At 41.2% G+C, this 57,671-nt stretch carries 58 protein-coding genes (2 of these 58 cut by a window edge); 33 read left to right on the plus strand and 25 right to left on the minus strand.

Going from position 1 to position 57,671, the window contains the following annotated elements; translation table 11 throughout:
- The 3 genes from AC1DYB_RS28175 to AC1DYB_RS28185 all read right to left on the minus strand — a co-directional run.
- Positions 1-99 carry the 5' end (the start) of an HAD-IIA family hydrolase gene (locus AC1DYB_RS28175; RefSeq protein WP_295719565.1) on the minus strand. The gene continues 771 nt to the left of window position 1, outside the view, so only the first 99 of its 870 coding nucleotides appear in the window; its start codon is at positions 97-99; its stop codon lies beyond the left edge, outside the window.
- Positions 100-154: 55 nt separating this feature from the next.
- Positions 155-1,192 carry a hypothetical protein gene (locus tag AC1DYB_RS28180; protein WP_295719564.1) on the minus strand — a complete coding sequence of 346 codons (1,038 nt, stop codon included), beginning with the start codon at positions 1,190-1,192 and terminating at the stop codon, positions 155-157.
- Between the two features lie 187 nt (positions 1,193-1,379).
- Complete coding sequence (locus AC1DYB_RS28185; protein WP_477439966.1) at positions 1,380-2,738, minus strand: glutamine synthetase family protein; 1,359 nt, start codon at positions 2,736-2,738, stop codon at positions 1,380-1,382.
- 131 nt (positions 2,739-2,869) lie between these two features.
- Between AC1DYB_RS28185 and AC1DYB_RS28190 the strand changes: the two genes are divergently transcribed.
- Positions 2,870-3,286 carry a gamma-glutamylcyclotransferase family protein gene (locus AC1DYB_RS28190; RefSeq protein ID WP_477439967.1) on the plus strand — a complete coding sequence of 139 codons (417 nt, stop codon included), beginning with the start codon at positions 2,870-2,872 and terminating at the stop codon, positions 3,284-3,286.
- Positions 3,287-3,354: 68 nt separating this feature from the next.
- Here AC1DYB_RS28190 and AC1DYB_RS28195 read toward each other — a convergent pair whose 3' ends face one another.
- Positions 3,355-4,365: a glutamine synthetase beta-grasp domain-containing protein gene (locus AC1DYB_RS28195; RefSeq protein ID WP_295719556.1), complete on the minus strand. Its 1,011-nt coding sequence runs from the start codon at positions 4,363-4,365 to the stop codon at positions 3,355-3,357.
- A gap of 305 nt (positions 4,366-4,670) precedes the next feature.
- On the minus strand, positions 4,671-6,137 hold the full coding sequence (locus tag AC1DYB_RS28200; protein WP_477439968.1) for a hypothetical protein: 1,467 nt from the start codon (positions 6,135-6,137) through the stop codon (positions 4,671-4,673).
- Positions 6,138-6,486: 349 nt separating this feature from the next.
- Here AC1DYB_RS28200 and AC1DYB_RS28205 point away from each other — a divergent pair, with 349 nt between their 5' ends.
- Positions 6,487-6,663, plus strand: a complete 177-nt coding sequence (locus tag AC1DYB_RS28205; protein WP_477439969.1) for a hypothetical protein — start codon at positions 6,487-6,489, stop codon at positions 6,661-6,663.
- A 33-nt stretch (positions 6,664-6,696) separates the two neighbouring features.
- Here the strand turns inward: AC1DYB_RS28205 and AC1DYB_RS28210 are convergent, their stop codons facing one another.
- Entirely contained in the window at positions 6,697-7,416 is a 720-nt protein-coding gene (locus AC1DYB_RS28210) for an RluA family pseudouridine synthase (RefSeq protein WP_295719552.1), read from the minus strand.
- A 162-nt stretch (positions 7,417-7,578) separates the two neighbouring features.
- Between AC1DYB_RS28210 and AC1DYB_RS28215 the strand changes: the two genes are divergently transcribed.
- The 3 genes from AC1DYB_RS28215 (at position 7,579) to AC1DYB_RS28225 (ending at position 10,553) form a co-directional block, all read left to right on the plus strand.
- A complete protein-coding gene (locus tag AC1DYB_RS28215; RefSeq protein ID WP_477439971.1) occupies positions 7,579-8,052 on the plus strand; it encodes a hypothetical protein in 474 nt (157 codons plus the stop codon).
- A 239-nt stretch (positions 8,053-8,291) separates the two neighbouring features.
- Positions 8,292-9,347, plus strand: coding sequence for a UDP-glucose--hexose-1-phosphate uridylyltransferase (locus AC1DYB_RS28220; RefSeq protein WP_477439973.1), 1,056 nt, complete (start codon positions 8,292-8,294; stop codon positions 9,345-9,347).
- Between the two features lie 42 nt (positions 9,348-9,389).
- Complete coding sequence (locus tag AC1DYB_RS28225) at positions 9,390-10,553, plus strand: aldose epimerase family protein (RefSeq protein ID WP_477439975.1); 1,164 nt, start codon at positions 9,390-9,392, stop codon at positions 10,551-10,553.
- Between the two features lie 154 nt (positions 10,554-10,707).
- Here AC1DYB_RS28225 and AC1DYB_RS28230 read toward each other — a convergent pair whose 3' ends face one another.
- Positions 10,708-11,319: a hypothetical protein gene (locus tag AC1DYB_RS28230; RefSeq protein ID WP_477439977.1), complete on the minus strand. Its 612-nt coding sequence runs from the start codon at positions 11,317-11,319 to the stop codon at positions 10,708-10,710.
- Between the two features lie 135 nt (positions 11,320-11,454).
- On the opposite strand from AC1DYB_RS28230, the gene AC1DYB_RS28235 reads away from it, so the two are divergent.
- Positions 11,455-11,805 (plus strand): DUF6717 family protein, encoded by a 351-nt coding sequence (locus AC1DYB_RS28235; protein WP_477439979.1) that lies wholly within the window; start codon positions 11,455-11,457, stop codon positions 11,803-11,805.
- A gap of 366 nt (positions 11,806-12,171) precedes the next feature.
- Positions 12,172-12,615 (plus strand): KTSC domain-containing protein, encoded by a 444-nt coding sequence (locus AC1DYB_RS28240; protein WP_295719540.1) that lies wholly within the window; start codon positions 12,172-12,174, stop codon positions 12,613-12,615.
- Here the strand turns inward: AC1DYB_RS28240 and AC1DYB_RS28245 are convergent, their stop codons facing one another.
- Entirely contained in the window at positions 12,616-13,203 is a 588-nt protein-coding gene (locus tag AC1DYB_RS28245) for a nucleotidyltransferase family protein (RefSeq protein ID WP_477439981.1), read from the minus strand.
- Positions 13,204-13,222: 19 nt separating this feature from the next.
- A complete protein-coding gene (locus AC1DYB_RS28250; protein ID WP_477439983.1) occupies positions 13,223-14,374 on the minus strand; it encodes an XdhC family protein in 1,152 nt (383 codons plus the stop codon).
- A gap of 173 nt (positions 14,375-14,547) precedes the next feature.
- Here AC1DYB_RS28250 and moaA point away from each other — a divergent pair, with 173 nt between their 5' ends.
- The 5 genes from moaA to AC1DYB_RS28275 all read left to right on the plus strand — a co-directional run bounded on the left by moaA (position 14,548) and on the right by AC1DYB_RS28275 (position 19,653).
- Positions 14,548-15,537: a GTP 3',8-cyclase MoaA gene (gene moaA, locus AC1DYB_RS28255; RefSeq protein WP_477439985.1), complete on the plus strand. Its 990-nt coding sequence runs from the start codon at positions 14,548-14,550 to the stop codon at positions 15,535-15,537.
- A gap of 99 nt (positions 15,538-15,636) precedes the next feature.
- Positions 15,637-16,833: a molybdopterin molybdotransferase MoeA gene (locus tag AC1DYB_RS28260; RefSeq protein WP_477439987.1), complete on the plus strand. Its 1,197-nt coding sequence runs from the start codon at positions 15,637-15,639 to the stop codon at positions 16,831-16,833.
- A 120-nt stretch (positions 16,834-16,953) separates the two neighbouring features.
- Positions 16,954-17,424 carry a cyclic pyranopterin monophosphate synthase MoaC gene (gene moaC, locus AC1DYB_RS28265; RefSeq protein ID WP_366087642.1) on the plus strand — a complete coding sequence of 157 codons (471 nt, stop codon included), beginning with the start codon at positions 16,954-16,956 and terminating at the stop codon, positions 17,422-17,424.
- Positions 17,405-18,589, plus strand: a complete 1,185-nt coding sequence (locus AC1DYB_RS28270) for an NTP transferase domain-containing protein (protein WP_477439990.1) — start codon at positions 17,405-17,407, stop codon at positions 18,587-18,589. Before moaC ends, AC1DYB_RS28270 begins: the two co-directional genes overlap by 20 nt.
- Positions 18,589-19,653 (plus strand): ThiF family adenylyltransferase, encoded by a 1,065-nt coding sequence (locus AC1DYB_RS28275; RefSeq protein ID WP_477439992.1) that lies wholly within the window; start codon positions 18,589-18,591, stop codon positions 19,651-19,653. Before AC1DYB_RS28270 ends, AC1DYB_RS28275 begins: the two co-directional genes overlap by 1 nt.
- A gap of 129 nt (positions 19,654-19,782) precedes the next feature.
- On the opposite strand, the gene AC1DYB_RS28280 is transcribed toward AC1DYB_RS28275, so the two are convergent.
- The 3 genes from AC1DYB_RS28280 to AC1DYB_RS28290 form a co-directional block, all read right to left on the minus strand.
- Positions 19,783-20,205, minus strand: a complete 423-nt coding sequence (locus AC1DYB_RS28280; RefSeq protein WP_477439994.1) for a molybdenum cofactor biosynthesis protein MoaE — start codon at positions 20,203-20,205, stop codon at positions 19,783-19,785.
- A gap of 5 nt (positions 20,206-20,210) precedes the next feature.
- Entirely contained in the window at positions 20,211-20,639 is a 429-nt protein-coding gene (locus AC1DYB_RS28285) for a GNAT family N-acetyltransferase (protein ID WP_477439996.1), read from the minus strand.
- Between the two features lie 139 nt (positions 20,640-20,778).
- Complete coding sequence (locus tag AC1DYB_RS28290) at positions 20,779-21,021, minus strand: MoaD/ThiS family protein (RefSeq protein WP_090649787.1); 243 nt, start codon at positions 21,019-21,021, stop codon at positions 20,779-20,781.
- Between the two features lie 122 nt (positions 21,022-21,143).
- Between AC1DYB_RS28290 and fdhD the strand changes: the two genes are divergently transcribed.
- Genes fdhD through AC1DYB_RS28305 form a run of 3 tightly spaced genes read left to right on the plus strand, consistent with a single transcriptional unit; the run spans position 21,144 to position 24,679 of the window.
- Positions 21,144-22,010 (plus strand): formate dehydrogenase accessory sulfurtransferase FdhD, encoded by an 867-nt coding sequence (gene fdhD / locus AC1DYB_RS28295; protein ID WP_477439998.1) that lies wholly within the window; start codon positions 21,144-21,146, stop codon positions 22,008-22,010.
- Positions 21,994-22,407: a DUF7009 family protein gene (locus AC1DYB_RS28300; RefSeq protein ID WP_477440000.1), complete on the plus strand. Its 414-nt coding sequence runs from the start codon at positions 21,994-21,996 to the stop codon at positions 22,405-22,407. Before fdhD ends, AC1DYB_RS28300 begins: the two co-directional genes overlap by 17 nt.
- On the plus strand, positions 22,346-24,679 hold the full coding sequence (locus AC1DYB_RS28305; protein WP_477440002.1) for an FdhF/YdeP family oxidoreductase: 2,334 nt from the start codon (positions 22,346-22,348) through the stop codon (positions 24,677-24,679). The genes AC1DYB_RS28300 and AC1DYB_RS28305 overlap by 62 nt, the downstream gene beginning before the upstream one ends.
- 7 nt (positions 24,680-24,686) lie before the next feature.
- On the opposite strand, the gene AC1DYB_RS28310 is transcribed toward AC1DYB_RS28305, so the two are convergent.
- The 3 genes from AC1DYB_RS28310 to AC1DYB_RS28320 all read right to left on the minus strand — a co-directional run bounded on the left by AC1DYB_RS28310 (position 24,687) and on the right by AC1DYB_RS28320 (position 27,791).
- The gene (locus AC1DYB_RS28310) at positions 24,687-25,928 is read right to left on the minus strand and encodes an arsenic transporter (protein WP_477440004.1); all 1,242 of its coding nucleotides are present in this window, start codon (positions 25,926-25,928) and stop codon (positions 24,687-24,689) included.
- Positions 25,929-26,331: 403 nt separating this feature from the next.
- A complete protein-coding gene (locus AC1DYB_RS28315; RefSeq protein WP_477440006.1) occupies positions 26,332-26,868 on the minus strand; it encodes an outer membrane beta-barrel protein in 537 nt (178 codons plus the stop codon).
- Between the two features lie 110 nt (positions 26,869-26,978).
- Entirely contained in the window at positions 26,979-27,791 is an 813-nt protein-coding gene (locus AC1DYB_RS28320; protein ID WP_477440008.1) for a sterol desaturase family protein, read from the minus strand.
- A gap of 463 nt (positions 27,792-28,254) precedes the next feature.
- On the opposite strand from AC1DYB_RS28320, the gene AC1DYB_RS28325 reads away from it, so the two are divergent.
- The 3 genes from AC1DYB_RS28325 (at position 28,255) to AC1DYB_RS28335 (ending at position 32,018) form a co-directional block, all read left to right on the plus strand.
- A complete protein-coding gene (locus tag AC1DYB_RS28325; protein WP_477440010.1) occupies positions 28,255-28,569 on the plus strand; it encodes a ferritin family protein in 315 nt (104 codons plus the stop codon).
- Positions 28,570-28,581: 12 nt separating this feature from the next.
- A complete protein-coding gene (locus AC1DYB_RS28330; protein ID WP_477440012.1) occupies positions 28,582-29,103 on the plus strand; it encodes an O-acetyl-ADP-ribose deacetylase in 522 nt (173 codons plus the stop codon).
- A gap of 77 nt (positions 29,104-29,180) precedes the next feature.
- Complete coding sequence (locus AC1DYB_RS28335; protein ID WP_477440014.1) at positions 29,181-32,018, plus strand: hypothetical protein; 2,838 nt, start codon at positions 29,181-29,183, stop codon at positions 32,016-32,018.
- Between the two features lie 46 nt (positions 32,019-32,064).
- On the opposite strand, the gene AC1DYB_RS28340 is transcribed toward AC1DYB_RS28335, so the two are convergent.
- The 4 genes from AC1DYB_RS28340 to AC1DYB_RS28355 all read right to left on the minus strand — a co-directional run bounded on the left by AC1DYB_RS28340 (position 32,065) and on the right by AC1DYB_RS28355 (position 35,298).
- Positions 32,065-32,829: a hypothetical protein gene (locus tag AC1DYB_RS28340; RefSeq protein WP_477440016.1), complete on the minus strand. Its 765-nt coding sequence runs from the start codon at positions 32,827-32,829 to the stop codon at positions 32,065-32,067.
- A gap of 8 nt (positions 32,830-32,837) precedes the next feature.
- Positions 32,838-33,629, minus strand: coding sequence for a copper homeostasis protein CutC (locus AC1DYB_RS28345; protein ID WP_477440018.1), 792 nt, complete (start codon positions 33,627-33,629; stop codon positions 32,838-32,840).
- A gap of 173 nt (positions 33,630-33,802) precedes the next feature.
- Positions 33,803-34,813: a glycosylasparaginase gene (locus AC1DYB_RS28350; RefSeq protein ID WP_477440020.1), complete on the minus strand. Its 1,011-nt coding sequence runs from the start codon at positions 34,811-34,813 to the stop codon at positions 33,803-33,805.
- Between the two features lie 68 nt (positions 34,814-34,881).
- The gene (locus AC1DYB_RS28355; RefSeq protein ID WP_295719498.1) at positions 34,882-35,298 is read right to left on the minus strand and encodes a putative signal transducing protein; all 417 of its coding nucleotides are present in this window, start codon (positions 35,296-35,298) and stop codon (positions 34,882-34,884) included.
- Positions 35,299-35,354: 56 nt separating this feature from the next.
- Here AC1DYB_RS28355 and AC1DYB_RS28360 point away from each other — a divergent pair, with 56 nt between their 5' ends.
- The 4 genes from AC1DYB_RS28360 to AC1DYB_RS28375 all read left to right on the plus strand — a co-directional run bounded on the left by AC1DYB_RS28360 (position 35,355) and on the right by AC1DYB_RS28375 (position 37,854).
- Positions 35,355-36,323 (plus strand): helix-turn-helix transcriptional regulator, encoded by a 969-nt coding sequence (locus AC1DYB_RS28360; RefSeq protein ID WP_477440022.1) that lies wholly within the window; start codon positions 35,355-35,357, stop codon positions 36,321-36,323.
- A gap of 97 nt (positions 36,324-36,420) precedes the next feature.
- Positions 36,421-36,861, plus strand: a complete 441-nt coding sequence (locus AC1DYB_RS28365; RefSeq protein ID WP_477440024.1) for an EVE domain-containing protein — start codon at positions 36,421-36,423, stop codon at positions 36,859-36,861.
- A 20-nt stretch (positions 36,862-36,881) separates the two neighbouring features.
- A complete protein-coding gene (locus AC1DYB_RS28370; RefSeq protein ID WP_477440026.1) occupies positions 36,882-37,304 on the plus strand; it encodes an SRPBCC family protein in 423 nt (140 codons plus the stop codon).
- Positions 37,305-37,386: 82 nt separating this feature from the next.
- The gene (locus AC1DYB_RS28375; protein WP_477440029.1) at positions 37,387-37,854 is read left to right on the plus strand and encodes a GyrI-like domain-containing protein; all 468 of its coding nucleotides are present in this window, start codon (positions 37,387-37,389) and stop codon (positions 37,852-37,854) included.
- Positions 37,855-38,076: 222 nt separating this feature from the next.
- On the opposite strand, the gene AC1DYB_RS28380 is transcribed toward AC1DYB_RS28375, so the two are convergent.
- The gene (locus AC1DYB_RS28380; RefSeq protein WP_477440031.1) at positions 38,077-39,411 is read right to left on the minus strand and encodes a dihydroorotase; all 1,335 of its coding nucleotides are present in this window, start codon (positions 39,409-39,411) and stop codon (positions 38,077-38,079) included.
- A 57-nt stretch (positions 39,412-39,468) separates the two neighbouring features.
- The gene (locus tag AC1DYB_RS28385; RefSeq protein WP_477440033.1) at positions 39,469-39,885 is read right to left on the minus strand and encodes a winged helix-turn-helix transcriptional regulator; all 417 of its coding nucleotides are present in this window, start codon (positions 39,883-39,885) and stop codon (positions 39,469-39,471) included.
- Positions 39,886-39,968: 83 nt separating this feature from the next.
- Here AC1DYB_RS28385 and AC1DYB_RS28390 point away from each other — a divergent pair, with 83 nt between their 5' ends.
- Positions 39,969-40,853 carry an NAD(P)H-binding protein gene (locus tag AC1DYB_RS28390; protein WP_477440035.1) on the plus strand — a complete coding sequence of 295 codons (885 nt, stop codon included), beginning with the start codon at positions 39,969-39,971 and terminating at the stop codon, positions 40,851-40,853.
- A 187-nt stretch (positions 40,854-41,040) separates the two neighbouring features.
- Here AC1DYB_RS28390 and AC1DYB_RS28395 read toward each other — a convergent pair whose 3' ends face one another.
- On the minus strand, positions 41,041-41,682 hold the full coding sequence (locus AC1DYB_RS28395; RefSeq protein ID WP_295719483.1) for a hypothetical protein: 642 nt from the start codon (positions 41,680-41,682) through the stop codon (positions 41,041-41,043).
- Positions 41,683-41,876: 194 nt separating this feature from the next.
- On the opposite strand from AC1DYB_RS28395, the gene AC1DYB_RS28400 reads away from it, so the two are divergent.
- From AC1DYB_RS28400 to AC1DYB_RS28435, 8 genes are all read left to right on the plus strand, one after another.
- Positions 41,877-43,232: a DEAD/DEAH box helicase gene (locus tag AC1DYB_RS28400; protein WP_477392662.1), complete on the plus strand. Its 1,356-nt coding sequence runs from the start codon at positions 41,877-41,879 to the stop codon at positions 43,230-43,232.
- A gap of 30 nt (positions 43,233-43,262) precedes the next feature.
- Positions 43,263-43,529, plus strand: a complete 267-nt coding sequence (locus AC1DYB_RS28405) for a hypothetical protein (RefSeq protein WP_295719477.1) — start codon at positions 43,263-43,265, stop codon at positions 43,527-43,529.
- Between the two features lie 171 nt (positions 43,530-43,700).
- The gene (gldC, locus tag AC1DYB_RS28410) at positions 43,701-44,030 is read left to right on the plus strand and encodes a gliding motility protein GldC (protein ID WP_295719474.1); all 330 of its coding nucleotides are present in this window, start codon (positions 43,701-43,703) and stop codon (positions 44,028-44,030) included.
- A 174-nt stretch (positions 44,031-44,204) separates the two neighbouring features.
- Entirely contained in the window at positions 44,205-44,630 is a 426-nt protein-coding gene (locus AC1DYB_RS28415; RefSeq protein WP_477440037.1) for a hypothetical protein, read from the plus strand.
- Between the two features lie 91 nt (positions 44,631-44,721).
- On the plus strand, positions 44,722-48,162 hold the full coding sequence (locus AC1DYB_RS28420) for a response regulator (RefSeq protein ID WP_477440039.1): 3,441 nt from the start codon (positions 44,722-44,724) through the stop codon (positions 48,160-48,162).
- A 2-nt stretch (positions 48,163-48,164) separates the two neighbouring features.
- Positions 48,165-48,995, plus strand: coding sequence for a CheR family methyltransferase (locus tag AC1DYB_RS28425; protein WP_295719467.1), 831 nt, complete (start codon positions 48,165-48,167; stop codon positions 48,993-48,995).
- A complete protein-coding gene (locus tag AC1DYB_RS28430) occupies positions 48,985-49,572 on the plus strand; it encodes a chemotaxis protein CheB (protein WP_477440041.1) in 588 nt (195 codons plus the stop codon). The genes AC1DYB_RS28425 and AC1DYB_RS28430 overlap by 11 nt, the downstream gene beginning before the upstream one ends.
- Before the next feature lie 29 nt (positions 49,573-49,601).
- Positions 49,602-51,545, plus strand: a complete 1,944-nt coding sequence (locus AC1DYB_RS28435; protein WP_477440043.1) for a hybrid sensor histidine kinase/response regulator — start codon at positions 49,602-49,604, stop codon at positions 51,543-51,545.
- On the opposite strand, the gene AC1DYB_RS28440 is transcribed toward AC1DYB_RS28435, so the two are convergent.
- Positions 51,534-52,019: a methylated-DNA--[protein]-cysteine S-methyltransferase gene (locus AC1DYB_RS28440; protein WP_295719460.1), complete on the minus strand. Its 486-nt coding sequence runs from the start codon at positions 52,017-52,019 to the stop codon at positions 51,534-51,536. The genes AC1DYB_RS28435 and AC1DYB_RS28440 overlap by 12 nt on opposite strands.
- A gap of 143 nt (positions 52,020-52,162) precedes the next feature.
- On the opposite strand from AC1DYB_RS28440, the gene AC1DYB_RS28445 reads away from it, so the two are divergent.
- Together AC1DYB_RS28445 and AC1DYB_RS28450 are read left to right on the plus strand one after the other, a co-directional pair.
- Positions 52,163-52,846, plus strand: a complete 684-nt coding sequence (locus AC1DYB_RS28445) for a heme exporter protein CcmB (RefSeq protein ID WP_477440045.1) — start codon at positions 52,163-52,165, stop codon at positions 52,844-52,846.
- A 318-nt stretch (positions 52,847-53,164) separates the two neighbouring features.
- Positions 53,165-54,253 (plus strand): SIR2 family protein, encoded by a 1,089-nt coding sequence (locus tag AC1DYB_RS28450; protein ID WP_477440047.1) that lies wholly within the window; start codon positions 53,165-53,167, stop codon positions 54,251-54,253.
- 327 nt (positions 54,254-54,580) lie between these two features.
- On the opposite strand, the gene AC1DYB_RS28455 is transcribed toward AC1DYB_RS28450, so the two are convergent.
- Positions 54,581-55,264 carry an arylesterase gene (locus AC1DYB_RS28455; RefSeq protein ID WP_477440049.1) on the minus strand — a complete coding sequence of 228 codons (684 nt, stop codon included), beginning with the start codon at positions 55,262-55,264 and terminating at the stop codon, positions 54,581-54,583.
- Between the two features lie 5 nt (positions 55,265-55,269).
- On the minus strand, positions 55,270-57,671 hold the 3' portion of the coding sequence (locus tag AC1DYB_RS28460) for an ABC transporter permease (RefSeq protein WP_477440051.1). The gene runs 157 nt beyond the window's last position; 2,402 of the gene's 2,559 nt are visible here — the last part of the coding sequence; the start codon falls outside the window, past its right edge — the gene reads right to left on this strand; it ends in the stop codon at positions 55,270-55,272.

Genomic DNA, 57,671 nt, shown 5'->3' on the forward strand with positions numbered 1-57,671 from the left:
CGGCAGCAGGCCCTTATAGGTTTTTAATACGCCAAATGCATCAAAAAAAATAACCTTATACCTGTCAATAATGGATTTAAAGTTTTCTATTTTTTTCATGCTTGAGTTTAATGTAGTTATTAGGGTGCAATATGCTTAAATATTAAAGTATTGCCTATTTTAATTTAAGTGCTTCAATAATTTTTTCCGCGTCAAAATCCCTGTCGACTGATGGAAGGTAGATATTAAAGGCCTCTGATTGTAATTTCTGCGCATACTGTTCGCTAAAAAAGTGCTTGCCATCTTTTATCACGTAGTTTAAAATAAAAAACCGGTATGCCTCCTTCATAAACCTGATCTCATCTGCAGTAAGGGGATTTATCTTGTGATATTCTTTTAAAAACAGGATGAACCTATCTTCCATCATCGTATTGATCACATAGCTAAACACCGTACGATCGCCAACATCAGATACCACGCGGCTGAAGAAATAAAAATCAAGCACCCGGTAACTCATCCTAAACCAATCATAATCCCAACGGGAATAAAGTTCCAGGCTTGGGGTTACCGAAAAGTTGCCAATATTCCAGTCGATAAATACCGGGATGATCTCGAACGAGCTCATGTTGTATTTCGAGCGGTTCTTCATAAAGGTTTCGCAATGGTATTTCAAGAAATCGGCTTGCATGGCAGTGCCAAACTGTTGCTCGTTAGTCTCCAGCTGATTCATCAGGGCCGAAATATCAGTACGCAGGGTTTTTGATGATTTAGGTAATACATTTTTTACCCTTGAGCAAGCCTTATGAAACTTGCCCACTTGCTGGCCCAGTTTTTTAATCTGGTTATCATCAAGCCTGCGCGGCAGCCGGTTAAGGATCCTTGTAGGGTTGTAAAATACCACCCAGGCATCTGTTTTGCCGTGCTTATAATGGTAAATATATACTCTGTTGTTTTTTAACAGGGAACGGGCCAGTAAATTTTCAAACGGGTAGAGCAGGTTGTTGGCTAAAGTTTGAATGATACGATGATCTTCTTTAAAGTTTTCAAACTTACCAAAATAAGATAGTTTAGCTATGATGATATCATCATCATCAAAAGTGATGCGGTATACATGATTAGTAGATACCATTGCGCTGATATCTTCAATGAGCTTGATGGTTTTTGAGGCATCATAGCCTTCCCATGCTTTTTTAACAATGATGGAATAATCCATTTTTTTAACGTTGGTTTATAATTGGAATTTTGCGGGGGCAAATGTGCGCAATAATAATCAAATTGTATGAACTGGAATTTTTATCTGAACCGGAATTAAACGAATTGATTGAATTGGTAGAATTTCCAGTCGCTTTTTAAAATTTTGCCAATTCAATAAATTCCACAAATCCCGGTTCAGACTAAGATTATATGATTTCAAAATACCTCTTCAACTCCCAATCTGTAACATGTTTAGCATATTGGCGGTGTTCCCATAGCCGGGTTTGGGTAAAGTGCTCCACAAAGCCTTCACCAAAAAGTTCTTTGGCTATCTGTGAGTTTTTCATATCTGTAGCAGCCTCATACAGGTTTTGGGCAAGCACACCATTGCTTTTATCCTGGTAGCCATTGCCTACAGTAGGTCGTATGTTTAAAGGCAATTTGTTTTTTATGCCGTATAAGCCAGAAGCAAGCGCGGCTGCAATAGCCAGGTAAGGGTTGGTATCTGAACCAGGTATGCGGGTTTCCAGCCTGGTGTAGCCGGGTGTGGTGTTTATAACACGCAGTGCTGTGGTACGGTTATCTACTCCCCAGGTAATGGTTGTTGGCGCCCAGGCACCCTCAACCAGGCGCTTATAACTGTTTACGGTTGGCGCATACATAGGCAACAGGTGCGGCATGCAGTACAGCTGGCCGGCAAGATAATGCTTATGCAGATCGCTCATTTTATTCGGGTCATCAGCATTGTAGAAAAGGTTGTCGGCCTTATCCTTACTCCATAGGCTTTGGTGGATATGGCCGCTGCAGCCTGGTAAATTCTCATTCCATTTAGCCATGAACGATGCCATAATGCCGTGTTTATAGGCAATTTCCTTAACGGCGGTTTTAAAAAGCACCGCTTTATCGGCAGCGGCTAAAACTTCATCGTGGGCAATGGCAGCTTCGTAAACACCCGGACCTGTTTCGGTATGTAAGCCTTCAATTGGGATATTAAATTGGGTAAGCAGGTTAAACAGGTCATAGTAAAAATCACTGTTTTGTGAGGTGCGCAGTATAGAGTAACCAAACATTCCCGGCGTAAGGGTATTGATGTTGGTGAAATCCTTATCGTTGATTGATTGTGGCGTTTCCCTGAAGTTGAACCACTCAAATTCCTGTGCAAATTCGGCATGGTAACCCAGGTCTTCACACTCTTTTACTATCTTTTTTAATAAACTGCGGGGGCATGCCGGCAATGCGGTGCCATTAGGGTCGCTGTAATCGGCTAAAAAGAAAGGTATATTATCCTGCCACGGTATGTTACGAAGGGTATTTAAATCGATACGGCAAAGTTTATCCGGATAGCCGGTATGCCAGCCGGTAAGCTTTACGTTATCATAACAAACATCATTGCTATCCCATCCAAAAACAACATCGCAAAAACCATAACCACTTTGCAGGCCTTCGAGAAATTTTTTAGGATGGATCACCTTACCGCGTAAAACGCCATCAATATCGGCAAAGGCAAACTTTATTTTTTGGATGTTATTTTCTTCTAAATATGTTTTGATCTGTTCTGGATTCATGGTATAAAATATACGGCCGGTTTCAATTTAGCAAGATAGCCATTATGATGTAAACATAAAAAAAACTGCTCCGGATGTTATATCCATTCATACGAATTAGGCCTTACCTTTGTTTGAGGTAGGTTTTATTTATGGCAACAATTAACCAGTATTTATTTGTTTACGGAACGCTGCTCATGAGTGGAAATGAGTTTGCCGATTATTTGCAAGCGCATTGTAAACTAATTGGGCAAGGCAAATTTAAAGGCAGGCTTTATAATGCCGGTGAATATCCGGGTGCTATTGCCGATGCAAGTACAGACCAATATGTTTATGGCAGGATATATTTAATTGATAATCCCCAAAAGGTTTTGGATGTAATTGACAGATATGAGGGTATTGGCGCAAACGAGCCGCATCCACATGAATATACAAGAGAGTTGATTAAGGTTATAAAGGATGATGAAGTAATTACCTGCTGGGCTTACTTATATAACTGGCCGGTGAACAGGCTTATACAAATTGCCGGTGGCAACTATGTACAATACATCAATACCAAAACCAAATAAATGGGTTAAAAAAAATCCCCTGATTCTTTTAGGATCAGGGGATTTTAGAAAATTATATATGTGGGGGATTAAACTTTAGCTGATTTTACAGTTTTGATAATCACCGCAGCAACTTTGTAAGGATCGGCAGCCGAGTTAGGACGACGATCTTCAAGGTAACCACTCCAGTTATGATCCACTGTATACAATGGGATACGGATAGAAGCACCACGATCAGAAACACCATAGCTGAAATCATTGATAGATGCAGTTTCGTGTTTACCTGTTAAACGTAATTCATTATGAGCACCATATACAGCAACACACTCAGCAACCGCAGGGCGGAAAGCTTCGCAGATAGCTGTAAAAGTTTCTTTGCTGTTTGCAGTACGTAAAGTAGTGTTTGAGAAGTTAGCGTGCATACCAGAACCATTCCAATCCAATTCACCTAACGGTTTGCAATGCCAGTTGATAGAAACGCCATAGCTTTCGCCAATTCTTTCTAATAAATAACGTGCTACCCAGATTTGGTCACCAGCTTCTTTTGCACCTTTAGCAAAGATCTGGAATTCCCACTGACCTGCAGCTACCTCAGCATTTATGCCTTCAACATTTAAGCCAGCATCTAAACATACGTCTAAGTGCTCTTCAACAATTTCACGACCATATGCGTTGTTTGCGCCTACTGAGCAATAGTAAGGGCCTTGTGGACCTGGGTAACCACCAGCCGGGAAACCAAGAGGTTTGTTTGTTTTAGGATCCCATAAAAAGTATTCCTGTTCAAAACCAAACCAAAAATCGTTATCATCATCCATGATGTGTGCACGTCCATTTGATTCATGAGGCTCACCTTTTGAATCCAAAACTTCGCACATAACAAGGTACGCGTCTTTTCTTTGAGGATCAGGACATATAAAAACAGGCTTTAATACACAATCAGACGAACCACCTGGTGCCTGTTCGGTTGAAGAACCATCAAAGCTCCATAGCGGACAATCTTCTAATTTACCGCTGAAATCTTTTTCAATCTTTGTTTTGCTACGCAGGCTTTGTGTTGGTTTGTACCCATCAAGCCAAATGTACTCGAGTTTAGTTGCCATTTTTAATTAATTTGTAAAGTTGGGGTTCTATTGATAGTTTTTGTATTAATCTCGCCAATTAATAAGGCGAATTTAAATTATTTTTACAAAAATCACTACGATTTAATGATTTTTTTATAATTTTTTTCAACAAACACTATTAATTAACTACAAATACATAATAATTAACCCGATAAATGGCTTTTTTAGCAATTTTATATTTTTGTATTTCCTAAATCGTGGTTTTTTGCGAAAAGTGTAAAGTATTAGCTATTTAAGCCAAAAAGGGCTGTTTATGCGGATAGAACTATTCTTTTTTTAGTTAATTAATCCTTTTCACTTAGCTTTTGAGATACGTTTTTTAGATTTTTATCCAACTCTTCGGCCGAATACAATAAATACTTGCGTGTTTTAAGCAATTCTTCTTTTGTTTCACTATCCTTCATCAAATCAAGCAGGCCTAAGATATTTGACAGGTGGTTACGTACTTCATGGGAGTTTATAGAAGCCAGTTCTTGTTTTTTTGCTGCAAATAGCAATTGCTCGTAATCTCTTTTCTGTCGGCTGTTGCGGTAAAAAATAGCAACAATTATAACTGCTAAAACTGCCAGTGCAATAGCAAATAGCATCCATAAGCGCTCCCGCTCATATTTGAGTAGGTTTACATAATAGAGGCTTTGCACTTCATTGATTTTTATCTGGGAGGATTTATCACCTACCTGCAATAGGTTGTTGATGTTTTGTTTTAATTCTCCCAATGCCAGTTTAAAGTTGTAGGCGGCAAGCTTTTCGTCGTTTTTAAGCTCGGCTATTTGGCCAAGTACTTCATATAGGTGGTATTTTATTTCGGGATGGTTTTTTTGAGATGGTTTGGCCAATTGTTTTTCGGTCATGTATTGGGCCGAATCTATTTGTCCGTTACTATAATAGGCATCAGCAAGCATTTGCTCCTCCAGGTCGCTTTTTACATAAAGGCTATCTTTTAATAATGTATTAATTTTCTTTATGGCACCTTTATAGTTGTGTTTTAATAAATCAAGATAGTAGCTGGTACGTTTTTGATAGGTATGTAATTTGTACGTTTGGTTTTTGGGGCCAAATAGTTTTTCATGACAAAGCCTTAAAGAATCGTAATTTCTGGTCCTGAAATAGTTCTCGGCTTTATTATAGGTTATCAGACTCAAAGCGTTGAGGCGATTGATCTTATTTTCGTCAATAATGCGTTGCGCCTGGTTAAGGTAGGATAGCGATTGGCCGTAAAGACCACTCTTATAATATATATCAGATATATTGACATCTAACAATGCCTCTAAATAAGGATCATTTAATTTTTTTACTTCATTCTTTGCCAGCCCATAGCTTGATACTGCTCCAATGGAGTTTCCTTCGTCGGTTTGTAAAAAGGCGAGATGGGTAAAATAATCAAAAAGAAGCAGGTGGTCGCTGCTTTTGTGCGCCTCATCTATGGCTTTTATTAAGGCGTTTTGTGATTCCTGGAGGTTTTCAAGCCGTCGCTGATATATACTTTCCATAAAGTATGATATTGATTCTCTATGCTCGAAATTATATTTCGTAAAAGTATCTGTGATGGCTTTCTTTTTAGCATCAAGTTGATCCAGCGGTGAATTTTGAAAAAAAGATTTAATGTACCTGATTACTTTAATCTCCCGTTTCTGCTGATCTTTCAGTAAAATGTAATCAACCAGGCTGTCTCTTTTAGCATGAGGTTGGGCAAAAGTCGCTTTAAATGAGCACAGTAATAAGATTAATATAGCAAGAATAATTTTTTTCAAAGTGGAAGCAATTTAGGATAAAAATACACTCGCAGGTGATAAAATCAAATATATAATGAAAATTAACGGGTTAGTTATCAAATATTTACAATAATATACAACAATATTTAATTGTGTTTGTAACACCAAGTATAGCGCAATTAAGTTTGAGAGAAAAATATTAATTAAGTTTTTTATTGGTATCTGCTTTAAAATCAGGGTAAAAGAATTAATTTGATTAACTATAATTTAATATTGCTTATCGATTGGTTAAAACTATCCCCCTGGTTATCTTTTTTTTCGTAATATTTGATTGAGGCGTTTATTATAATTACTATTGTACTAAATACTATCCGTTTTTTTAAAAATTATGAAAAAATTTACATTTCTATTAATGGCAGTTATTGCCACAGGCTACTTTTCCTGCAAAAAAGACAATGCAGCTCCTGCTCCTTCAAAAACTACAATTAAGAAGGAATTATCTCTTAAGAGAGATACAATTACTGACAGGTTAACTGCCAGGAGAGATACAATTACTGACAAGTAGTAGCAAAACAAAGCGGATAAAATTATGGGGAAACTAACTATCAAATTTCTCCAGTAGTTTTAAAAGTGTTTCAAAATCCTTGGGATAGGGGGCATGTATAGTGACCTCTGTCTCAGGATTAATTTTAAATGTTACCTCGTAAGCGTGCAGAGCAAAGCGTTTCATAATCGGTAACTCCTCCTGATCCTTACCCAAACGGTATTTCCTTTTTATTTTGGATAGAAAAACAGGCTCGCCTTTGTACATTTCGTCTCCGGCTATTGAAGCCCTTTGAGTTGCCAGGTGTATCCTTATCTGGTGCATGCGGCCGGTTACCGGGCGGCATTCTACTAATGTATAGTGTTTGAAATATTTTAATGACTGAAACCAGGTTTCAGCACGTTTGCCTTCCTGGCGGCTAATGGTCACATTGCCTTTGCCCACATTTAATATAGGCAGATCTATCAGTAAATTATCAAAAGTATGAGTGCCATCAATAATAGCGTGGTATACTTTTTTTACCTGCCGTTTTTCAAACTGCATGCTCACCATCCGGTAAGCTTCGGGATTTTTAGCGATGATCAAAGCGCCGGAAGTCTCCTTATCTAAACGGTGACAAATCTGGGCATCTTCCCAATAGCCTTTTGCCAACCTCAGTAAATTTACCTCGCCTCCTTCGCGTTCATCAAGCGAACTTAAAAAAGGTGGCTTGTTAACTACAATCACATCATCATTCTCAAACAGTATCAGATCGGCAAACTTCGGAAATTTCATATTTTATATATAGCCGGCAAAAGTACGGTTTATAATTTAAACAGTTATCACAGTATCAGCTTATTGAATCATCATTTGTTAATTCACTGTAAAACAAAGTTTAATTATAACGGTTATTATTAAATAACAAATTAATATTTACCTTTTATCTATAAAAACATCATGAGTACCAACGCAACCAAACCTGAAGAAAAGGGATTTTTTGAAAAGGTTAAAGAAACTATAGAAAGTCTTTGGGATGGCACCAAAGACACAGCAGAGGATGTAAAAGAAGCAGCCGAGGAGAAACTGGAAGATTTGAAAGAGAAAGTAATCTCAAAAAAAGCGACGGCCAGCAAAAAGGTTTCAGCTGAAAAAGCATCAATAACAGCAAAAGTTACCGCAACTGCTGATAAGGCTAAGGTAGCGGCTACCGACTTGAAAACTAAAGCTGCCGAAAAAGCTAAGGCAATTGTTCAGGAAGCTAAAACTGAAACTGCAATAGCTAAAAAAGCAGCAGCTGATGTAAAAGCGAAAGCAGAAACCAAAGCAAAAGCTATTACCGCCAAAGCAGAAGCCGACATTAAAGGCGCTAAAAAAGCAGTGGCAGCTAAAGCTGCAACCGCCGTTAAGAAAAAGACCAGTACACCTAAATAAGCTTTGTTAATTATATATAAGGAAAAGCGTTGGATGAACATTCGACGCTTTTTTTATTGGTAAGTAATTCTTTTGCTTACGTAGATTTTTGGTGTGTTCTTAGCATTTAACAGGTGCAGGCAGAAGATTTTTTCAACTTTTTTATTTTAAATGTAAGGTTTACATTTATTTTTTTACTTTTGAAACGTAAAGGGTACAAACCAATTACCCGTGGCCAATAAAACCTGTACAAAAATACAATGGACAATAACAGTTTTGATCTGAAAGAGCATCCGCATAGCCGTTTAAATATTTTAACTGGTGATTGGATTTTAGTATCGCCTCATCGTACCAAACGCCCATGGCAGGGTAAGGTGGAGGCAACGCAAGCCGATGAAAGACCTCAGTATGATGCGCAATGTTACCTTTGCCCCACAAACAAACGGGCTGATGGTAGTGAAAATCCCGATTACAAAGGAAGCTTTGTTTTTACAAACGACTATTCGTCATTATTGCTGAACACACCGGATGGTGGTTTAAATGATGACGAGTTATTGGTGGCTAATAGTCAAAAGGGAATTTGCAGGGTTATCAGTTTTTCGCCCAGGCATGATCTTACTTTGCCGCAGATGGAAACAGCCGCGATCAGGAAGGTTGTTGATGTTTGGCAATCTGAATTTGAGGATCTTTCATCATACCCATGGATAAAACACATCCAGATATTTGAAAACAAAGGTGATATTATGGGCTGTAGCAATCCGCACCCACACGGCCAGATCTGGGCTCAAAATAGCATCCCTGTAGAGGTAGCTAAAGAAACCCAGCAGCAGAAAAATCATTTCGAGCAAAAAGGCCGCAGCCTGCTTGGTGATTATATTGCATTGGAACTAAAACGCCAGGAACGCATTATTTTCGAAAATGAACACTTTGTGGTATTAGTTCCTTTTTGGGCGGTTTGGCCTTATGAAACCATGATAGTAAGCAAAAGGCACATTACCAGTATTGTTTATTTTACCGATGACGAAAAAACAGCCCTTGCTGATGCTATTAAAAGACTAACGGTTAGGTACGATAATATGTTTGAAACATCATTTCCATACTCTGCCGGGATGCATCAATCGCCGGTAAATATGGGCGAACACCCTTACTGGCATTGGCATATGCATTTTTATCCACCTTTGTTACGATCAGCAACGGTAAAAAAATTCATGGTTGGTTACGAAATGCTGGCTAATCCTCAACGTGATATCACAGCTGAGTATGCCGCCGAGAGATTAAGGAATTTGAGTGAAGTGCATTATAAGGTTAAAGGATAAGCAAAAAATACTAATTTTAAACCAACCATAAAAAACCTACTTATGAATCATTTATTTAAAAATCTATCATTAATAATGTTGCCGGCCTGTTTATCTTTGGCCGCCTGTAATCAAACTTCAACCCAAAAGAAAACAAACGACATGACGGATAGTACCAAAACCACCGCTGCAGCATTTGAAAAAACAATCGATGGAAAACAAACCCACTTATATACCCTTAAAAACAAAAATGGGATAACTGCCACTTTCACCAATTATGGTGGTCGTATAGTTAGTTTATTAGTGCCCGATAAAACCGGTAAGCTTACTGATGTTGTTTTGGGATTTGAAAGTGTGGATGGTTTTGTAAATTCAACCGAGCCTTATTATGGTGCAACTATTGGCCGTTATGGTAACCGTATTGCCAAAGGTCATTTTAAATTGGATGGTAAGGATTATCAATCATCTATCAACAATCCGCCAAATACCCTGCATGGCGGTAAAAATGGTTACCAGAGTGTAGTTTGGGATGCCAAACAGATTGATTCATCAACACTGGAACTTAGTTACTTGTCTAAAGATATGGAAGAAGGTTTCCCGGGCAACTTAACTGTAAAAGTTATATACAGCTTAACTGATAATAATGAGTTTAAATGCGTTTACGAAGCGCATACTGATAAAAATACAGTAGTTAACCTAACTAATCACGCGTTTTTTAACCTAAATGGCGAAGGCAGCGGTACCATACTAAACCACCTGGTACAGGTTAATGCTGATAACTATATCCCTGTTGATGCGGGTTTGATCCCTACCGGGAAAATTGAAAGTGTAAAAGGCACCCCGTTTGATTTCACCAGCGCCGAAACTATTGGCAAAAGGATAAATGATAATAACGAGCAGTTGAAAAATGGCAAAGGTTATGATCATAACTATGTACTGAACAAACACGATATTACAGCCCCGATAGCTACAGTAATTGGCGATAAAAGCGGTATAAAAATGGAAGTATATACCGAGGAGCCAGGTTTACAGTTTTACAGCGGTAACTTTATGCAAGCCAAAAACGCCATGAAACGCGGTTTAAAAGATGAGTTCCGTACCTCATTTGCTATGGAAACCCAGCATTATCCAGATTCGCCGAACCAACCTCAATTTCCATCAACCGAATTGAAGACTGGCGAAACTTACAAAACACAATCATTATACAAGTTTTCGGTGGTTAAATAAGCTGATAATTTTTTAGATATAAAAAAAGGTTCTGCCGTTGGGTGGAACCTTTTTTGTTTTACTGTGATAATGGAGTCTCTCGAGGAAGTAGGGACTAACTAAAGATATAAAGCACATGGAATATGTGCCTAATGGCAACGATGAGCAGTGTATTTTATTCCAGTCTCTCAAACAAAAACTTCTGCCCAATTACATGACTTTCGCCTAATTTAAATAGCATTAATTGTTCATCCCCTTTTGAGCGTTCTATATCACCAATAAAATATGCTTTTATACCTTGCCTGGTTAAACATTGCTGGTATATGTTTAAGATTGTTTTTGGCCCTCGGGCAAATAGCCCATAACCTTGTTTACTAAGTTGGCTTACGCTATCGGGCAGATAAATATATTTAAAAACGTCATTCGTATTATCAGATAATTGTAGAATCGATTGAAAAATATCAACAAAAAGTTCCTGTGAATGATTGGTGGTTCCGTTGAAGTAAAGTTCTGTATGAGTGTCATTGTATTTTAAAAGCAAAGGATGCTCACTATATAGTGAAATATCCTGCGTCCAACCATTAATTATTTTCTCTTCCTTAACATCTTCAATATATAATTGCCATAACTGTTGTGGTGTATCTTCATAAAACCGTATGGCGAATGTGAGGTAAAGATTATCTTCGATAAACTTTACCGATTCTATAACAATACCCGCTTCATCATCAAATTCCGGATTATCTAAAATAGCTGTTAATTCCTTTGGAAGGTTTTCCTGAGACGTCATAAATTTATTTGGGGATGTAGATACATCATTAACTGTAATGAGCGGTGAAACAGAGTTACGAACTACAGGTCAATATGGTAATAAAAAACAAAAAATTGTATTGTTTTTCAACCCCTATTAATTAATTTTATCCCCATGTCCCAAACCTCCTACAAATTTATTAAAGAACCCACCAACAGATGGTACATCGATATCCCCGACTGGCAAGGCCAACATGCCGACCTGGAAATGGTGGAGGGCGCAGATGCTATGCTCGACTATGTTGGTAGTGGGAGCAATGAGGTTGAACTTTTATTGGCTGAAGAATCTTTTGATGGAGCAGACACGCTTCAACTGATCCACGATTATTCGCAGCAAATAGGTGGTGGCATCTACCTGTTAAAAGAATACAACGGCGAAATATTGAATCAGGAAATGTGGCTGTGCGAAGTGACTGAATATGTATTTGGGAAACTACCCTCCATGATCTATTTCAGGAAAGTTTGATTTTATACATCACTCCTTGTGTTTTTTGTTGATTAATGTAGCTTTAAAACAGCAGGATAAATAACATTTCTATTGTGGCGTAATTTCATCTGTATGTTTAAATAGTAGAGACTCATATTTGCGTCTCCAACTGTACAGAGACGATAAGGGAGCTGTTGAATTTGCGAGCAGGAAACGCAATTGTGCACTTCTCCCGGCAGCATTAATGTAACCTAAATATTAACCTTAAAACAAGTTAAAATCATTTCGCAACGCAGCCTATAAATTATTATTTTAAAAGTGTACCTTTGCGCCATTATTTTCTTGAAAACAAAGCACTTAATTTTTACGCTTCTGCTTCAACGACAATAAAATTAAATTAATAGCATGAAAAAAATTGTCGACTACAGGAAACTTTTGGGCGTAAACGAAGCTGCCGAACTACAGGAATTAAAAACCAACTATCGCAACATGATGAAAACCTGGCATCCGGATAAATTCCAGGATGAAAGCAGGATTGAGGCTGAAGAGAAAAGTAAAACCATCATTGAAGCATACCACTTTTTGGTAAGTATTGCTCCCGAAACCCGCGGTCAATCGTTAAACGAATACACGCTTACAACTTCTTCATCAAATATTGCTGATTTTGAATATAAATCGCAGGTGTTAAAAATTACTTTTTTAGATGGCAATGCCTATGAATACTTTGATGTACCTAAGGCGGTTTATATAAAACTGATTAATGCCGATTCGCCTGGCCGGTTTGCCCGCAGGCATATCTATAACGAGTATGTTTACAGAAGCGTAAATAAACTGGTGGCTACAGCGTAGTTACCGGTTATTTAATCGTTCATAATCTTCAATAGTATCGATATCAATAGCTCCCAGGGCAAAAGGTACCGATACTACATCTTCGGGATATGAATTGATCAGTTTTTTTGCTCCTTCATTCCCTGTTAAACTTTTAAGGTGAGGAAAATATTTTTCATCAAATAAAGCAGGCACACCAAAAGTGCTTTTGTATTCGCATGCTACAATGCCACTATCGTTTTCTGTTTTTCGTTCGGTTAGCTGGTAAATAAGTAAGGGGTCTACAAATGGCTGGTCGCATAACATTAACAAAACTGATGTTGTTAAGGGTTCAAGCCTTTGAAGTTCTGATATCCCTAATCTGATAGATGAGGCCATACCTTCCTGCCATTGGGGGTTGTAAACGATATTCACCTGTTGGTCAGATATATGCGGTCTTATCTCGTCTTCGTTGGCTCCCAGTACTACCAGTACCGCTTCACAGCTGGCAGAAGTGATTGCAGTTTGGATAGCTCGCTGCAGTAAAGTTTTCCCCTGGTAGATAAGGTTCTGTTTAGGCGATCCAAAGCGGCTTGAAGAGCCCGCAGCGAGTATAATTATCCCGGTCATTGGCTTAATTGGTTATCGGTTATAGCATAGGCTGCCGTATAATTTGTTCCGGTTCGCGGTTATGGATATTGGTTTTGTAACGTAACGATGTACCTGCTCTTTTCTTTAAAACTGCCTGCATTTCGGCAATGATGGATAGCGCAATTTCATCAGCATTTTCTGACCCAATATCTAAACCTGCCGGTCCAAATACGCTTTCTAATTGTTCTGAAGTAATTTTTACGCCTTCATCGGCAAACTCATCCAGCATTCTTTGCAAGCGTTTTTTTGGTCCCAATATCCCTATGTAAGAGATGCTGAGCGATAGCAGCTGCTTTAATACGCACTGATCGTAATTATAGTTGTGTGTCATCAGCATAATTACAGTACGTTCATCAATAATAATCTGTGGCAACACGTTTTCTGGTTTTGATATGATAATCTTTTCCGCAAGCGGAAACCTTTCAGGAATGGCGTAGTTTGACCGGCCATCAACCATATATATCAGCCAGCCCAGTGTAGCCGCTATTTGCACTAATGGTATAGCATCATTACCTGCGCCAAATATCACTAACGAAACCGCAGGTTGCATCAATTCAATAAAGCAGGTAAACTTATCGCCATATAAATAAGTTTTGGTTACCGAGTTGCCGTTTACCAGTACATTTTTTGCATCTGTAAGTAATGCATCTTTAATCTCATCGTCAGGAAACTCTCCAATTATCCGTTCATCCTTATTAAGCAATAAACAGGTGCCCGGTTGTGCTGCCTGTTTGTTGTTCATGGTAAAAAGCGTAACAAGCACAACAGGCTCGCGCTTGCTCAAAAACAATTTAAAAAGGTTGATCGGGTTATCCTGTTTTTTGGCAAAAATAGGCTCAATCAAAATATGGATAATGCCATTACAGCCCAGGCCAACACCCAATTTAGCATCATCATCGTCGGTAGTATCATAAGTAACCAGCATAGGCTTGTTTTGGGCCATTACCAGGCGGGCTTTGCGCAGGGCATCGCCTTCAAGGCAACCACCACTTATGGCTCCGGTAAGCTGCCCATCCTCAGTGATCAGCATACGGGCGCCTGCCCGGCGGTATGAGGAGCCTTCCACGTGCACAACCGTGGCCAATGCTGTTTGTAAGCCAATTTTATCTGCCTTATCAAAGGCGTTCACGATGTCTTTTAATTCTTTCACGTAGTAAATTCGATAATATTCTTGAATAGACTAATATTCTCAATTCTAAGCTATAAAAAGTACATTTAAACCACAATGGTCAAATTTGTAATTTTTATTTTTACAGTAACGATCATTAAACTTAAAAACCTCAAATTTGTTAATTAAATTGTATACATCGTAAATTTTATAACTTGCTGATAGATAATCACGGCCGAAAGATCAATTACCTCCGCCTTGCGGTGACGGACAGGTGCAATTTGCGCTGTTTTTATTGTATGCCCGAGGATGGCCTTAACTGGCTGTCGCGTAAGGAACTGATGAGTTACGAGGAAATGCTGCAAAGCTGTGCCCTGTTGGTAAAAATGGGTATCCAAAAAATCCGTATTACCGGTGGTGAGCCCTTTGTACGTAAAGATATCATGACTTTGCTCAGCTCTATTTCACAATTGGATGGTTTACAGGATCTCAGTATTACTACAAATGGAGTATTAACGGCACCTTACGTACCCGAACTTAAAAAAATAGGTGTGCGCTCTGTAAACCTAAGTTTGGATACACTGGATGCCAATCGCTTTTTTACCATTACCCGCCGCGATGAGTTTGCCAATGTAATGGCAGCTTTGGATGCATTGCTGCAACATGATATGGAGGTGAAAATAAATGCTGTGGTAATGGATGGTAAAAACACACAGGATATTATTTCGTTGGTTGAAATGACCAAAGATTTGCCCGTTAGTGTAAGATTTATAGAAGAGATGCCCTTTAATGGCGACGGACACGTTTACACTGGTTTACAGTGGGACTATGTACGGATCCTGGATGAGATCAAAAGCAAATATCCACAGATCCAAAAACTAACAGATCCGGCTTATTCCACATCATATAATTATCAAATACCGGGTCATAAAGGTACAATTGGAATCATCGCGGCCTATTCGCGTACGTTTTGCGGTACCTGCAACCGAATCCGGATTACCCCACAAGGCGAATTGAAAACCTGTTTATATGACGATGGCGGCTTGAATATTAAGGATTTGATGCGGGCTGGTACCAGCGATGATGAATTGCAAACTGTTTTGCTGAATGCATTTGGAAACCGTGCTAAAGATGGCTGGGAGGCCGAAAAACTGCGCGTAATACACCCGGGGCTCCATGAATCAATGGCCTCTATTGGCGGATAGTAAGCTGAAAGCTGATGCAATGACGGTTTTTATATTTATACACTTCGAAGATTAAGGAAAACGCTTTAGGCTTTCTGCCTTTAGCTTTTAACTAAAACTATGACAACTGTTGAACAAGCCGAAAAATTAATACTTGCCCAAATAAAGCACTATGGCGAAGAAACCATACCCTTTGAACTGGCATTAGGTAAAGTACTGGCCGAACATATAACAGCAGATCGGGATCTGCCTCCTTTTAACCGGGTAACTATGGATGGTATAGCCATAAATTACCAGGCCATTGAAAAGGGTATCAGCACATTCCGTATCAAGGCAACCCAGGCAGCGGGCGATGAACCAATAGAAATAACTGAGTTAAACGAGTGCATCGAGATCATGACCGGGGCGGTATTGCCTGCATCTGTCAATACAATTATCCGGTACGAGGATGTAGAGATCAGGGCAGGGTTGGCCAGTATTCATGGCCAGGAAATTAAGCAAGATCAAAACATTCATATCCGGGGCGCTGATAAAAAGCAGGGTGAAGTATTGGCAGCATCGGGCCAATTGGTTTCGCCGGCAATCATCAGCCTGGCTGCATCTGTTGGTAAAACCCATTTACTGGTGAAAAAAATGCCTAAAGTGGTTATTATTTCATCTGGCGATGAACTGGTTGATGTACATGAAACACCATCACCATACCAGATCCGCAAATCCAATAGCTATACCGTAAAGGCAGTTTTGCAACAACAGGGGCTCCAGCCGGATATTTTGCATATTCCGGATGATCCCGAAATTACAAAGGCACAGATACAGCAATGCCTGCTAAATTATGATGTGCTGCTGCTAAGTGGAGGCATTTCTATGGGAAAGTTTGATTACATCCCACAGGCATTGGAGGATCTGCAGGTTGAAAAAACTTTTCATAAAGTAGCGCAACGCCCCGGTAAGCCGTTTTGGTTTGGTACATACCAGGGCAAAGTACTGGTCTTTGCATTTCCAGGCAACCCGGTGGCCACATTCATGTGTTTGCATCGTTATTTTTTAACATGGTTAAGAGCAACTTTAGGCTTGCCGCAACAACCGCATGTTTATGCTGTAATAGATAAAGATTTTCGGTTTCAGCCGGCTTTGCAGTATTATTTGCAGGTAAAATTGAACAGTAATATTCAAGGGCAGTTAATAGCTTCGCCGGTAGAAGGAAATGGTTCAGGTGATTTTGCTAACTTAGCAGATACCGAAGCATTTTTAGAATTACCTATGGAAAGGGAAGATTTTAAAAGGGGAGAGGTGTTTAGGATATGGAGATTTGTCTGAACCGGAATTTCAGGAATTTATAGAATTTCCTGAATTATTTCCGCAAACATAAATTACCATCTGCAAAGCAATTCTTAAATTCTAAAAATTCGTTTAATTCGAGTTCAGATAAAATTGAATATGTTAACCCATATAGATAAACAAGGCAACCCATCAATGGTTGATGTATCTGCAAAGCAGGTTACTCATCGCACGGCTACCGCGCGTAGTATCGTTGTTTTGCCGGATGAAGTGCTGCAACATTTGATTGATGGTGATCTGATCAGCAAAAAAGGCCCCGTTTTTCAAACGGCGATCATTGCAGGTATCATGGCCGCAAAAAAAACCGGCGAGCTGATACCGCTTTGCCATCCTTTGGGAATGGATAACTGCCAGGTTACTATACAGGTAAATGAACAGCAGGAAATTGTAATAGAGTGCACCGCAAGCATTACAGCTAAAACAGGTATTGAGATGGAAGCCCTGGTTGGCGCATCAGTAGCGGCACTCACCGTATATGATATGTGCAAGGCCATGAGCCACGATATTGTGATAAAAGAAACCAAACTGATAGCAAAAACAGGAGGTAAACGTGATTTTAAACGAGCATAGCCCCGAAGGCAAACATAAAAAACACGCCAAACTGGCAAGGCCATCCACAGGGAATTTTGGCAGAAATGAATGGGCAATTCTTGGCGGCCCATGTACAGTAATAAAGTTATTGGCCGATGATATCATAACAGCGTTATCGGCAACCTATAATTGCGCTTATGCCGATACAACTCACAACGACGATGTTGTACAGATGCCGGGCAGGCTTGCAAGCAGGGCTATATTAGATTATACCAACCAGGTAAATTATCAGCAGTTCAACTTTCAAAACCCGCTGATGCCCTACCAGCTTAAGCAGCAATTTGCCAATGCCGACCTGGTATTGGTAAACGGTAATCACCAACAGGCCAGTGCGCAGGTTGTTATTATCGATATTAATAAAAAGGCATCCCTGCAAAAACGGGTTGAACAATTAACCAACGTGAAATTGTTTTTATTAGCCGATAATAGCGATGATCTGTTTGATTTTATAAAGGAGGCCATTCCAAACTGGCAGCAGATCCCCATTTACAAATTATCGGACAGGGAAAAAATAATCGCTTTTTTTGAAACCAATTTGCAACAGGCCAAACCCGTATTAAACGGATTGGTTTTGGCCGGTGGGCAAAGCCTCCGCATGGGTTTTGATAAGGGCAACGTAAATTGGCATGGTAAGCCACAGCGCTACCACATGGCCGATATGTTAAAGCCTTATTGTAACGAAGTTTTTATCTCCTGCAGGCCCGGCCAGCAAACAGAGATAGATGATCAATATCCATCTTTAGAAGATACCTTTACCGGGCTTGGTCCTTTTGGGGCGATATTATCGGCGTTTAGGGAAAGGCCGGATAGCGCCTGGCTGGTAATTGCCTGCGACCTACCTTTGATGGATGAGGGCACTTTGCGTAACCTGGTTGCCTGGCGAAACAGTTCGTCTGTTGCAACTGCCTACCACAGCCCGGTAACTGATTTTCCCGAACCGCTTATTGCTATTTGGGAGCCGAAAAGTTATCCTGTGTTATTGTCGTTTTTAGCGCAGGGATATTCTTGTCCGCGTAAGGTACTTATCAATACAGATATCGCACTATTGAACGCGCCCAAGCCGGAGGCATTAACCAATGTGAATACGCCGGAGGAACTGGAAAGAATAAAACGGGTTATACACCAAAAAACAGCCACAAACTAATGGATACCAACGATCTGAGATATAGTTGCCAAATAGCGTTACCAGGATTCGGCGATGCTATACAAGAACTTTTACAGCAGGCAAAAGTACTGATAGTAGGTGCGGGGGGCCTTGGCTGCCCGGCAGCACAATACCTTACATCAACAGGAGTGGGTACAATAGGCATAGCCGATTTTGATGTGGTATCGGTGAGTAACCTGCATCGCCAGATTTTGTATACGCCAGACGATGTGGGGAAGGAAAAAGTTATGCTTGCCTGCCAGCGCTTGCAAAAGCAAAATCCGGGTGTAAAACTGGTGCCGCACAGAGAAAAGATCACTTCAGATAATGTTTTGGGAATTGTAAGCCAATATGATATTGTGGTTGATGGTACCGATAACTTCGAGACCCGGTATTTACTAAACGATGCCTGTGTTTTAAGCGGAAAGCCGTTAGTTTATGGTGCTATTTATCAGTTTGAAGGCCAGGTAGCCGTATGGAATGTAACGAATAAGGATGGACAAAGATCTCCCAATTACCGTGACCTTTTTCCGCAGGTAGATGCTACCCAGATTCCTAATTGTACCGAGGGTGGGGTAATTCCTACACTGGCAGGTATTATTGGCAGCATGCAGGCCAACGAAGTGATCAAATATATCACCAATACAGGTGAGCTGCTTGCCGGCAAAATATTGATCTTTGATGCGCAAAGCATGCAAAGTCGTATTATTAAAATAGGCTCGGTTACCAAAACCCATATCAGGTGTTTAGCTACTACGGTTACTTTTCCAACCATATCTGCGCAGGAACTCAAAAAGCGCATGCAGGAAGATGATACTCTTGAACTAATTGATGTACGTACAATTCAGGAACGTGATGCCTATGATATCGGAGGTACCCATATTCCTTTAGACGAGCTGGAAGAGGACATGCCCTACTTTACCAGTACCAATACTAAAGTATTATACTGCTCAACCGGCAACAGAAGCGCCGAAGCAGTAAAGCTGATCCTTAAAAGAATACCCGAGGCAGATGTGTTATCTCTGGAGGGCGGGTTGACAAGCTATAATGGGATTATTGAGTAATTGAATTAACACGAATTTTATCGAATTGCACTAATCCAGCATAATTAAAAATGGATTAATCTTTTAGGTTTAGAGCTTAGAATTTAGGATTTAGAGCTTAGAATTTAGGATTTAGAGTTTAAAATTCCCCTAAGGATGTGCAGCTACCCAAACCTCGCCATCTTCAAAAGCTTCTTTTTTCCAGATAGGTACAGTTTGCTTAAGGGTATCAATAATATAACGGCAGGCTTCAAAGGCTGCATCCCGGTGTGCGGCGGATACGGCAATGATCACAGGTATTTCGCCAACCTGTAATGTGCCCGTACGGTGATGGATCAAAACTTTCTGCACGGACCATTTATCAAAAGCTTGTTTGGCTATCTTTTCCATTTCGCTAAAAGCCATGGGCTCATAAGCTTCAAAATCAAGTTTTAAAACGGCTTTACCTTTGGTGGCATTGCGCACAGTGCCAATAAATACATCTATCCCACCAGATTCTGGCGACATGATCCAATCAATGCATGTTTGTGTATCCAGAGTTTCTGTCGAAAGTAATATTTGTATGTTGTTCATAGCACCTAATCAATTAATGATTTGAAAAAATATTTTGGCGATTCATGGTAACCCTGGCGTTCATAAAAGCGATGTGCGTCAACCCTGCGCAAGTGGCAGTGCACTTCTATCCGGTCGCACTTTTTCTCTTTTGCCAAATTGGTGAAATGTTCTTCCAATAATTTTCCAACTCCCTTATGGCGCGCATCTTCATCTACAGCAAAACAGCTTATCCTTGCAAAACTGCCTTTAACTGCCAGTTGTGTTAAAAAATCAAAGGCTATAACCCCTACAACCTTATCTTTCAAAACATACACCAGTACATCAGACCATGGCTGACTTAACATCTGTGCCAGGTTTTCAGGTAAAAAAGCTTCTGTTCCCGGATAGCCCAATTGCGTCAGCAGGTTTGATATGGAAGGCTGATCATCCAGCGTGGCCTTTCTGATGCCCATGTTTTTTTAGGATAAATGATTAAGAGAGCAAGGAACAAGGATCATGATTTTTATATTATTGTATGTTTAAACGAAAAGAAAAATAAGTCCTTAATCCTTTATCCCAAAATCCTTACTCCCAATATCCTTGCTTCAATGATTATCCTCCGCTTACCGGTGGTATAATGGCAATCTCGTCGCGTTCATGAATAGTATCTCCGGGTAGGGCATATTCGTTATTTACGGCAACCATGTATGATGCAAGCTGTTTAAGGCGCGGATATTGCTGCTCAAGTACATATTTTAAATTGTAAATAGTGGCATCATTGGTTAATTCCAGACTAACCAACGAACTTCCGAATATTTCCTTTGTTACTCCAAAAGCAAGTACATTGATCTTCATATCTCAAAATTAGGCCAAAAAAGGCATAAATGCATATGTGAAAGTAAATTTATTAGATACAAACAGCTCCTTTTGGGGGCTTTGAGTCCAAACAACTTGTCGGCTAAATTGTATATTTGAGTATGGCCTGTAAAACCACATACCAAATACCTATTGTTAAAGTTGCTGGTGTAACCAGTATTCAAACAACAGATGCACTTGCTATTGAGGAACCTCTGGAGATCAGACTGGAGTATGGGCAGGAGGGGCAAAGACAGGTTCAAAATATTTCGGTCACCATGCGTACGCCGGGGCACGACGCCGAGTTGGCAACAGGTTTTTTATTTACAGAAGGCATTATCAAAAATGCAGATGATATTGCGTCAACTATCCACACCTTTATTGCCTGTGCCGAAAACAAGGAAAACGTGATCCAGGTAAGCCTAAATCCAGATGTTGTACCTCAGCTGCAAAATACTGAACGTAATTTTTATACCACATCAAGCTGCGGCGTATGTGGTAAAGGATCTATCGATGCCATCAGGACTGTAAGTAGTTTTGAGGCTCATGCAGATCATGACACCGTAATTCCTGATATTTTATGCCAGTTGCCAGTGATATTACAAAGACATCAGCGCGTTTTTGCAGATACAGGTGGCTTGCATGCCTCGGCTTTATTTACCCCACAGGGCGAATTATTATTGCTGCGCGAGGATGTAGGCAGGCACAACGCGCTTGATAAATTAATAGGCGCCGCCCTTGGTTATGGTTGGCTTCCGTTACAGCAAACAGTATTGCTTTTAAGCGGAAGGGCAAGTTTTGAGCTGGTGCAAAAAGCCGCCATGGCGGGTATTAATATTATTGCAGCAATAGGCGCGCCATCAAGCCTGGCTGTACAACTGGCCGAAGAATTTAACATTACCCTGGTAGGGTTTCTGCGTAATGAGCATTTTAATATTTACACTGCGGCGCACCGCGTATTGATATCAAACTATGAAAATACGTATTAAAGGCAACTCATTAAGATATCGGCTTACTAAAAGCGATGTTTCACAACTGGCTGAGGAAGGCCATTTGCAGGAGGAAGTTGACTTTGGGAGCCAACAATTATACTATGCCGTTAAACTGGTTGATGATGATCATATATCATCTATATTCAGGGAGAATACCATTATCCTGTTTGTGCCTAAGCAGGTGATCAAAGAGTTTGCTGATACCGATAAAATAGGGTTTGAAGGCAAACATGGCAATCTGCATTTATTAATTGAGAAAGATTTTACCTGCCTGGATAGTGTGGCCGAAGATCAGAGTGATAATTACCCCAACCCTTTAGCCAACAAAAAGTATGAGCAAACAAGACAAGAAACAGCCGGCGGCGGAGAACCCGGAGAGACTGCTCGACCTTAAAGTCACTGAACCAAAAACATGGGCAGCCGGCATTCCGGCGGTAACTGTGGCCATGGTTGATATATTAAAAGAATCGGGCTTTGTGCGTGGCATGGAAGGCCTTTTCAAAATGAACAAGAAAGATGGATTTGACTGTTCTGGCTGTGCCTGGCCCGATCCTGATGACGATAGGTCGCCGGTTGCCGAGTATTGCGAGAACGGGGCCAAAGCCCTCGCGGAAGAAGCCACCACTAAAAAGCTCACTGCCGAATTTTTTGCCCAAAATTCGGTTGCCGATCTGGCTAAACTGAATGACTACGAGATAGGAAAAAAGGGCCGGATAGCACAACCCATGTATCTCCCAAAAGGTGCTACACATTATGAACCTATTGGCTGGGATGATGCGTTTAAAAAAATTGCCGGTAAGCTAAACAGCCTTGCATCGCCGGATGAAGCAGCGTTTTATACATCGGGCCGCACCAGCAACGAGGCATCGTTCATCTACCAATTGTTTATTCGCGAGTATGGTACCAACAACATGCCCGATTGTTCAAACATGTGCCATGAATCAACCAGCTTTGGTTTGTCAGAGGCCATCGGAATTGGTAAGGGAACAGTTACCCTCAATGATTTTTATGATACCGATGTGATCATCATCATAGGGCAAAACCCGGGTACCAACCATCCCCGGATGCTTACTGCCCTGGAAAAGGCTAAACACAACGGCTCAAAGATCATCGCTGTAAATCCACTTCACGAGGCCGGGCTAATGGGTTTTAAAAACCCACAAACTGTAAAAGGCTTTATCGGAATAACAACTCAACTGGCTGATCTTTATCTGCAGGTAAAGATCAATGGCGATATGGCCCTGCTTAAGGGAATTGAAAAGCTGCTATACAAAGCCGAGCTAGAAAACCCGGGCAAGGTGTTTGATCATGAATTTATAAAGAATAATACCGAAGGCTACACGGCATTCCTTAACCATTTAAACCAGTTTGATCTGGATAACCTGGCAGATGAATGTGGTATACCCTTAGCGCAGATGGAGCAGGCTGCCGATATGCTGAAGGATAAAACCCGCATCATCATTTGCTGGGCCATGGGCGTTACGCAGCATAAAAACGGGGTAGATACTGTAAAAGAGATTGTTAATCTGGCGCTGTTAAAGGGCGCTATTGGTAAGCCCGGCGCGGGCCTTTGCCCCGTGCGCGGGCATAGTAATGTACAGGGCAACCGTACCATGATGATATTTGATAAGCCAACTCCCCAGCAGTTGGATAAGCTTAAAGAGGTTTTTGGCTTTGAGCCGCCACGCCAGCATGGGTACGATGTGGTTGAATCAATACAAGCCATGCATGAGGGTAAGCTTAAAGTTTTCTTTGCCATGGGTGGTAACTTTCTTTCGGCTACGCCGGATACCACTTACACAGCTGATGCCATGCGCAAACTCGAAATGTCTGTCCATGTATCAACCAAGCTAAACCGCAGCCATTTGGTGCACGGCGATGAAGCTTTGATATTGCCAACACTTTCACGCAGCGATAAAGACATGGTTGGGGGCGAGGCGCAGTTTGTGAGTTGTGAAAACTCGATGGGGGTAGTCCAGATGTCGAAAGGCATATTGGAACCCATTTCTAAAGATCTGCTGAACGAGAACCAGATTGTATGTCGCCTGGCCAAGGCTACTTTTGGCAGCCGGTCGGTGGTTAACTGGGATACCTATGCCAATAGTTATGACGCTGTGCGTGATGCCATTGCCGAAGTTATCCCCGGTTTTGAAAACTATAACCAAAAAGTGCGCGTCCCCGCGGGTTTTTATCTGCCAAACGGCCCGCGAACAGGTAAGTTTAACAGTAAGGAATTTGGTGATAAAGTGGGCTTTAATATTGCCGGCTTGCCCGAACACGCAATGGCTGCCGATGAATACCGCATGACTACCATTCGCAGTCACGACCAGTTTAACACTACAATCTACGGATTGGATGACCGTTACCGTGGCGTCCACAATGAGCGGCGGGTGATTTTTATGAATGAACGGGATATAGCCAAAGCCGGTTTCAAAGCAGGCTCACGTGTAGATCTATATAATAACTTTGGCGGGGTTGAGCGTGTGGCCCGATTGTTTGTGATAGTGCCCTACAACATTCCCGAAGGTAATACCGCTACTTATTATCCCGAAGCCAACGTGCTGATCCCGATTGACAGTGTGGCCGAAAAAAGTAATACGCCCACATCAAAACTGGTATTTATCACCATCAAGAAACACAAAGTAGTTTACACTTTTGAAGATTGATTTTTCATTATATCCAAAGCGCGCCTATTGCAAAGAGTAATGCAACAGTCATGATCAATGCGCCAAGTTTTAAAAATGTCCAGAAGGTTATGTTTAGCCCTTCGCGGCGCAGGGCAACTAACCACAAGATGGTGGCCAGCGATCCGGTAATGGAAAGGTTGGGCCCCAGGTCAACACCTATAAGGATTGCGCTTTTTACAAGCTCAGGTAAATTGCCCTGTACAGCAGTGCCTGCAATAAGGCCCGCCGGCAGGTTATTCATGAGGTTGCAGGCAACAGCGGTAATTATGCCACTGCCCCAGGCCGTACCCGTTATTGAATTTGCCGCGCTTTGATGAAGCAGGCTGGTTAATGTTTGCGTGATACCTGTTTTATTGAGTGCTTCAACAATTACAAACAAACCGGCTACAAGCGGAAGTACCGCCCATGATACCCCCTTGATCACAATCAACGGATTTTTGCGGGCACTAATAATAACTATCGCCGAAGTCAGTATCCCCGTAATGGCAGTAGGCAAACCCAGTTGAATATCAAATGCCGAAGAAACCAGTAAAATGACGGCTGTTGCCGCAATGCCTATAATAGCCGTTTTACCGCCGGTGGATAGTTTGGGTATAGCTATATCGGTTGCTATTTTTTCCTTCAGGGCAGCCCTTTGCGTAAAACGGAGCATAAAATAGGTAACAACAATGGCAAAAAATGAGGGTAAAGCATATTGATGCAACCAGTGTAGCAAGGGTGGCATGTGGCGGCCATATATCACCAGGTTGGCCGGGTTGGATATAGGTATTACAAAAGAGGCCGCGTTGGCAATAAAGGCGCAGATAAGCAGGTAGGGAAGAGGTTTATTAACCCTGGCCGCCTTGGCGGCCGCGGCTACGGCGGGGGTAAGTACAACAGCCGTGGCATCGTTTGATAAAAAGGTGGTAACTACAACACCTACGATATAAATCAATAAAAAAAGCCGGTTCCCAGATCCTTTGGCCATCCTGGTGGCATGTGCTGCCAGCCAATCAAACAGTTTTTCTTCTCGTGCGGTTTCGGCAAGTAGCATCATTCCGGTTAAAAACAGGTATACATCAGTACCTCTGCCAATACCGGTTAGCCCGTCCGAAAAGGAAATAAACCCCAAAACAAGCAATAGCACAGCGCCTGCCAGGGCCCAAACAGCTTCGGGTATTTTAAATGGCCTTATAATAACGCCTGCTATAGCCAAAAAGGAAATTATCCAAATGTAAATATGACTCATATTGTTTTCAAAGATGTTATAATTTAGCCAGCTACAGGAAAAGTTTCTGCATAAAAAATCAACATTAAGCAGCATATACGTTTTATTTTTGTCTCCTTAGGGTCTCTCGCAGAGGACCCTAAGGCCGTTTGCAAAATATAAGACTATGCAATTGGACCTGCATGGTTCCTCAGGGTCCTCTATCGAGAGACCCTGAGGGGACGAAAGCAGCATATACGTTTTATTTAAGGATAGGGGCAGAGGGGCAAGTGCTTTTGTCTCCTTAGGGTCTCTCGCAGAGGACCCTAAGGCCGTTTGCAAAGTATAAGACTATGCAATTGGATCTGCATGGTTCCTCAGGGTCCTCTATCGAGAGACCCTGAGGGGACGAAAGGATAGGGCAGAGGGGCAAGTGCTTGCGATTTTAAAATAACGTTGTTGTAAAGCCTAAACTAAGATTTAAGCTTTGTGGGTTTAGCAACCTGTAATTACCACGTGGAGATAGGTAAAAGTAAGATGGCTCAATTGTTAATGCAAAATGCTCGGCCAGGTAATACTCCGCGCCTGCAGTAATTTTAAATGATAAATGCCTGCGGCTTACCTGCTCTACAGTAATTGTTTCTGTGTTAAAATTTACCTTGTCGTAATTATTGATACCTAAGCCGGGTTGCAAAAGGCCAAATAATTTAAAAATTCCCGCCTTGTGGCGATATCCTAAACCGAGAGAAAAAATAGAGGAAGACAGTTTACCCGTGTTAACATTAGTGGGGGAGTTTAAATAAACTTCCTGGTAATGGTTGGTTATCGCATCATAATTAAATCTGATAAATAGGGCATTGCCATCAACCGGCCTAAACTCCAGCGCTGTTGTAAGCATAAAACCTTTTTTTAAATTTAATTTTTGATCATCAACATGAGGGAAACTTAAACCTAACTGGCCTGGAAAATAGAATTTTGACATGATACTATTTTGCCCGTAACTCTTGCTACAATTGATTATCAACAACAAAAAAACAAAATAAATTAGCGGTTGCGATAACTTCATCTTATTGGGATATACTTAACCGCGCGTTACATACGCTTCAGTTTTTGAAAAGGGATTTTAAGTACGTTTATAAACCTGCTATTTGCAGATGGCTCCATATGGGTATCTATCCCAAATACTGTTTCCTGGGGTTCCAGTTCGGCATAAGTGCCAAAAATGCGATCCCAAATACTTAAAACATCGCCGTAATTGCAATCGGTATAGGGTAATTTATAATGATGGTGGACCTGGTGTATATTGGGCGTAATAAAAATTAACCCAACAATATTGTTGATATGCCTGGGCAGCCTGAATGTGGTATGCGCCACAATGTTTGAGAATGTTTGTACCGTTTGCCGCAGAACAAGAACCGTAGCTACAGGCCCAAGCAAAAATACCCAAAGCATTAAAAAGCTGGTTCTTACAAACGTTTCACCCGGATGTTCCCTTACCGTGGTTGATACATCCACCTTTAAATCACTATGATGTACAAGATGGAATTTCCAAAGAAAATCAAACTTATGCATAATTACGTGATAGGTATATTCACAAAGATCCATCAGGATAAACAGGCTGATATAATATACCCAGGCGTTTTTATGAAACGGTAAATAATTAATTAATCCCCAATGATGCTGATGGGTCCAAACAGTTATCAGCAATACCAAACTGATCATGAATAACTGGATGGGCAATGCCGTAACAATAAATAGCAGGTTTACGCGGGTATGTTTAAGCTTTTCGCCAAATAAATTATTGGTAAATACCACTTCGCTACCCCATAAAGAAATAAGGATCATGGCAAAATAAATCAGCTGTACTATATCCTGGTGTTTGGAGATATATGATTGAATCGGCATTTGATATTCCTGGGCTATTGCGTTATAAATTAAAGTTGGGGTTATTAATGTTTGTGAAACAATTAAAACAATATACCACTATGTAACAAACATATATACAAATTCTGAGCGAATGTTGAAGAATTGCCTGTTTGTTAATAATTCTTTAATTTATTTAGGTCTTTAAGTTTACAGAGACCCTCAAGAACAAGCCCTTATAAATCAGGTATGTAATCTGTAATTCTTTTGTCTTCTCAGGGTCTCTCGCAGAGGGCCCTGAGGAAGTTTGCAAAGTACAAGACTATGCAATTGGACCTGCATGGTTCCTCAGGGTCCTCTATCGAGAGACCCTGAGGGGACGAAAGTTTACAGAGGTCCTTAGAAGCAAGCTCTTATAAATCAGTTGTGTAATCTGTAATCCTTCTAAATATCTATCCGCCCAAACAAAATTGACGCATAATGTTTTTATCAATAAAAATACATTATGTCATTTGATCAATACCACGAACCCGTAAACGAACTATCTGACGAAACCCGCACTTTTGCCAGGATGATTGTTTCCCTTACCGAAGAAGCAGAAGCCATTAACTGGTACGAGCAACGCATATCTGTTGAAACCGACAAAGATGCTAAAGCCATTATGCAAAATGCCCAGCAGGAGGAATTTAAACATTTTGGCATGGACCTGGAATTTTTACTGCGCAAAAAACCGGTTTGGCGTACCACTTTAAAAGCTATCCTGTTTCAGAAAGGCAATATTGTTGAGCTGGGCTCAAAAGGCGAAGAAGCCGCGGAATAAATTTATTTTACAATGACCGAAGGAAGAATAAAGCTGGTACAGGGCGATATCACCAAAATTAAAGCTGATGCTATTGTGAACGCCGCCAACACCTCGTTGTTAGGTGGTGGTGGCGTTGATGGAGCTATACACCGGGCCGGGGGTAAAGCCATATTGGAGGAGTGCATCCAGATACGTAACCGGCAGGGCGGCTGCAAAATCGGCGAGGCTGTAATTACTACCGGTGGTAACCTGCCCGCCAGGTATGTGATCCATACGGTTGGCCCGGTTTATAGTAGTGGTGACAAGGGCGAAGATGCTTTACTGGCTTCGGCATATTTAAACAGCTTGAAACTGGCCGCCGAAAATCACCTGGAAACTATTGCTTTTCCCAACATAAGTACGGGTATTTACCACTTTCCTAAAAAAATGGCCGCCGCTATCGCCATAAAAACCGTCCGGGATTTTTTGGCCGATAATGAAAGTATTAAACAGGTAACTTTTGTTTGTTTTGATGATGAGAATTACGGCATATATACAAACTTGCTGAAGTAATGGTTTCTGATAGTAGCTTTGCGCCATGCAATGCCTCTGTTGTTTAAATTACAAATTGTACCTACTTTCATCCCTTGATGAACAAATACCCCTCGGTCTGTAAAATTTCTCAAAAATTACTTCTGCCTTTGTTGCTGTTAACGGCAAGTGTTGCCAACGCCCAGGTGTTTGGCGGCAACCCGCCATCAATTAAATGGAAACAGGTAAATACCTCGGCGGCTAAAGTTATTTTCCCCGCGGGGATGGATTCCGCCGGGATAAAGGTTGCCAATATTGTACAACAGATGAACGGCCAGGTAAAGCCAACCATTGGCAACAAGCAAAGGCAGATCAGCATCGTTTTGCAAAATCAAACTACTATAGCCAATGCCTATGTAGGGCTGGCGCCTTTCAGGAGTGAGTTTTTTTTAACGCCCGAACAAAATAGTTTTGATATTGGCAGCTTGCCCTGGGTAAATCAGCTAGCTATTCATGAGTACAGGCATGTGCAGCAGTATAATAATTTTAATGTGGGGTTGTCGCGCTTTCTGCATATCCTTTTTGGCGAGGGGGGGCAGGCTTTGGGGAATGACCTATCTGTACCCAACTGGTTTTTTGAGGGTGATGCCGTATTTAACGAAACCCACGTAAGCCGGCAGGGCAGGGGGCGCTTACCCTACTTTTTTAATGGTTACAGGGCCTTATGGGCTGCCGGTAAAAACTACAGCTATATGAAGCTGCGCAATGGCTCATATCGTGATTATGTGCCAGATCATTATCCGCTGGGTTACATGCTTGTATCCTACGGGCGCGAAGAGTATGGTGATAACATCTGGAAGAGCATCACCCATGATGCCGCTGGTTTTTACACGGGCTTTTATCCATTTCAAAGGGCGGTAAAAAAGTATACGGGTACAAGTTTTAAAGCATTTACCAACCTGGCATTTGATAATTTTAAAGCCCGCTTCAAGGATGATTCTCAAGATATAAAAACGCCCAAACATTTTGATGCCGACCGTGAATACCCTGCTTTTGTGAACGATAGTACGCTCATTTATATGAAAAGTAGTTATGACCATATCCCTGCGTTTGTGGTGAAAACAGGCAATGCCGAGCGCAAAATAGCTACGCGCTCCTACTCCCTCGATAATTATTTTGACTACTACAATGGTAAAATAATTTACGCGTCCTACCGTGCTGATATGCGCTGGGGCTACCGCGATTATAGTGAGCTGATGCTGCTGGATGTTAATACCGGCGAAGAATACCGCATTACCCAAAAAGCCAAATACTTTGCACCCGCTTTTAGTGCCGATGGTAAAAGTATTGTAACAGTACAGGTTGGTCCATCGGGTGCAAGTCAATTACATATTTTAAGTACCGGCGGGGACTTGCTTAAAGCTGTGCCTAATCCGCAAAAGCTATTTTATACCTATCCAAAGTTTTATAACGATGGTGAGTTGATCTCGGCAGTGAGGGATGCTGAAGGTAAAATGAGTCTGGCCCTTATTAATAAAGAGACAGGTGGCGCCAAATATTTATTGCCCTTCACTTTTAAACCCATAGGTTTTATAGCTGTTAAAGGCGACACTGTTTATTTTACAAATGTTGCTGATACACAGGATAGGTTATTTGCTTTGCTCATAAACGCCAATAAGTTTTATGAGTTGCTGCCAACTGTCAACAGTTTACCAATAGGCAGTTATCAGCCCGCAGTATCTGATCATAAAATGGCATGGGTAGGGTTTACCGCGGCAGGTTATAAAATAACGGAAGCAAATAGAAAAGACTTGAAATGGATTGATGCAGGGGATATGTATGCAAACTCGGCCCTGCCCGAGCTTGGCATTAAGGCTTTAAGTAAAGATTCATCGGCTAATATGCTGGCAGCGGTGGTTAATAAACCGCTGCCGGTTACCGGTTATTCCAAAGCGCACGGGCTTTTTAATTTTCACAGCCTGATACCTAATATCGGCGATCCTAATTATTCTTTTGCTATTACGGGCGAGAACGTTTTAAATACCCTCCAGTCTGAAATTTCCTTTGATTACAACAGCAATGAGGGTTATAAACAGTTTGGTTTTGATGCCATATACGGCGCGTTGTTCCCCTACCTATCCGCCGGGGTCGATTATACGTTAGACCGGCGTGGATTTACCAAAGGCAATTATGTTTACTGGAACGAAACCCAGCTGCATGGCGGTTTAGACGTTCCGCTTACATTTTCGGCAGGTAAGCACTTTACCAACCTTACCTTTGGCAGCGATCTGTATTTTAACCGTACCAGCTTTCAACAGCCCTACGCAGCGCAATTTGCCAATAGGAGTTATACTTATTTAAATAATTCTATTTCATTTGGTAACCAAACACAGCGGGCGAAAAAAAATATATACCCCAGTTTTGCACAAAATATCAGTGTAAATTATAAAACGGCTATAGGCGGCACCAGCGCTACGCAGTTATTGGCATCAGGTACGTTTTATTTCCCCGGACTAATAACCAACCACAGTTTTGTGATTAACCTTGCGCACCAGCAAAAAGGTAAGGATAATGTGATCAGTTACTCCAATGATTTTCCTTTTAGTAAAGGCTATACCGCGCAAAGTTTAGATGATATGAATAAGTTAGGCCTTGCCTATCATTTCCCTATCGCCTATCCCGATGCGGGTTTTGGCAGTATAGTTTACCTGTTGCGCCTCCGCGGAGCTCTGTTTTTTGATTATACCCATGCATCATCTGATGATTTTTACATAGATGGCAGCGGCTTTAAGCAAAACTTTCGCTCAGCAGGAGGCACGCTGTTTTTTGATACCAAATTCTTTAACCAGAATAGTATCTCCTTCGGGATAAGGTACAGCCGCCTATTGGATGAGGACGTTTTTGGAGGAACCGGGCGTAACAGGATAGAACTGGTTTTGCCGGTTACGTTTTTTTAATTAGTGAATTACTGATTGAGTGAATTAGTGATTGATAGGTGTAATATTATTGAATATTGATTGGCTTTACTAAGCCGGATAGGCATCCTTCACAAACTACAAGTTCGGAATTTCTTTTATTAATAAAAGAAACCAGTTTTTTTATATCATCGGGAATTATCTGCTTGTTTTTTTGAAGCATTTTTATACCTGCTGCCCCGTAGGCCTGTTCTTCGCAACAAGCACTGGTTAATAGATCTTTTAGCTTTCTTATGTTTCGGTTCTGTACTATTGTTTCAATATATTTTCCATCTTTTGTTTTTGGGCTACCGTCACCACAATAAAATGCATAGGTTTTGTCTAAATTGAGTTCGTCTTTTAAGTCATTTATTTTTTTTAAGCTACCATAAAACTTGTTCCTCATTTCAAGGTATTTTGAAACCTGTGTAGTATCAATTGCCGGGTGATTTTGCTTTCGGTTTAGTTTTTCTGCGTCCTCATCCATTAAAAGGTTACTGTACAAAACCGAGCAAAAGTGTATGCTGTCATTTTTGATGAGTAGATTTACTTCATACCGGTTAATTCCGTTAAAAGTTATTTTTATCCTTTGATGTCTATAGCCAAAATCAATGTCGCGGTTAAAATAGATCGTAACCTTGCTATCGTTTGGTCTTCGGGTTTGTTTAATGCTATCAATACGTTTGAAAAGACGCTCAGGATTTCGTTCATGATAAGCTACCTGCTCAATTTTATGATAATATTGCTCCAATTGGCCGAAGGCTTTTAAAAATACAGCCTGTAATATCAAGATAAGAGCAATCTTTTTTAACATTATATTACCTAACTATTAGCCAGCTCAATCAATTTTTTAACCCTGCCCACATCAGTAAGGTCAATGGTAAATTCATCACCGGGGTCATCGCTCATTACGATATGATCGTTTTTGTATTGCATTTTACTGCGAACAGGCAAACGGGCTGAGGAGTGAACTTCGGTAACGCCGGTAAAATGAACCAGATCGGCAACGTTGGCTTCGCTTACGCCGGCGCCGGGCATAATGGCTATACGCCCCGCGGCTTTTTGCACCAATTGATTAATAACTGTTGCGCCTTCCATTGCCGAACTTTTACCGCCCGAGGTAAGTATCCGGTCGCAACCCATCTCAATAATGTCTTCAAGGGCATGGTAAAGATCTATACACATATCAAATGCCCGGTGAAAGGTAACACCAAGGCCCAGTTGTTTGGCAAGGCGCACCATTTCCAGGCTGCGTTCCTTATCAATAGTGCCATCAGCATTAAGCATACCTATTACCACACCATCGCAGCCTGCTTCGGCGCAAAACCTGATATCAGCACACATCACGTCGTATTCCAGATCGGTGTATAAAAAGTCGCCGGCACGGGGCCTTATCAACACAAATAATTTTATTTGAAGCAGTTTTCGGGCTAATAATATTTGCCCGGCTGATGGCGTAGTGCCACCTTCTTTTAAATTTTCGCAAAGTTCAACCCGTACAGCTCCACCTTCCTGGGCAGCTACTGCTGATGTAACGGAATTGGCGCAAACCTCAAGCGAAACGCGATTTACAGGATTACCGCTTTGATGTTTTTGTTTAGTGATATCGGGCATGGGCTTCAATGTAATAGTATCAGTTTAGCAGAACAAAAGTTTGATGTATAGCTAACTGTTTTTAGCTGTTGATGTTTTTATTTTGTGATTTAATATTACTTCCGTTGAGGCTGGTGTTGATCCCCATCATGGATATCTGCCAACTGAGAACTGCACACCGCCGGCTGTTAAATCTATTTATAATAGCTTTTTCCCTTAATCAGCAAATCCTGTTTTTCGGCATTGCATACCGCGAATGAAAAGCCGCTTTGTATGGCGTAAGCGCCATATTCGCCTTTTTTATTGATGGCTAAAAAGCCTACCTGTATTTGCTTGGCAATTTCGGGCTTCTTTTTAATAATACGATGCACAGCTTCCTTGCAGGCATCCTCCGGCGACATGCCCTGGCGCATCAGCTCAACTACCAGGAAACTGCCTACATTACGAATCACTTCCTCGCCAACACCGGTGGATGTAGCGCCGCCCACCTCGTTATCAACATATAAACCTGCACCAATGATAGGGCTGTCGCCAACCCGGCCATGCAGCTTAAAGGCCATGCCGCTGGTAGTGCAACCGCCAGATATATTGCCTTTGGCATCAATGGCCAGCATACCTATGGTATCATGGTTATATTTATCGCCGGCTTTGTGGCCGTTCTCAATATTCATTACCGGGGCGTATTTGGCCGTTTTAAGCCATTCTTTCCAGATCTTTTCAGACTCCGGCGTTAGCAGTTTTTCTTTTTTCATGCCCTGCTCTACCGCAAATTGGGTAGCTCCTTCGCCAACCAGCATTACGTGCGGGGTTTTTTCCATCACCAACCGGGCTACCGATATGGGATGCGCAATATCTTCCATGGCTGCTACAGAACCGCAGTTGCCAAACTCATCCATAATGCATGAATCAAGGGTTACATGCCCGTCGCGATCAGGCAAACCGGTACGGCCAACAGTATGGCTGCTGATGTCAGTTTGTTCGGGTATGCGGGCGCCGGCTTCAATAGCGTCAAGCGCACGACCACCTTTTTCTAAAGTTTTCCAGGCTTCTTTATTGGCATATATCCCAAAGTCCCAGGTAGATATAACTACGGGTAAAACGGGCTCGGGTGTTATTGAAATAGCTTTTGCTATGGCTGAGTTTGAAAGTGCTGCCAGTGAGGCGCCTGCAGCTGATATTTTGATGAATTTGCGGCGGTTATACATACCGCTAAGATAGTTAAATCAGCTAAAAAGTAAAGGATTGTATGTGTTTTGATACATTGCGCAAAGGCTTACTCAAAATCCTGCTGGCAGTTAAAACAATGCCATGCTTTATTGTTAACAAAGGGCAGTACTACCGAAATAAATGATGCAAACTTACCCGGATCGGTAGGGCCAACGTTTGTTGAGGCGCAAAAGGGACAAATTACCAGGTTATTGGTTTCTTCGTCTATTTCAATATGGTCCTGGTCGTGCAAATCGCCATCGGCGGCCAGTATGGCGCGGCAACGTTCCAGGTCGCGTTCAAATATTTTTAATTTAATGCCACCTATAGCCTGGTTATAAATAGGGTTTGCCGTAATGGTATTTTCATCAGCAATAAAGCAGGCTATTCCATTATCCTCCAGTTTGGTGCGTACAATATGCGCCAGCATAACATCATAATAATTCTCAAATGTTATAATCTTATCGTCTTGTTCGGTAGCCATAGTGGTAAGTGAAATAATTATACAAATGTAGCTTGTTTTTTGCTTAATTTGATGCTATGAACCGCATCGACCGTATTTCGGCTATTTTAATTCAGTTACAATCGCGCAGGGTGGTAAAAGCCGGCGATATTGCTGAACGCTTTAACATCAGCCTGCGTACGGTTTACCGGGACATCAGAACGCTTGAAGAAGCTGGTATCCCGCTCATTGGCGAGGCAGGGGTAGGGTATTCTATTATGGATGGTTATCGTTTGCCGCCCGTAATGTTTACCCGCGAAGAGGCTACAGCCTTTTTAACTGCCGAGAAATTTGTTGAAAAACTTACCGATGCCACCACCAACGCGCAATACCAATCGGCCATGTACAAGGTGAGGGCGGTGCTAAAAACATCCGAAAAGGACGCGCTGGAGAACCTGGATGGCAGCATTGAGGTGTTGAAGAGCCACAGCCAGAAACGGGCCGGGAATAATAATGATCATATTCAAACCATACTGGATGCCATTATTTATAAAAAGGTTTTATGCATTGATTATTTTGCCTGGCATAGCCAGGAATTTACCAAACGCGATGTGGAACCCGTTGGCGTGGTTTTCCTTGATAGCTTCTGGCACCTGATAGCCTATTGCCGTTTACGTAACGATTACCGCGATTTCAGGATTGACAGGATCCGCAAGCTGGTAGTTACCGATACCACTTATAACAACAGCAAACACCCAACGCTAAAGGCATACATTGCCCAAACAGCCAAAGAAAAGCATCTGGAACTGGTAGTCATCAGGGTAGATAAAGAGATCTCTAATTACCTGGATCATCAAAAGTATTACAGCGGCTTTGTATCAGAGAAAACCATCGGCAATAAAATTGAGATGACGTTTTTAACCATGTCTATAGAAGGTTTTGCCCGTTGGTTTATGATGTTTGGCGACAAGGCCGAGATCATCAAACCGGATGCTTTAAAAGACAGGGTTTGCGCCATTATTATGGCCATCAGTCAAAAAAATCTGCAGGAAACAAATCTCTACTGACATACTGCTGTCACTTGCCGGTTATTTCTTTGTTGTGCAATTAAAAATTAGTTGGCCATACTGGTCATGTTTTTGCTTTTAATAAACCAGCAGCATCATGAAATACTGGATAACCGTAGTATCAAAAGATCATATATCCCGGGGCATAGCCGGTCGTTTTATGCAGGCCAATCACGGCAAGCCGGCACCATTGAGGCGCATGGCTGCAGGCGATTGGGTGATCATGTATTCGCCCAAACAAAGCATGAACGGAACGGAGTCTTTGCAGGCTTTTACCGCCATTGGGCAGCTTGCCGATGATGAGGTATTCCAACATAAAATGAGCGAAGATTTTATCCCATACCGCCGCAATGTGAACTATTACAAATGTATCCAAACGCCTATCCTGCCTTTGGTAAAAGAGCTCGATTTTATCGCCAATAAAAAGTCATGGGGATACCCTTTCAGGTTTGGATTTCTTGAGATAAACGGGCACGATTTTGGGCTGATAAAAACGCACATGTTAACAGATGAATCAATACCGGTAAACGATAAATAAACAATTAAAAACACTGCATTATGGAAAAGTTAAAAGTAAATACCGAGATTAATTTTAAAGCTCCTGCGGCCAAGGTATGGCAAGGCCTCACCGACCCGGCAATGGTAAAAGAATACTTTTTTGGTACCAATTTAGAGTCGAGCTGGAAGGTAGGGGAGCCCATTACGTTTAGTGGTGAATGGGACGGGAATAAATACCAGGATAAGGGAACAATCCTTGACATCGATCCGGGTAAATTTGTAAAATACAGCTATTGGAGCAGCATGGGCGGAACTGAAGATAAGCCCGAAAACTACGCCAATATTACCTACAGCCTTGCCGAAAACGATGGCGAAACTAAGTTGACTATTACCCAGGATAACGTAAAAAACAAGGAAGCCAAAGAGCACTCTGAACAAAACTGGAAGGGTGTTTTTGAGGAGCTAAGAAAATTAATAGAATAATTTTAATGGTGTAGAGATTGTTTATATAATATCTATAAAAAATTGATTAAAAGTTAATTATATATCAGTATAACAAATAGTAATGACAAATATAACGGAGGATGTGCATATAAAAGGCTTCTTTTTAGAAGGGATCTCGGTACGAACGACCAATCAAAACGGGCAATCGGCAAAGGATATTGGTGAGCTTTGGGGAAGGTTTATGGAGGGTAATGTATTACTGCAAATTGTAGATCGGCTAACCGATGAGATATATTGTGTTTACACTGATTATGAAACTGACCATACAGGCTTCTATACAGCTGTATTAGGCTGTAAAGTAAGTTCGCTGGATAACATTCCCGAAGGGCTGATTAGTCTTATTGTACCGCATGCTGATTATGTAAAATACATAGCCAAAGGCCCACTGCCCAACTGTGTGGCCGAAGCATGGCAGCTGATCTGGAACAGCAATCTTCAGCGTACTTACATTGCTGATTTTGATGTTTGGGGTGCAAAAGCCCAAAACCCGCAAGATGCGGAAGTGGAAATTTATGTGGGAGTGAGGTAGTTATTTAATCGTCATTGCAAGGTGTCTTATAATGACGTGATTCTAAGTTGTCGATGGTCAATCTTTATTTTAAAAAGCTCTATGTCATTGCGAGCGCAGCGCGGCAATCGCGCACTATACAGGGCTCACTTACATGCTGCGCTCGCAATGACATGATTTTTTTTGGTTTTATATAGTACAGAAAATTCTGTAAACCCTAAAATCTCAAAGTTACAATATAGCCTACCTGTTAAAATTCAGTCGTTTACCAACGTTACCTTCAACTAAACTACCGTTAGCATAAGCTACATTACCTGATACCAGGGTGTAAGCTATTTTTGAACGGAAGGTAGTGCCTTCAAATGGGCTCCAGCCACATTTGTATAAAATGTTGCTGCTGTTTACGTTCCATGGTTTATTCAGATCAACCAGCACCAGGTCGGCCCAGTAGCCTTCGCGGATAAAGCCGCGCTTATCTAACTGGAAACAGGTAGCCACGTTATGGGCCATTTTTTCGGCAATTTGTTCGAGGCTTATTTTGCCGTGGTGGTAAAGTTCCAGCATGGCAGGCAGGGCATGCTGCACCAAGGGCCCACCAGACGGAGCCTGCAGATAGGGTAGCGCTTTTTCCTCCATGGTATGCGGTGCATGATCTGTTGCGATAACGTCAATTTTGCCATCCAAAACAGCCTGCAAAATAGCATCCCTGTCGGCCTCGGTTTTTACGGCCGGGTTCCACTTAATCAGGTTGCCTTTGGTTTCATAATCCGCATCGGTAAACCATAGGTGATGTACGCAAGCCTCGGCAGTAATGCGCTTATCTTTTAGGGGTGTGGTGTTATCAAAAAGATGTGTTTCAAGCGCGGTTGATATATGTAAAATATGCAGGCGGGTGTTGTGCTTTTTTGCCAGTTCAACAGCCATTGATGATGACAGGTAACAAGCCTCGGCACTCCTGATCTTCGGGTGCATCGTCACCGGAATATTTTCGCCCAATAATTGTTTGTAGTGGTTCAGGTTGCTTTTTATGGTAGCCTCATCCTCGCAATGTACCGCTATCAGCATAGGCGAACTGGCAAAAAGATTTTCCAGCGTTTGCGGGTTATCAACCAGCATGTTCCCGGTTGATGATCCCATGAACACTTTAATGCCACAAACATTAGCCGTATCTGTACGCAGTACTTCATCCAGGTTGTCATTGGATGCACCCATGAAAAACGAGTAGTTAGCCAATGAGTTTCGTGATGCTATCTCATATTTATCTTCAAGCAACTGCCGGGTTAAAGTGTTGGGTACGGTATTGGGCATTTCCATAAAAGAAGTAATACCACCAGCAACTGCAGCACGGGATTCTGAATGGATATCTGCTTTATAAGTTAAGCCAGGTTCCCTAAAATGCACCTGGTCGTCAATACAACCCGGCAGCAGGTATAAGCCCTCCGCGTTAATCACTTTATCGGCCTGGGTATCTATCTGCGCGTCAATCCGGTCAATCAAGCCGTCTTTCACCAAAACATCGGCAACATATTGCTTGTTTTCATTAACTATCGTAGCACTCTTTATGAGAATTGTAGACATAGGATTTTTGATTTATTGATCAGCAAATTTATAATTTAAATAATAAGCTGCTAATCGTTAAACTGCTGCAAGTTCTGGTGTCTCGGGAAAGTTACCCAGGCTTTTATACATAGGGGTTCCGTTTGCTTCGCTATCCTCAACAGCCCAGTTGGCCATGGCGTACATTACCGGCCTTAAACCCATACCCGAAGCGGTGAGCCGATAGGTAACATAAGGCGGTACCACCGGCCTTGCTTCCCTGATCACCAGGTTATCTGCTTCCAGTTGCTTCAGGTGCTGGATAAGCACTTTCTCGGTAATGCCAGGGACGGCTTTTTTTATTTCACTATACCGCTTACTGCCTGCCAACAGGTGAAACAATATAATGGGTTTCCAATATCCGCCAATGCGCTCCATAACATAAGTTACGGGGCACTCTTTAAAGGCAGCTTGTTTATTTTCCTGTATGGTTGATGCTTCTTTAATTTGGGTCATGATGATACATACTTTAGGGTAAGTACTTGTATAAAAGTAAGTACAAATATAACTTTGTACTCAACAAATCAAAACATACAATTATGAAAATCATCGTAACAGGTTCATTAGGAAATATCAGTAAACCATTGGCAATACAATTAATTGGGGCAGGTCACCAGGTAACCATCATTAGCAGTAATGCTGATAAGGTGACCGCCATTGAAGCATTAGGTGCTACAGCAGCCATAGGCTCGGTAACCGATGCGGATTTTTTGGCAAAAGCATTTACCGGGGCCGATGTGGTATATGCTATGGTGCCGCCAAATTTTGGTGCAGAAAATTTAAGACAGTATATGAACGATGCCGGTAACAGTTATGCCGAAGCTATCCGGAAGGCGGGTGTAAAACGGGTTGTTGGATTAAGCAGCATTGGCGCGCATCTGGACGCCGGCACAGGGCCTATAAAGGGCATTCACGATGTGGAAGATATATTGAATAAATTGGAAAACGTTGCTGTCAAATTTATTCGCGCGCCTTTCTTTTACGTGAACTTTTACAACGATATCGAACTGATTAAGCACCAGGGTATCATCGGTTCAAATTATCCTGCAGATATGAGGCTGATCATGGTACATCCAAAAGACATAGCTGCAGCGCTTGCCGAAGAAATTCAAACAGAGTTTACGGGCAAAAGTGTACGTTATATTGTAAGCGATGAACGCAGCAGCGGCGAGGTTGCCACAGTTTTAGGTAATGCCATAGGCAAGCCGGGGCTGCCATGGATTGAGTTTAGTGATGAGCAAGCCCTGAATGGAATGTTGCAAGCCGGCTTACCCGGAGAAATGGCCAAAAACTTTGTAGAAATGGGGGTAGGTTTGCGCAGCGGGAAATTATGGGAAGATTACGATCTGCACAAACCAGCCAGTCCCGGTAAAATAAGCCTGGAAACATTTGCAAAAGAATTTGCAGATAAATACAACGGATAAGATCCCCCATAAAATAAGAAGCCGCCCCGTAAAATTACCGGGCGGCTTTCTCAAAAAAAGGTCTTTCATCTACAAGTCCTTGCTCTATTATCCAAAAATCCTTTATCCAAAAGTCCTTGCTCCTTCATGCAAAAATCCTTCATCCAAAAGTCCTTGCTCTTTCATCCAAAAATCCTTTATCCAAAAATTATTTCTTTCCCCAATAATAATTCACTCCAAAATTGATATTGGTGTTTAAGCCAAGGTTAAAGGAGTTGGTTTTTGTTTGATAATCATGAGTGTATTGCAGGTTACCGAAACCAAGGTTTACCGCAAGTTTTGGTGTAGCAAAAAATACAATATTAGGGTTACCGCCAACATTTAGCGAACCCGATTTAAAGTTATTAACGTCATGTGCCGAAGTAACCCCAAACTGCGGGAATACGCCAATTTTATCCGTCAGCATGCAATAGTAACGAAAGTGTACGCCTAACGAAAGGGCATCATTATGGTATTTATGATTGTAGGTATAGCTGGTAGTGCCACTATTAATCAACGCGGTATAAGCAGAGGTTTCGGTACCGCCAACGCGTGAGTAACCGGGCTGGATGCCTACCGACCACTTGTTTGAAAGGAAGAATCCAAAGTCGGGATTTATTTGCAGGTTAGAGATGCCATGGTTGGTATAAACTGTTGATCCGGTTGCGTAGGTAAAGGTATTGGTATACCCGTAACCATCGTAATTGTAGTTAAAATTGCCACCAATATAATAGTGACCTTTACCAATTTGAGCGTTTGCAGCACCTGCGGCTGTAATTAAAAATAGAAGTGTAAATAAGTGTTTTTTCATCAATGAATTTATAAGTTACAATTGAGGAGAATTAGACGATAAAGGTCAGCAATAAAGATATTTGCATATTTTTTTGCTATAGTTTCCTTTTCCCGGGTTCTTTTCAATTCGTGGTTTAAACGTAAAAGTGATACTTAAGGTTAGGGCTGATAACTTAAAATAGCCTACTTAAACAAAAAGCCTATCTTTGCAGCATGGCTGTAACTTTTGAAGATTTTAATTTTAACCGGCAAATTTTGACCGCGATAGCTGACGCCGGTTATACCGAAGCTACGCCTATTCAGCAAAAAGCTATTCCGCCTATAATGAATGGGCAGGATGTAATGGGCATAGCGCAAACTGGTACCGGCAAAACGGCCGCTTATGTGTTGCCTATTATCATGAAGCTTAAATATGCCCAGGGCGATCATGCCCGCGCGCTTATTATTTCGCCAACGCGTGAGCTGGCTATGCAGATTGAAGAGAATGTAAAGACTTTTGCTGCCAATACTGATTTACGGGTTGTGGTGCTTTATGGCGGCCTTGGCCCCAAAACACAGATTGAGCAGATTAATAAAGGTGTTGATATTATTGTGGCCACTCCCGGTCGGTTTATGGATATTTACCTGGCAGGGCATATTGTAACCAAAACCTTGCAGGTGCTTGTATTGGATGAGGCCGATAAAATGATGGATATGGGCTTTATGCCCCAGATAAACCGCATACTGGAGGTGGTGCCCGTTAAAAGGCAAAACCTGCTGTTCTCAGCAACCATGAGCGATAAGATCCACGAGTTATCTAATAACTTCCTGGAGTATCCAACCATTATTGAGGTTACGCCACAGGCTACACCTGCGCAAACTGTTAATCAGCATATATTTCATGTGCCCAACGTTAAAACCAAAATAAACCTGCTTAAAAAATTATTGGAGGCCGAAGGTGATATTACCAAGCTGATGATATTTTGTAAAACCCGTGTGGTGGCAGATGATGTTTATAAATTTTTGCTGCGCAAATTTGGCGAAGGCGGTGTTAAGGTGTTGCATGCTAATAAAGGGCAAAATACCCGTATAAACTCTATCAATTCGTTTAAGAACGATGAGGTAAAAATATTGGTGGCTACGGATGTGGCTTCACGTGGGATTGATGTAAGCGATGTGAGCCACGTAATTAATTTTGATGTGCCGGTAGTTATAGAAGATTATGTGCACCGGATAGGGCGTACAGGCCGGGCGCTGCAATCTGGCGAGGCCATTACTTTTTGTGGCCCTGCAGAACAGTACTATCTTAACAAGATAGAAAAACTGATCAAGCAAACCATCCCGGTATCGGCCGTTCCTGATGATGTGTTCATTGAAGAAACCGGTTACGATGAGCGGCAGGCCCAGGCTAAAGAGATAGATATGCAAAAGCGTAAGGATGATCCTGATTTTAAAGGCGCCTTCCACGAAAAGAAAACACTTAATCAGCATAAGAAATTTGATGAGGCTAAAAACAAGGTGAAATATGGTAAAGCATATAAGGCTGCCGGTGGCAAAACCAGGTCGTCATCATCACGTAAAAAGCGTTAATAAACCTTAAAACTACAAATATATTCATAGATGAAATTGCGTATTACCCCGTTAAATTTTGCCACCACATTTTTTTTAGTGGTAGCGGTTTATATATGGCTCAAAGGCGCCGCCATTGCAGGCCATCCGCTTGAAACCTGGAGCGGCACCATCGGCTGGATATTTTTATTGTTTGCGGCGGTAGTGTTTTTCCTCGATCTTATTTTTCGTAACTTTTTTGCCGAACTTAAAAAATTATGGATCATTGAGCTATGCTTTATAGCTTTGGTGGTTATTGTATTTTTATTGGTTAAATAAAAACCATTTATCTAATAAGCAGAGCTCCTCCGGAGCTCCTAAATCAAATTTCATATTTTTCAACAACGCTTCTGCTCTCACCGGGCAGAGGCTTTCAAATAAAAATTACAAATTCATTATAATCCCGTCGCATTAAAATAGCATACTTTTGCGACCTTAATAATCATTAAAATGAAAACTGCCGAAATAAAGCTTACCGTTACTCTTGACGATAATAACGTACCTGAAAATATCATGTGGGAATCAACAGATTCTGCGTCAAAGGAAGCATTGCCTGTAAAATCATTCATGCTGGCCTTATGGGATCAGAGCTATAAAAATACACTGCGTATTGATCTTTGGACTAAGGATATGCCGGTTGATGAAATGAAACGTTTCTTTTACGAAACCCTGCAAACCATGGGCGATAGCTTTTTACGCGCCACCGGCGAAAAGAACATCGTTGAAGATCTGCGCGATTACTGCGCACACTTTGCCGATAAAATGGAAATTAAACAATAACTTTTATCAGTATCAAGTAGTTAGTATCGATAGATAGTATCAAGTCGTAAGTATCAAGATTTTTGATTTTGATACTTGATAGACCTGTAAGTCGCAAAGCGTCCGTTAACGATAATACTAAGTTTGTTTACTACTACTATAGCAGTCTTGCTACTTGATACTAAACCCTTACCCATGCGCCTTAGCTCAATTTTATCATTTGTGGGCTTTTTACTGCTTTTTGCAGGTACCTATAGCCCTTTATTGCGTCCGTTTCATTTATTCAACTGGAATGTTTATCAGCTTAATCAGCCATATGGCATAGTACTATTATTGGTAGCGATAATTGGTATTATTTCTTCGTTTTTAAATCAGCATAAAATTACGCGTGCATCAGCATGGTTGTCGCTGGTTTTAGTGGTGGTATTGCTGGCAGCTGCAATTTTTAAAGTAAAAACCACATTTAGTTTTATACCATTCCACAAGTTTGATACGCTGTTAACTAAGCAAATTAAATTTAAATGGGGATGGTGGGTTTTATTTGCCGGCCCTGTACTGGCATTGGCTGGTGCATTAAGCAGTAAACCTAAAGGCTATGTAAAACCACCGGAAGTAATTTGATTAAAACAATTTATTCCTAAAATGTTTATTAGCTGAACATTATACAGGGATAATTTTTTTTAAACATATTTGTACCATTAATTAGTTTTAAATGTTGAGATTTTCTTTTCGCCAGCAAGTACTTGCCGGCTTTATTGTATCCATAATATTGGTTTTAGTGGTTGGCGTACTTTCCTATTCCAGCATCCGCCAGTTAGAGGAAGATAATGTATGGGTTAATCATACCCAAAATGTTATTAAATCATCAACAAATTTGCTGCAACATTTAATAGATGCCGAAACTGGTATGCGCGGTTATGGTGCAACAGCAAAAAAGGTATTTCTTGAACCCTACAATGAAGCCCTGCCCCGCATTGACCAAGATCTGCAGGATTTAAGAACACTTACCAAAGATAATCATGCTCAACAAAAACGGATTGATTCATTAGTTTCTTCGGTAACTGCCGAGCGCGCCATCTTAAAAGAAAATATTGAAACCCGCGAAAGTAAAGGGCTTGAATACATGGTTGCCAACAGCATGTTTCTTAATGGCAAACAACACATGGATATGATACGGGGGCTTGTTGGTCGTGTTATTGATAACGAAAGCAGATTGCTAAATGTCCGCAAAAAAAATTCAGAATCTGCTTCTGACAGGGCTATTATCATTATCGTTTTCGGTTCATTAATATTCCTGGTCATTATCCTGCTTTTATTCTTCTATATACAGGCAACTTTTAATCAGCAGAAAAAAATAGAAGATGAAATTAAAGTAGCCAATATTGAGCTGGCCAAAGTGCTTGCCGAAAATGAAGCTAAAAATTGGTTACTAACGGGTACCGGTATTCTTAACGAAAAGATGCAGGGGCAGCAAAGCGAAAAAGAATTATCTAAAAACATACTGACCGAAGTTTGTAGCCATAGTAAAGCGGCTGCAGGTACATTTTATTTATATGATGAACGGGAACAACACCTGGAGTTGTATGCTTCATATGCGTTTCATAATCCCGAACTGTTAAAGAAAACAATTAAATTATCAGAAGGATGGGTTGGCCAGGTTGCACTGGATGAAAAAGCCGCTGTTGTAAAAGGCAAACTGAACGATAGGCTTGAAATTTCGTCGTCGGTAGTTAAAGAGCTTTTGACAGAAACTTTTATTGTTCCTTTCTTTTTTGATAAAAAGTTAAAGGGGGTAATGGAGGTTGCTTTTGGTGCCGGTTTATCTGATAGCGACAGGGGATATATTCTTGCTGTTGCAAACGATATAGGTATAGCGGTTAACACAGCACAGGCACGCACCATTATGCATGATCTGTTTGAGGAAACCCAGCAACAGGCAGAAGAGCTGGAAGCACAACAGGAAGAAATGCGCGTTACCAACGAAGAGCTGATGAACAAAACAGAAATGTTGCAGGCATCAGAAGAAGAGTTACGCGTGCAACAGGAAGAGCTGCGTACCATAAACGCCGAATTGGAAGAAAAGGCCAGCCTGCTTGAAGAAAAAAACCAGGCCATTGAAGAAGCCCGCGCCGCCATTAACCTCAAAGTGGAGGAACTGGAAACAACAGGCAAATATAAATCGGAGTTTTTGGCCAATATGAGCCATGAGCTGCGCACCCCGCTAAATAGTATCCTGGTATTGGCGCGTATCCTTAGGGATAACAAACCACACAACCTATCAGAAGACCAGATCAAATATGCCAGTGTGATATTTAACGCCGGTAACGATCTGCTTACGTTGATCAATGATATCCTCGATCTATCAAAAATTGAATCTGGCAAGCTTGATATGCAAAATGAGGATATCAAAATATCTGAAATTTTGGGCGATATGGAAATGCTGTTTTCAGAAATTGCCGGTCACAAAAAGATCAACTTTAAAACCAGTGTTGCCCATGATGTACCTGTAACCGTATTTACTGACAAGGTAAGGGTTGAACAGGTTATTAAAAACCTGCTCTCGAACGCGTTTAAATTTACCTCAGAGAATGGATCAATATCCATTACCGCTAAACCGGGGGCAAAAGATAAAACCGTCAGCTTTGCCATAAAAGATTCTGGTATTGGTATTCCTGCCGAAAAACAACGGATCATATTTGAGGCCTTTCAACAAGCCGATGGTTCAACCAGTCGCAAATATGGTGGTACAGGTTTAGGCCTTTCTATCAGCAGAGAACTGGCCTTACTGCTTGGCGGCAGCATTACCCTGAGCAGCGAACCCGGCCTGGGCAGCGAATTTGTGCTCACAATACCTTTTGAAGCTAAAGTGGTGCCGATAGTTGATGATATTATATTGCCAACCGCGCAAACTTTTAAAGCAGAAAATAATTTTTTGAAACCGGCTAAAGCTGTGGCAAGAGAGGATAACCGCGATCCGCTGGTTGTAATTGTAGAGGATGATAAAAACTTTGCCAATATTTTGCAGGACTATGCCCGCGATCATGGTTATAAATCAATTATGGTATATGAAGGTACCCGTGCCTTTGAAACCGTAAAAGAGGCTAAGCCTGATGCCGTGATATTGGATATTATGCTGCCCGGTAAAGATGGCTGGCAGATATTGAAAGAATTAAAAGCTGATGAGGCAACCATGCATATTCCTGTTCACCTGATGTCGGCCGGTGAGGCTGCCGCTAACCGGGTGCATAAGGAGGGGGCCATCAGTTTCCTGAAGAAACCTATCAATACCGAAACACTGGATAAGCTGTTTGCCGACATCATGTTGCACAGCGGTGTTAAGTTTAGTCAGATATTACTTGTGGAAGATCACAAGGTGCAGAGCCAGGCGCTTAAAGATATGATGATAAGCCAGGGTATTACGGTTGACCAGGCTTTTGACGGCGAATCGGCATTCAGAATGCTGCACGAAAATGAGTATCAGTGTGTGATCCTTGACCTTAACCTGCCCGATATTTCAGGACTGGACCTGCTTGATAAGATAAAAAATGTTGACCGCTTTGCACCATTGCCTGTAATAGTAAATACAGCTATGGAGCTTGATAAGGCATCTGTTAACAGGCTGATGCAGTATGCCAATGCCATGGTAGTTAAAACCAACAAATCTGCCGATAGGCTGATTGATGAGGTTAACCTGTTCCTGAACAAAATAAGCGAATCTGTGGGCCAGGTATCAACACCTATATCAAAACCCAAATTACCAACTAAGGGGAAGGATGCCATTAAAGGTAAAAAGGTGCTTATAGTTGATGACGATATGCGCAATATTTTTGCTTTAAGCAGCGCCCTGCAAAGCTATGACCTGGTTGTGGAAATAGCCAACGATGGCGAAGAAGCCATTGCCAAGCTGGAAGAGGTGCATGATATTGATATTGTACTGATGGATATCATGATGCCCAAAATGGATGGATATGAGGCCACAAGGTACATTCGCAAGCAAAACAAATGGGCTAAATTGCCTGTAATAGCTTTAACTGCAAAAGCAATGAAAGATGACCGTGAAAAGTGCATAGCCGCCGGGGCAAATGATTACATCACAAAGCCGGTTGATATGGACAGGTTAATTTCGTTAATGCAACTGTGGCTGGAAAGTTAATTATGACCGATACTTCTGTTATTATATCATCCACCCAAATATCCGAGCTGATTGACCTGGTTAAAAGGATTCATGGCTTTGATTTTTCGGGATATACCAAGGCCTCTTTAAAACGGAGGATCACCAGGATCATGCAACTTAAAAAAATAAGCTATTATGACCTTAAACACATGTTGGTGAATGATCAGTCCTTTTTCCAGGATTTTTTAGAGGAAATAACGGTTAACGTTACCGAAATGTTTAGGGATCCTACTTTTTACAAAGCTGTAAATAGCCAGGTTGTGCCTTATCTTTCAACCTATCAGCATTCAAAAATATGGGTTGCAGGCTGCTCAACCGGCGAGGAAGTATACTCGCTGGCTATATTAATGCGCGAGGCCGGTTTAAGCCAAAAATCATTCATATACGGTACGGATATTAACACCGAAGTATTAAAGGAAGCCCGTAAAGGTATTTATAGCCTGCGCAACATAAAAAGCTATGCCGAAAATTACCAGCTTACAGGGTTAAGAGGATCAATATCAGATCATTTTACTATTCTATATGATGCGGCGTCAATCCATAACGAGTTGAAACAAAATACACTTTTTTCCGTTCATAACCTGGTTTCAGACGGGGTGTTTAACGAGTTTCAGCTCATTAGCTGCCGTAACGTATTCATCTACTTTGAAACTGAACTACAAGAGCGCATTCTGGAGCTTTTTTACCAAAGTTTATGCCCGCTGGGGTATTTGTGCCTGGGCAGTAAAGAAACTATCCGCTCTGATGCTTTCAAAAAGAAGTTTAAGGTAATTAATCAAAAAGAAAACATCTATCAAAAAGTTGGGTCCTGATAAAAAATTAATTGAGCGCTGGAAATCTGCCGAAATATTATTGTTAGGCGGATCGGCAGGCTCATTTAAATTGGTGTTCCAAATAGTTAAATTACTTTCGTCTGAACTTAATAAGGCGGTAATTATAGTAATTCACAGAAAAAAAAATTATTTAAGTGAGATAGAAAGACTGTTTGCCGAAAATTGCCGTATCTTGATGCGTGAAATTGCAGATAAGGATATTCTTAACAAGAATACTATCTACATAGCGCCGGCAAATTACCATACCCTTATCGAAAAAGAAGGTACATTCAGTTTGGATGTTTCTGAAGCTGTTTGGTTTTCTAAACCATCAATTGATGTTACCTTTGAGAGCTTTGCCGAAGTTTACAAAGATCGTTGTATAGCTATTTTGTTATCCGGTGCAAACCAGGATGGCGCCGAAGGTTTATTAAAGCTGAGGAATAGTGGCGCAACAACGATAGGACAGCACCCGGAAGATGCAGAAATGGACGAAATGCCGCAGGCAGCTATCAATATTGGAGCTGCCGAATATATATTGCGAACAGAAGAGATTTTTAATTTATTGAATACATAAAGATTCACCATACATATAATCAATATTACATGCCCCCTGTAAATATTCTTATTGTTGATGATAGAGAAGAGAATATAATAGCACTTGATGCATTATTAAAACGCGATGACATTCGTATTTTTTCTACAACATCCCCAAATGAAGCCCTTAAGATAGCCTGGGAAAATCATATTGCCATAGCATTAGTTGATGTGCAGATGCCCGAAATGGATGGTTTTGAGCTGGTAGAAATGCTTAAATCAAACCCGCGCACCAAAGATATTATGGTGATTTTTGTTACCGCAATATCAAAGGAAACCAAATACGCGGTTAAAGGCCTGGGCACGGGCGCTATTGATTATTTGTATAAACCACTTGATCCTTATATTACTTCGGCAAAGGTTGATTCATTTGTGCAACTTGCCCGTATACAAGCCGAAATAAAAAAGAAAAACGATGAATTACAAAACTTTTCCATCGTTGTAAAAAACTCGGCCGATATTATTTGTTCTGTTGATGCCCAAACCCTGCGGATAGAAAATATTAACCCGGCGGTTGAATCTATCATGAGGTTTAAACCTGCCGAACTATTGGGTAATAATGTTGTTAACCTGGCCGTTGCAGAGGATCAGCCGGCGTTTCGTAAAAAGCTTGGCGAGATTATTAATGACAACCTCAGTTTCGCTGTTTTTGAATTCAGGTTTGAAAGGTTTGATAAAAAGGTGATCTGGGTGGAGTGCCGTGCATCTTACCATAACAAAATAATTTTTATCAATATCAGCGATATATCACCGCAGAAAAGTTACCAGGAGCAACTGATAAAATCAAAAGAGGAGGCAGAATATAGTAAAAAAGTTAAAGAAACCTTTTTTGCTAATATGAGTCATGAATTGCGTACCCCTGTTAACGGTATTATTGGTATAACCAGTATGTTGCTTAAAACCAATTTGGATGAACAGCAAAAGGGAATGCTTGACCTGTTGGAGACGTCATCAAAATCGCTTTTAGGTGTTATAAACGATGTGTTGGATATTTCAAAGATAGAGGCCGGTAAGTTTAATATTGTACGTACAGAAAATAATGTACATGACATCATTAAGTCGGTATTTGATCTGTTAAAATTCAGAGCTGACGAAAGTAATATTGATTTTTTGCTGGAGATAGATCATGACGTGCCGCACCATTTGTTGATTGACGCGTTAAGACTTAATCAAATCCTCATGAACCTGCTGAGCAATGCCATAAAATTTACCGAGCGAGGTTATGTAAAGCTAAAAGTATCCGTATTGCAAAGGCATAATGATAAGGTGAAATTACAATATAGCGTTGAAGATACAGGGATAGGCATCCCAGCAGACAGGTTGGCCAACGTATTTGAGTCATTTGAGCAAGCCGACGCAGATACGGAAAGTAAATATGGTGGTACTGGTCTAGGCCTGGCCATTGTAACCAAACTGGTTGAACTTAAGGGCGGCGAACTAAGTGTGAGCAGCGAGGTAGGCAAAGGCAGTACCTTTAGCTTTATAAACTGGCACACTATTGTTAATAAACCAGTTGAAGAAGTTGGGCCAATATCAAGTAAGGCGCTTCCATCGTTCCATAACATAAAAGTGTTGGTTGCCGAAGATAATATGGTGAACCAGTTTATGCTGTCGAAAATATTGAAAGACTGGCAGATAGAAGTGGATATGGTTGATAACGGCCGTAAAGCACTTGATAAGCTAGCTACCAAACATTACGATATTATTTTGATGGATACCCACATGCCCGAAATGAATGGCTACGAAGCAGCCAGGAATATCAGGGTTGATTTTGTGGAACCTAAAAGGAGCATACCTATTATATCACTGTCGGCAGCATCATTTGGGCACGAGCAGCAAGAGGCTTTAACGGCGGGAATGAATGATGTGCTTTCAAAACCTTTCCAGCCATATCAGTTGCATGAAAAAATGAGCAGGCTGCTGTTAAAACGTAAGGATATGTTAGAAATTTAACCTTGTTTGGCCCACACCCATAACGCGGGCCTCATGCTCCAACAGCCATTGTTTGCGCCAAAGGCCACCCGCGTAACCGGTTAGACTACCATCTGATCCAATAACCCGGTGGCATGGAACAACAACCCATAAATTGTTTTTACCATTGGCCGCGGCAATAGCTCTTATAGCCAAAGGGTTATTCATTTGGTTGGATAGCTGCGCATAACTCATGGTAACACCATAGCCAATTTGCAACAGATTATCCCATACCTGTTGCTGAAATGCGGTGCCGGGTTGCTTTATGGGGAAATCGAATGTTTTTCTTTCACCTGCAAAATACTCCGCTAACTGGTCGATAACCGTTTGCAATAACTGGGTTGGGGCAGGGCTTACCTCAGGTTCATCATCTAAAATAGAGATGCCCGAAATACAATCATCATCCTGGGTAATACGGGTTATTCCAACCGGTGTACGGCAATAAGCTATGGGCATGGTTTGTTAATTGATATGCGAATTTAAAACTAAATAAGTGCAAAAAGCAGGGCCGGTGTAATTCTCATATTAATACGGGCGGAGGCGGTGTTCAGTCTCTTGCATAAAACGCCATAGTTCTTACAAATTATTACCTTTGCCGCATGAAGCTTGTTAACGAAACCATCCATTTGCTAAAAAAGGAAATTCTGCTGGAGTGGCGGTCAAAATATGCTTTTAATGGGGTTTTGCTATATGTGGTATCAACCGTATTTGTTTGTTATATATCGTTTAACCTAACGCCAGGTTTTAGCGGTAGCAGCAGCTACCCCCTGGTATGGAATGTGCTTTTCTGGATCATTATGTTATTTGCATCGGTTAACGCCATTGCCAAAAGCTTCATGCAGGAAAGCAAGAACCGCCTGCTGTATTACTACTCCATTGCCAGCCCGCAGGCTATCATCCTGTCAAAAACCATCTATAATATATTGCTGATGTCATTGATCAGTTTCCTGGCATTGATAGTATATAAAGTGTTTTTTGTTAAACCTCTTGGCGATCCTTTATTTTACTTCATTGCCGTTTTTATAGGCAGTGTCAGCTTTTCAACCGTGTTCACCATGATATCGGCTATTGCTTCAAAAGCGGGTAATAATGGTACGCTGATGGCCATATTGAGTTTCCCGGTTATTATACCTGTAATACTTATACTTATCCGCTTAAGTAAAAGTGCTATGGATGGTGTTGACAGAAGTTTTAGCTATGGCAATATAGGTGTTTTGTTCGCCATAAACGCCATTGTAATAACTACGGCATTGTTGCTTTTTCCGTATTTGTGGCGCGATTAAATTCTTCATATTAATACCTTTCTTTTTTGTTGCCACGTAAAAGTACGGTAGAAATTACGGTGAAAACACCTATTGTACTTTCTGTGCTTTGAGGTACATTTATATCAATATAAGTAGCTGATTTTTAGTTTGTCATCGATGGTTTGACATTTCTGTTTAATTGTTAAAATCAAATTGAAAAATCAGTCAACAACCACAGTTGTAACCTAAACCTTATTCAAAAATTCCCGCCAATCAGCCAGGTTTAGGAATATGGCAGTTACTAATTGCTGATGATAAAGCCCATGAAATATTAAAAAAGGATATAAAAGTTGTGTAATGAAAGATATAGTTTATTTTTTGGGTGCCGGTTTCAGTAAAAGCTTTGGATATCCTCTAACCGGCGAAATTATGCCTGAGATTTTATCAAAGCTTTTAAAACATGATTTGTTTGAATTAGGTGCAACCAAAACAGATGAAGAATGGGATCAGGAAGAAAAACTTTTACACTACCTGTATTTGATATATCCGGGGTTGAAGAGCGTCAAAAAAAATGAAGTAAATCAAAGTCAGGATATTCCTAATATTACCGAGGTTTTATCATTTATTGATCATTGCTGTTTATACAACGCGCCGCCGCATCCAAAACTTAATGAAAAAAATCTCAGGGACTTTCAAGCATTGTTAAAAAGGGCAGTTGATGAATTACTGATAGCATATCATTTAACCGAATATTCTGAACGAGAGGAAGAATTAATTCCATTATTCTTTGACCCCATAAAGCAGGAAAAGAAAAATGGTACAGTAAGTATTATTACCACTAATTACGATTTAATTATTGACGAGCAATTTGTTGATGCTGCCGAAGAAAACAGGATAGATTATGGAATTAATTATAGAAGCGTACTTACAGATGAAATAGAGTTTCAACAAAGCAGGCCACTTTTTAAGTACTTTAAGCTTCATGGTTCGCTTAACTGGGTAAGGTGCGATTATTGCGGGCAGTACTATATAAATCCTTATGGAAGCATTTTGCACCAGGCGTATATAACCCAAAAAAAGACAGATAATACATGCATTTGCAATAACTCACTTACTTTAAAAAGTGTAATGGTTACCCCATCTTTTGTAAGGGATATCAGGGATTCAAACCTGTTACAGATATGGAAAGGGGCCATGGAAGCTATCCGTAATGCGGATAAGCTCATTTTTATAGGTTATTCTTTGCCCGCAGAAGATCTTGCCATTAAATCTATCATTATGCGTGGCATTAACGGCAGGCAAAAGAAAAATAAGTTGGAAGTTGATGTAGTTTTAAAAGATGATAAGCCAAAGTCAAATTATATTAATTTGTTTGGCAATACCATAAATTATTCATCATCGGGATTGGAACATTACCTATCTAAATCTTTAAAAACGCTGGTTTGATTTATAGAATTAACCTGAAGGGCGGTTTGGAAATAAACAGACCGTGTTGCTTCGTGCCTACCTATGAGCTATAAAGCTTCGTCATTGCTGAGGATGGAAGCAATCCCCGATCTACAGAGTAGTGGTTCCTATCAACTATCTATGACGTGTTTGTTATCAACGTATGTACATTCTAAAAAGGCCTGTCACCCTGAGCTTGTCGAAGGGTCGCGCGTAGAGGCCTTTGCCCACATGCTTCGACAGGCTCAGCAGGACAGCCCTTTTTTATGTCATTTCCTTGCAGTGTTTCACGAAATTTGGCAGAGAGACATCTTTTTTAATACTATTCTACAACTTTCCCTTTAAAACCGACCATACATTGTCGGCTACTATTTTTGCTCCTTTTTCTGTAGGGTGAATGCCATCGGGTTGGTTTAAATCCGGGTGACCTCCTACGCCTTGTAACAGGAAGGGCACCAACGCCATTTTGTTTTTTGTGGCAATGGTAGGGAATACGGCTTTAAATTTAGTTACATAATCTGGCCCCATGTTTGGCGGTACCTGCATGCCCAGCATTACCAGCTTAGCATCGGGGTATTTGGCCTTTACCTTATCGATAATTGATTGCAGGTTTTTTGCAGTTTCGTTGGGTGGGATACCGCGTAAACCATCATTGGCACCCAATTCCAGTATAAATACATCTACCTTTTGCTTTAATGTCCAATCTATCCGGCTATTGCCACCGGCAGATGTTTCGCCACTTACGCCAGCGTTAATCACTTTATAGGGCATTTTCAGCGAATCGATCTTTTTGGCGATATTACCAGGGAAAGCTTCTGATGGATCGTCCAGTCCGTACCCGGCGGTAAGACTATCGCCGAAAAATAAAATGGTTTTTACTGCCGATGCATCAGCTTTGGTAGTGGGGGTAGTTTTGCTTGCGGCTTCAGCAGCAGGTTTGTTTTTTTCGCCGCAGGCTGATAATGCAATAGCCACAAAAAGCAGCAGATATGTTGATTTAAATTTGTGCATAATAATTAAGCGTTGGTCCTTAATATTTCTAACGGCGGTTTGTTCAATACCCCACGACTATTTAACAAGCCGATAATGACGGTTAGTATAGTTATAATTAAAAATAATACAAAAGCGGGTATAAAGCTAACCGCATAGGGGATCTCGAAACTATATTTAGCCAGGAACCAGGTTCCTGCAACAGCTATCAGGATTCCCGTTAGGGCCGATAAGCTGCCTAAGAACAAATACTCCAAAGCGGTAATGGCAAAGATCTGTTTTCGGCTGGCACCCAGGGTTCGCAGTAAAACGCTTTCCTGGATCCGCTGGTATTTGCTGATCCGTACCGAAGCTATCAGCACTACAATACCCGTGATGATGCTGAACGCACTCATAAAACGGATAACATAACTTATCTTACTCAATAATTCATCCAAAATACTTAATACCAGGCCCAGATCGATAATAGAAATATTGGGGAACTGTTTTACTACCGCCTGTTGAAATTTAGCCGATACCTTATTTGATGGCACATGCGTAAGCAACACCTGGAACTGTGGCGCATCCTCCAATACCCCGGTAGGGAACACCACCTGGAAATTGGTTTGCACCTTACCCCAGTTTACTTTACGAATGCTGGCCACATAGGCAGGCATAGGTACTCCTTGTACATTAAATACCAGTTTATCGCCAACTTTGAGGTGTGCGCGTTTTTGCAAATTTACTTCTACCGATACCGGTATATCTTTACCCGCTTCGGCTTTACCTATCCAGGTGCCATCCAAAAGTTTCTCTGATGCTGATAGCGTATCGCGAAAGGTTACCCGGTACTCGTATGCAAATACGCCGTGGGGTATTTTGATGGTAGTATCTTTTACCAGGTCGGCCGCGGTTTTACCGTTGATCTGTTCTAACCTTACAGTAACAATAGGTACTTGTTGCAGTACCGGCAGGCCTTGTTTACGGGTTACATCGGCAACAGCATCCTTTTGACTTTTTTGAATATCAAACAATATCATATTGGATTGATTGCCGCTGTTTGACAAATTTACCTGGGCAATGAGGATGCTCTGGATAAAAAATAACGTGCAAATAAAGGCGGTGCTCAGCCCAATGGAAACCATCAGGATAAGTGTTTGGTTATTTGGCCGGTATAGATTGGCAAAGCCTTGTCGCCATAAATAGCTCCAGCCATTGTTGATAATTAGTTTCATTACCCGCATCAGTAACCAGGCTACAGCCGCCAGTATCATAAAGGCAATGAGGATGCCGAGGGTAAAGAATAAACTGCCCAGCCAACTATCCAATTGAAGGTATGTAAACCCTAAAACAAAGCCAATGATCAATAAATAAACCAACCAGCGCATTGGGTCGCGCTTGCTGCCAGCCTCATCAAACGAGATGCGTAAGGTGTTTAACGGCGAAACATTACGTACGGATATCAGCGGTAATAGGGCAAACAGGATAGAGATGATCACCCCTAATAAAATGCCTTGCCAAATGGCTAGCCATGAAATTTCTACAGAAATAGTGAACGGCAAAAAGTCTTTAAACACAATGGGCAGTAAATGCTGAATGGCTGTACCCAATGCCGCGCCAACTACAGAGCCAATGAGCCCGATTCCTACAATCTGTATCAGGTAAATCAAAAATGCTTCTGATGCTTTAACACCCAGGCATCGCATAATAGCGATGGAGGCAATTTTTTCGCGCACATAAATATGTATGGCACTGGCAACGCCAACGCAACCCAGCAGCAAGGCAATAAAACCAACCAACGACAGAAATCTACCCAAATCGCCAAAAGCACGACCTGTGTTTTCTTTGCGCATTTCGATAGTTTCGTAGTTCATGCCTGCCTTGTCCAATACGGGATCAAGCTTTTTGGTCAGCTTATCCATATCAACCTTGTGGTTGTACTTGTAATAAAAGGTATAGTTAACGCGGCTGCCAATTTTCATGAGGCCCGTTTGTTCCAGGTATTGCATAGGGATATAAACAACAGGGGCAATCCCTGCCATGGCTCCGCTTTGTCCGGGTGCCTTGTTTAATGTACCTGCAATTAGGAAGAGTTCTTTACCAACCCGTACCGAATCGCCAACGTTTACACCAAATTGCAGCATCAGGGTTTTATCAACAAGAGCTGTCTGCTCTTTTTTAAAGGCTGTTCCTGCCGACTCTGGTGTGGTTTCGATGGTACCATAGTAGGGGTAATCGCCTTGTAAAGCCCTTATCTGTACCAACCTTGTGCCTTTGGTTTTTGGGAAATAGGCCATGGAGGCAAAGCTGCGTTCTGTTGACCGCTCATCGCCCAAAGAATCGAGTGTGTGTTTAAGCTTTGGCTCGGCTGGTTTATTGCCAGATACAGATAAGTCGGCGCCTATAAGGGTGGCGGCCTGCCCGTTTACATCGTTCTGCACATTGTACC

It is taken from the genome of Mucilaginibacter sp. P2_A4, assembly GCF_056405015.1.

Excerpts from the sequence above, each read along its gene's own strand:
- AC1DYB_RS28205 (WP_477439969.1), top strand. The coding sequence starts at position 6,487 with ATGAAAAAATTTACATTTCTATTAATGGCAGTTATTGCCACAGGCTAC.
- AC1DYB_RS28365 (WP_477440024.1), top strand. The coding sequence starts at position 36,421 with ATGAAATACTGGATAACCGTAGTATCAAAAGATCATATATCCCGGGGC.
- AC1DYB_RS28445 (WP_477440045.1), top strand. The coding sequence starts at position 52,163 with ATGAAGCTTGTTAACGAAACCATCCATTTGCTAAAAAAGGAAATTCTG.
- AC1DYB_RS28420 (WP_477440039.1), top strand. The coding sequence starts at position 44,722 with ATGTTGAGATTTTCTTTTCGCCAGCAAGTACTTGCCGGCTTTATTGTA.
- AC1DYB_RS28190 (WP_477439967.1), top strand. The coding sequence starts at position 2,870 with ATGGCAACAATTAACCAGTATTTATTTGTTTACGGAACGCTGCTCATG.
- AC1DYB_RS28360 (WP_477440022.1), top strand. The coding sequence starts at position 35,355 with ATGAACCGCATCGACCGTATTTCGGCTATTTTAATTCAGTTACAATCG.
- AC1DYB_RS28450 (WP_477440047.1), top strand. The coding sequence starts at position 53,165 with ATGAAAGATATAGTTTATTTTTTGGGTGCCGGTTTCAGTAAAAGCTTT.
- AC1DYB_RS28405 (WP_295719477.1), top strand. The coding sequence starts at position 43,263 with ATGAAATTGCGTATTACCCCGTTAAATTTTGCCACCACATTTTTTTTA.
- AC1DYB_RS28395 (WP_295719483.1), bottom strand. The coding sequence starts at position 41,682 with ATGAAAAAACACTTATTTACACTTCTATTTTTAATTACAGCCGCAGGT.
- AC1DYB_RS28275 (WP_477439992.1), top strand. The coding sequence starts at position 18,589 with ATGGATACCAACGATCTGAGATATAGTTGCCAAATAGCGTTACCAGGA.
- AC1DYB_RS28425 (WP_295719467.1), top strand. The coding sequence starts at position 48,165 with ATGACCGATACTTCTGTTATTATATCATCCACCCAAATATCCGAGCTG.
- AC1DYB_RS28290 (WP_090649787.1), bottom strand. The coding sequence starts at position 21,021 with ATGAAGATCAATGTACTTGCTTTTGGAGTAACAAAGGAAATATTCGGA.
- fdhD (WP_477439998.1), top strand. The coding sequence starts at position 21,144 with ATGGCCTGTAAAACCACATACCAAATACCTATTGTTAAAGTTGCTGGT.
- AC1DYB_RS28235 (WP_477439979.1), top strand. The coding sequence starts at position 11,455 with ATGTCCCAAACCTCCTACAAATTTATTAAAGAACCCACCAACAGATGG.
- AC1DYB_RS28185 (WP_477439966.1), bottom strand. The coding sequence starts at position 2,738 with ATGAATCCAGAACAGATCAAAACATATTTAGAAGAAAATAACATCCAA.
- AC1DYB_RS28280 (WP_477439994.1), bottom strand. The coding sequence starts at position 20,205 with ATGAACAACATACAAATATTACTTTCGACAGAAACTCTGGATACACAA.
- moaC (WP_366087642.1), top strand. The coding sequence starts at position 16,954 with ATGTTAACCCATATAGATAAACAAGGCAACCCATCAATGGTTGATGTA.
- AC1DYB_RS28180 (WP_295719564.1), bottom strand. The coding sequence starts at position 1,192 with ATGGATTATTCCATCATTGTTAAAAAAGCATGGGAAGGCTATGATGCC.
- AC1DYB_RS28330 (WP_477440012.1), top strand. The coding sequence starts at position 28,582 with ATGACCGAAGGAAGAATAAAGCTGGTACAGGGCGATATCACCAAAATT.
- AC1DYB_RS28260 (WP_477439987.1), top strand. The coding sequence starts at position 15,637 with ATGACAACTGTTGAACAAGCCGAAAAATTAATACTTGCCCAAATAAAG.
- AC1DYB_RS28240 (WP_295719540.1), top strand. The coding sequence starts at position 12,172 with ATGAAAAAAATTGTCGACTACAGGAAACTTTTGGGCGTAAACGAAGCT.
- AC1DYB_RS28370 (WP_477440026.1), top strand. The coding sequence starts at position 36,882 with ATGGAAAAGTTAAAAGTAAATACCGAGATTAATTTTAAAGCTCCTGCG.
- AC1DYB_RS28300 (WP_477440000.1), top strand. The coding sequence starts at position 21,994 with ATGAAAATACGTATTAAAGGCAACTCATTAAGATATCGGCTTACTAAA.
- AC1DYB_RS28225 (WP_477439975.1), top strand. The coding sequence starts at position 9,390 with ATGAATCATTTATTTAAAAATCTATCATTAATAATGTTGCCGGCCTGT.
- AC1DYB_RS28440 (WP_295719460.1), bottom strand. The coding sequence starts at position 52,019 with ATGCCCATAGCTTATTGCCGTACACCGGTTGGAATAACCCGTATTACC.
- AC1DYB_RS28210 (WP_295719552.1), bottom strand. The coding sequence starts at position 7,416 with ATGAAATTTCCGAAGTTTGCCGATCTGATACTGTTTGAGAATGATGAT.
- AC1DYB_RS28455 (WP_477440049.1), bottom strand. The coding sequence starts at position 55,264 with ATGCACAAATTTAAATCAACATATCTGCTGCTTTTTGTGGCTATTGCA.
- AC1DYB_RS28220 (WP_477439973.1), top strand. The coding sequence starts at position 8,292 with ATGGACAATAACAGTTTTGATCTGAAAGAGCATCCGCATAGCCGTTTA.
- AC1DYB_RS28345 (WP_477440018.1), bottom strand. The coding sequence starts at position 33,629 with ATGCCCGATATCACTAAACAAAAACATCAAAGCGGTAATCCTGTAAAT.
- gldC (WP_295719474.1), top strand. The coding sequence starts at position 43,701 with ATGAAAACTGCCGAAATAAAGCTTACCGTTACTCTTGACGATAATAAC.
- AC1DYB_RS28315 (WP_477440006.1), bottom strand. The coding sequence starts at position 26,868 with ATGTCAAAATTCTATTTTCCAGGCCAGTTAGGTTTAAGTTTCCCTCAT.
- AC1DYB_RS28340 (WP_477440016.1), bottom strand. The coding sequence starts at position 32,829 with ATGTTAAAAAAGATTGCTCTTATCTTGATATTACAGGCTGTATTTTTA.
- AC1DYB_RS28380 (WP_477440031.1), bottom strand. The coding sequence starts at position 39,411 with ATGTCTACAATTCTCATAAAGAGTGCTACGATAGTTAATGAAAACAAG.
- AC1DYB_RS28415 (WP_477440037.1), top strand. The coding sequence starts at position 44,205 with ATGCGCCTTAGCTCAATTTTATCATTTGTGGGCTTTTTACTGCTTTTT.
- AC1DYB_RS28390 (WP_477440035.1), top strand. The coding sequence starts at position 39,969 with ATGAAAATCATCGTAACAGGTTCATTAGGAAATATCAGTAAACCATTG.
- AC1DYB_RS28320 (WP_477440008.1), bottom strand. The coding sequence starts at position 27,791 with ATGCCGATTCAATCATATATCTCCAAACACCAGGATATAGTACAGCTG.
- AC1DYB_RS28285 (WP_477439996.1), bottom strand. The coding sequence starts at position 20,639 with ATGGGCATCAGAAAGGCCACGCTGGATGATCAGCCTTCCATATCAAAC.
- AC1DYB_RS28305 (WP_477440002.1), top strand. The coding sequence starts at position 22,346 with ATGAGCAAACAAGACAAGAAACAGCCGGCGGCGGAGAACCCGGAGAGA.
- AC1DYB_RS28435 (WP_477440043.1), top strand. The coding sequence starts at position 49,602 with ATGCCCCCTGTAAATATTCTTATTGTTGATGATAGAGAAGAGAATATA.
- AC1DYB_RS28325 (WP_477440010.1), top strand. The coding sequence starts at position 28,255 with ATGTCATTTGATCAATACCACGAACCCGTAAACGAACTATCTGACGAA.
- AC1DYB_RS28335 (WP_477440014.1), top strand. The coding sequence starts at position 29,181 with ATGAACAAATACCCCTCGGTCTGTAAAATTTCTCAAAAATTACTTCTG.
- AC1DYB_RS28375 (WP_477440029.1), top strand. The coding sequence starts at position 37,387 with ATGACAAATATAACGGAGGATGTGCATATAAAAGGCTTCTTTTTAGAA.
- AC1DYB_RS28385 (WP_477440033.1), bottom strand. The coding sequence starts at position 39,885 with ATGACCCAAATTAAAGAAGCATCAACCATACAGGAAAATAAACAAGCT.
- AC1DYB_RS28215 (WP_477439971.1), top strand. The coding sequence starts at position 7,579 with ATGAGTACCAACGCAACCAAACCTGAAGAAAAGGGATTTTTTGAAAAG.
- AC1DYB_RS28195 (WP_295719556.1), bottom strand. The coding sequence starts at position 4,365 with ATGGCAACTAAACTCGAGTACATTTGGCTTGATGGGTACAAACCAACA.
- AC1DYB_RS28400 (WP_477392662.1), top strand. The coding sequence starts at position 41,877 with ATGGCTGTAACTTTTGAAGATTTTAATTTTAACCGGCAAATTTTGACC.
- AC1DYB_RS28230 (WP_477439977.1), bottom strand. The coding sequence starts at position 11,319 with ATGACGTCTCAGGAAAACCTTCCAAAGGAATTAACAGCTATTTTAGAT.
- AC1DYB_RS28310 (WP_477440004.1), bottom strand. The coding sequence starts at position 25,928 with ATGAGTCATATTTACATTTGGATAATTTCCTTTTTGGCTATAGCAGGC.
- AC1DYB_RS28245 (WP_477439981.1), bottom strand. The coding sequence starts at position 13,203 with ATGACCGGGATAATTATACTCGCTGCGGGCTCTTCAAGCCGCTTTGGA.
- AC1DYB_RS28350 (WP_477440020.1), bottom strand. The coding sequence starts at position 34,813 with ATGTATAACCGCCGCAAATTCATCAAAATATCAGCTGCAGGCGCCTCA.
- AC1DYB_RS28355 (WP_295719498.1), bottom strand. The coding sequence starts at position 35,298 with ATGGCTACCGAACAAGACGATAAGATTATAACATTTGAGAATTATTAT.